This is a genomic window from Methylobacterium sp. Leaf108, assembly GCF_001423265.1.
Classification (GTDB): Bacteria; Pseudomonadota; Alphaproteobacteria; order Rhizobiales; family Beijerinckiaceae; genus Methylobacterium.
In genome coordinates, this window is record NZ_LMND01000023.1 from 230687 (window position 1) to 284955 (window position 54269).

The following is a 54269-nucleotide window of genomic DNA, read 5'->3' on the forward strand; positions in this document are numbered from 1 at the left end:
TGCTGAAGGTGGTCGAGGACGAGGTCGAGGTCTGCGAAGGGCACCGGACGGAGCCGTTCCCGGAGCTGGAGACCCTCGGGAACGCGGCCCGGTCCTGACGGACGCCCCCCGGCCGGCGCTGGCGCTCAGTTCACCTCCACCTGCACGACCCCCGGCACCGCCCGCAGCGCCCCGGCGATCTGTGGTGTCGCCTGATATTTGCCCGGCAGCTTGACCTCGACCTCGCGTTCGCCGCCGTCGAGGATGAGGATCAACGAGACCTCGCCCTCGCCGCGCACCTGCAGGCGCTGGTGCACGCTGCCGAGCGGGCGTTCGTCGCGCAGGTAGACCCGCATGCCCTTCTGGTGGCGGGCCACCGCCTCGTCGAGGGGTTCGGCCGAGAGGATGCGGGCGCGCACGTCGTCGCCCTCGAGGTTGGCCTGCAACTGCAGAACGAGGGGTCGGCCCGGCTCCAGGATCTCGCGGAACTGGTTCAGCCCCTCCTGGAAGATGATCGCCTCGAAGTGGCCGGTCTGGTCCGAGAGCGTCACGATCCCGAGCTTGTTGCCGCTCTTGGTGCGGCGCTCGGACCGGTCGAGCACCGAGGCCGCGACCTTGGCGACGCTCGTGGTGCCGGCCCGCACGCCCTTGCCGAACTCGGCCCAGGTCTGCACCCGCAGCTTTTCGAGGAGCGCGCCGTACTCGTCGAGGGGGTGGCCGGACAGGAAGAAGCCGATGGCCTCGTATTCCTTCTTGAGGGTCTCCGCCATCGGCCACGGCTCGTAGGGCGGTACCCGCAGTTCGATGCCCAGCGCGACGACCCCGCCGAACATGTCGGCGATGCCGGTGCTCTCGGCCTCGGCCGCCCCCTGCGCCAGCTTCATCATCGGCTCCACCGCGGCGAACGCCCGCGCCCGGTCGACCTCGATCGGATCGAGGGCGCCTGCGGCCACCAGATTCTCCAGGGTGCGCTTGTTGACGTGGCGCGGGTTGAGCCGCCGGGCGAGGCAGGCGAGATCGCCGAAGGGCTTGTCGCCGCGGGCCGCCACGAGGGCTTCCACGGCGGCTCGCCCGACGCCCTTGATCGCCGCCAGGGCGTAGCGAATACGCCCGTCGTGGACCTCGAAGCCGACGCCCGAGGTGTTGATCGACGGCGGTTCCACCGTGATCTTCAGGCGCTGGGCATCCTGGCGGAACTCGGCGAGCTTGTCGGTGACGTCGATGTCGAGCTGCATCGCCGCGGCCAGGAATTCGACCGGATGGTTCGCCTTGAGATAGGCGGTCTGGTAGGTCAGGAGGGCGTAGGCCGCGGCATGGCTCTTGTTGAAGCCGTAGTCGGCGAACTTGGCCAGGAGGTCGAAGATCTCGTTGGCTTTCGACTCCGTCAGGCCGCGCTCCACCGAGCCCTTCACGAAGCGGTCGCGCTGGGCGTCCATCTCGGCCTTGATCTTCTTGCCCATGGCGCGGCGGAGCATGTCGGCGTCGCCGAGCGAATAGCCGGCCAGCACCTTGGCCACCTCCATCACCTGCTCCTGGTAGACGATGATGCCGAAGGTCTCGGCCAGGATCGGCTCGAGCTTGGGGTGGGGATACCAGGCGGCTTCGTTGCCGGCGTCGCGACCGAGCTTGCGCTCGCAATAGACCGGGATGTTGGCCATCGGGCCCGGCCGGTAGAGTGCCACCAGCGCGATGATGTCCTCGAAGCGGTCGGCTTGCATCTCCACGAGCGCCTTGCGCATGCCGGCCGATTCCACCTGGAACACGCCCACCGTCTCGCCGCGCTTCATCGGCTCGTAGGTCTTGGGGTCGTCCAGCGGCAGCGATGCGAGATCGACGTGGATGCCGCGCTGCTTGAGCAGATCGGTGCAGCAGCGCAGCATCGTCAGGGTCTTCAGGCCCAGGAAATCGAACTTGACGAGGCCGGCGGCCTCGACCCACTTCATGTTGAACTGGGTCACCCGCATGCCGGTCTTGGGATCGCGATAGAGCGGCACCAGGGCCTCGATCGGCCGGTCGCCGATCACCACGCCGGCGGCGTGGGTCGAGGCGTGGCGGTGCAGGCCCTCCAGCTTCTTGGCGATCCCCATGAGGCGGGCCACCACCGGCTCCTCCTCCATGGCGGCCTGCAGCTTGGGCTCGCCCTCGATCGCCTGGGTCAGGGTGACGGGATTGGCCGGGTTCTGCGGCACCAGCTTGGTCAGCTTGTCGACCTGCCCATAGGGCATCTCCAGCACGCGCCCGACGTCGCGCAGCACGCCACGCGCCTGCAGGGTGCCGAAGGTGATGATCTGGGCGACCTGGGGCTCGCCGTAGCGCTCCTGCACGTACTGGATCACGCGCTCGCGCCCCTCGACGCAGAAGTCGATGTCGAAATCCGGCATCGAGACGCGCTCGGGGTTGAGGAAGCGCTCGAACAAGAGGCCGAACCGAAGCGGGTCGAGGTCGGTGATCAGGAGCGCGTAGGCCACGAGCGAGCCCGCGCCCGAGCCGCGCCCGGGGCCGACGGGGATGTCGTGGTCCTTGGCCCACTTGATGAAGTCGGACACGATCAGGAAGTAGCCGGGAAACTTCATGCCGACGATGACGTCGAGCTCGAAGGCGAGGCGCTCGCGGTAGACCTGCTCGGTCATGCCGGGTGCCGGGCCGTGGGCGGCCAGGCGCAGGTCGAGGCCGGCCTCGGCCTGGCGCCGCAGCTCGTCCGGCTCCGAGGCCACCCCGGAGATGCCGACGTCGTCGGTGGCGTCGCCGGCGACGGCCTCGGCCTGGACGCGGGCGAAGTTCGGGAGGATCGGCTTGCGGGTACGGACCCGGTAGGCACAGCGCATGGCGATCTCGACGCTGGCGGCGAGCGCGTCCGGCATGTCGTGGAACAGGCGTGCCATCTCGGCCCGGGTCGTGAAGGCGTGCCGCGGCGTCAGCCGGCGGCGGCGCTCGTCGGAGACGAGGCGGCCCTCGGCGATGGCGAGCAGCGCATCGTGGGCGGCGTAGTCGTCGGCTTTGCCGAAGAACGGCTCGTTCGAGGCCACGATCCCCAGGCCGTGGCCGTCGGCGAGGCGGATGAGTTCGCGCTCGACCATCCGCTCCTCGTCGAGCCCATGGCGCTGGATCTCCACATAGAGGTTGTCCTGGCCGAACGCCCCGACGAGCCGTTCCAGGCGCCTGGCGGCGAGTTCGCTGCGCCCGGCCCGCAGGGCGGTGTCGAGGGGGCCGGACGGGCCTCCCGTGAGCGCGATCAGCCCGCCGCTGGCCTCGGTGAGGGCCTGGGCGGCGATCCGGGGCGGTTCTCCGAGGGGGCCGTCGAAATAGGCCCTGCTCGCCAGCCGCAGCAGGTTGCCGTAGCCGCGCTCGTCCTGGGCGAGGACGACCACGGTGCTCGCCGGGACATGGGCCACCCGCGCCATCGGGTCGGGGGACTCGAAGGCGACCGACAGGTGCAGGCCGGCGATCGGCTGGATGCCCAGGCCCGCCGCCTTCTCCGAGAATTCCAGCGCTCCGAACAGGTTGTTGGTGTCGGTGAGCGCCAGGGCGGGCTGCCGGTCCGCCGCTGCGGCCTTGACGAGGTCGCCGACCTTCAGGGCCCCTTCGAGCAGGGAGAACGAGGAATGGACGTGGAGATGGACGAAGCCGGGATCTTTGAGCGTCATGGCGCCAGGATCGCGAGTCGTCCTTACCCGTCTACCCACCACCGGCACCGGTCCTGCGATTGCCTGTGGAACGGAGCCCGGCTGTGCCTTCGCCGCCACGGATCGCGCAGCCCGGTCCAGGCGTGATCCGCCGACGGGAGAGGACGGGTCGGCACCGAGGCGGCGCTCGCTCAACGCAGGGGCGCGAGCGCCACCGCCCACGCCGCCAGCGCACCGGCGAGCAGCCCGAAGGCCGTGAACTCGACCATGCCGGTTATGATCGTGCGCTTGATCATCGTCGTCGCTCCTTCGGGTACTCCCGCGATCTTTGTTCCTGTTTTGTTCTGTGTAAAGCGGGGATGTGTCCGGCGCTTGCGACAGGGTGAAGAGTTTATGAGCGTCGGTCCTTTCCTGCCCTTCCCTTCCCTGCCTGCGGCTCCGCGCGGGCGGCGGCCGTCGTGGAGCTTGTCCGCCGATATCCACGCGACCGAAGACGGGCCGCCCTGCCCAGGCATGAATGCGCGACCTCAACAGACTGGCGCGGACGCGTTAACCTTGTCAGAGCCTGAACTGCGTAGTTGAATTCTCGATGTACTTAGGTATATTAATCATAGAATGCGTAACGTCGCATTTGTCGTAGACGAACACTGAAAAACGTAGCAATAAGGCGTCACGGAGCTGGCGCGGCGCTGACTTCGACAGACGAACGGGAAGATGACCATGACGAAGCTCGATCTCACCACCATGACCGCGATCTCGGGCGGTGGTTATGCCGGCGGCGGTGGCGCCCAGGCCAGCAACGGCGGCGTCGCCATCAATGGCAACGGCAACACCGTCTATTACGGCAACACCTCGAACCAGAGCTCGAACAGCGGCTCGTCGAAGAAGTCCTGATCAGGACAGGTCGCGTGGTTTTGCTCCCCGCGACCGACCGCTCGACACGCCCTTGACCGGCCGGCCTCGTCGACGTGAACCGTCGACGACGGCTCGGCCTCGGGACGAACCCCCATCCTTTTTCAATGTCCCATTCCGCGGAGACAACGCCATGACGAAGCTCGACCTCACCAGCATGACCACGATCTCGGGCGGCGCCGCCCAGGCCACCAACGGTGGCGTCGCCATCAACGGCAACGGCAACACCGTCTATTACGGCAACACCTCGAACCAGAGCTCCAACAGCGGCTCGTCGAAGAAGTCCTGATCCGCGCTTCAGCGCGATCCGACGTCTCCCGGGCGCCCGGCCCACGGGCGCCCCTCGATCTCCCCCTCTCACAGCCAGGGTACCGGACCGATGACGAAGCTCGACCTCACCACCATGACCGCGATTTCCGGCGGCGCCGCGCAGGCCAGCAACGGCGGCGTCGCCATCAACGGTGACGGCAACACCGTCTATTACGGCAACACCGCGAACCAGAGCTCGAACAAGGGTTCGTCGAAGAAGTGCTGATCCGCGCTTAGCCGCGATCCGACCTCTGCCGGGCACCCGGACCACGGGCGCCCTTTCCTCCCTCCCTCACAACTCAGGATATCGGACCGATGACCAAGCTCGACCTCACCACCCTGACCGCGATCTCGGGCGGCGCCGCTCAGGCGACCAATCACGGCGTCGCCATCAACGGCAACGGCAACACCGTCTATTACGGCAACACCTCGAACCAGAGCTCGAACAGCGGCTCGTCGAAGAAGTCCTGATCGGCACCGAGACCGGTCCGGTCGAGGCTCCGGCCCCCGGACCGATCGACACCGAGGCCGTCTGCCGACACCGCCTTCCCGTCTTGGTGAGAGCAATGTCGAGCGCGCGACACTCAATAGAGTTCGGACTTATATTACTTAAGTAGCAATAAGGCCCTGTATCGTCCGTCGCATGATCTCGACAGGGCACGAATCGTCGGTCATCAAGAGGGTGGAGTTAACGATGTGTTAACGCCGTTCAGCCCCAGGAGTGATGACATGCGCAAGCTCGATCTGAAGACCCTGCAGACCGTGTCCGGCGGCGGTGGCAAGGACTACGGCCACGGTCATGGCCACGACAAGGGTCATGGCAAGGGCGGCAAGGGCAAGGACAAGTCCTGACCTCGAATTCCCCCGCGTGCGGGTCGGCGGACCCGCACGCACCGATCTCGAATCGGCGGCGTCCGGTTGCACCCCGAGGGTTGCGCCGGGCGCCGCCTTAACCTGTCGCAAAGCCTGTTAGGCTAGGCATGTCGCCATCATGGACGACATTCCTGCCCTCTCACGACGCATTGCCAGCCTGCCCCTCGCGGCGCGGCGGCACGCCCTGCGTGCGGTCTGGACCGCCGGCAGGATCGCGGGACGCAAGGCCGACTTCGACCTCCACGGCCTCCTGCGCCACACCCTGCGGTTGGGCACCCGTGACGCCAAGCGGCTCGACCGCGAGATCGCCTTTCACGACACCCTCACCGAACTCGAATGGCTGGCGCTGCTGGTGCGCAGCACCGACCAGCTGATCGCCGATTCGCGCCGGGTGGTGACGGAGGGTGCCGGCATCCTCACCCGCACGGCGGCATCGGGCAATCCGGTCATCCTGGCCCCCCTTCACATGGGCAACTACGTCTTCGGCCTCGCGGCCACCATGAGGACGTTCTTTCCCGGACGGCGCATGCTGATCCTGCGGGCGCGGGAGGACCACGAGGCCGATACCCGGGTGATGGAGCGCATCCGCGAGATCGGCATCGAGATGCGGTTCCTGCAGGTCTCCGACAAGGCGAGCTATGCCGAGGCGGTGCGGTTCGTGCGCCAGGGCGCCGTCGTGATCTATTTCGTCGACCTGCCTCCGAGCTACGGCGGCCCGATCGACGTCGAGCTCCTCGGCCGGCCGATGCGACTGGCGTTGGGGATCGATTCGCTGGCGCGGGTCGCCAACGCCACCGTCGTGCCGCTCGCCGTCACCTCGTCGCTGAGCGGCGACACCGTGCACGTGGGCCGCGCCTTCGAGGTGGTCGACGTCGGCCGCGCCGAGCGGCTGCGCATCGCCGGCCTCGTCTCCCGCCATGTGGAGACGGCGATCCTGCGCGCACCCGGGCAATGGCACTTCTGGCCGCGCCTGTCCGAATTCGCCCCCCTGCCCGATCTCGCCACGGATGCCGCCGAATGACCTCCGCCGCCCCCGACGCGCCGGCACCGTCCCTCGGCGGTGCCGCCAGGGCCCTGGGCTCATCGATCCACGTCCGCCAGGACAGGGGCACGACCTGGCTCGCGATGCTGTGCGGCGCCCTCGTGGTCGTCCTCGTCATGGTGATGACGTTCGGGCATTTCGCACGCACCGAGGCCGTGCGCGGCTACACCTCGGCCTCGTCGGGGCTGTCGCGCCTCGATGCGCAGGTCAACGGCGTGGTCAAGACGATCCACGTCCCCCAGGGCGGGATGGTGGCGGCCGGCCAGCCGATCATGACGATCCGCCTGCGCGAGGTCACCAGCAACGGCGTCTCCACCGTCGGCGCCGCCGCCGCGAGCCTGCGCCAGAAGCGGGACAACCTGCTGGCCAGTCAGGCGCGCCTGACGAGCTTCCTCGATTCCAGCGCGGGCGACAGCAGCCAGCTCACCCAGACCCTCGACAGCGTCATCAAGGCGACGATCCAGAACGAGGACGCGATCCGCCGCGCCCTCGAGCGCCAGGAGCAGATGGTGCGCCGGGTCCGCCAGTACATGACCGCGGGCTACGCCACCCGCGACGCGCTCAACAGCTACGAGCGCACAGCCTTCGACTACGCCCGCCAGCTCTCGGAGATCCGGGTGCGCCGGGCCGAGTTGACCCAGCAGAGCACCGAGCGCGTGCGCACCCTCCAGCAGCTCGTCCTGGAGAAGCAGGGGCAGTTGTCCACCATCGCCAGCGAGCTCAGCCTGATCGAGGCCCAGCTCGCCGGCACCCAGGCCCAATCCGAGATCCAGGTGCTGGCGCCCTTCGCCGGCCAGGTGGCGAGCCTGCTTGCGGAGACCGGAGCCGCGGTCCAGTCCGACCAGGTCGTCGCCGTGGTCGGCGATCCCGCCGCCGAGCCGGTGGTGGTGCTCGAGGTGCCATCGCGTGCCATCGGCCTCGCCAAGGTCGGCCAGCGCGTCGTCCTCAAGTACGACGCCTTCCCCTTCAAGGTCTTCGGCGTCTCGCACGGCACCATCACCGCCATCGCCTCCTCGCCGATCAAGGCGCCCACCGTCACCTCGGAAAAGGACGGCATGGCCGACGGGCGCCCCGCGGCGGCCACGGCCTCGGCCCAGCAGTCGGTGTTCCGCGTCGAGGTGAGGCCCGAGACCAAGGTGATCCACGCCTACGGCCGGGACGAGACCATCGCCCTCGGCTCCACCCTCTCGGCGGATATCGTGATCGAGCGCAGGCGCCTGATCGATTGGGTCCTCGACCCGATCCGGGCCATGCGCGGACGGGGCTGATCGGACCATGTCGTTCCTGAATCGGCGCCGGGCCGTCAAGCCGATCCTGCAGAGCGAGGCCAACGAGTGCGGCCTCGCCTGCCTCGCGATGATCGCCAACTATCATCGCCACGACGTCGACCTCACCTACATGCGCACCCTGTTCCCGCTCTCGCGCAGCGGGATGACCCTGGCCAACATCGTCGAGGTGGCCGGCGCCCTCTCCCTCGACGCGCAGGGCTACGGCCTCGCCAACGTCGGCGAACTCGCCAACCTGTCGCTGCCGGCGCTGCTGCACTGGCAGGGCAACCACTTCGTGGTGCTGGAGCGCATCGTCGGCGACACCTTCCACGTCATGGACCCGCAGTTCGGCTTGCGCCTCTACCAGCGCGCCGACATGGAGCGGTACTTCTCCGGCGTCGCCCTCGAGTTCGAACCGCGGATCGACTTCAGCAAGGTCGAGTCGAAATCGGCCACGAGCTTCTTCGAGCTGTTCCGTTCGATCCGCGGCCTCGGCAACGTCCTGAGCCAGGTCACCATCGTGTCCCTGGCGATCGGGCTCCTGTCGCTCTCGACCCCGATCCTCTTGGAGATCGCCCTCGACACGGTGATCCCGCAGACCGACCTCGATCTCCTGGCCGTGCTCACCATCGGCCTCGGGTTCTTCCTGGTGTTCGAGGCCATCGCCAAGGGCCTGCGCGACTACATCACCCTGCGCTCGTCGATCCTCCTGCAGATCGCCTTCACCCGCAACGTCGTCGGCCATGCCATGCGGCTGCCGCTGAAGTTCTTCGAGTCGCGCCATCCGGGCGACTTCGTGGTGCGGCTGGATTCGATCGAGCACGTCAAGGCGAGCCTCGTGGGCGGCCTCGTCGCCTCCGTGGCCGACGCGCTGATGTCGATCCTGATCGTCGGGCTGATGTTCTACTACTCGCCGGCGATGACCATGGTCTCGCTCCTGACCCTGGTGGCGGTGCTCGCCCTGCGCTTCGTCTCGTTCCCGGCCCTGCGCCGCTACACCGACGCCTCCCTCGACGCCCATTCCCAGGAGCGCTCGCTCCTGATCGACGGGTTGCGGCGGATCCAGACCCTGAAGGCGCACAACACCTCCGAACTCTTCACCATGCGCTGGTTCGAGAGTTTCGTGCGCTTCGCCAACACCGACTTCCAGGCGCGCAAGGCGGCCATCGCCACCGAGCTGTTCATCCACATCGCCATCGTGCTCAGCACGGTGCTGACCCTCTACATGGGCGTCACCGGCGTCATGAAGAGCACGCTCTCGGTGGGCATGCTCTACGCCTTCTTCGCCCTGCGGAACCACTTCTTCGAGATCGTGAACCTGCTCGCCACCAACCTCTTGCAGTTCTCGATCATGAAGGTCCACTTCAAGCGCCTCGACGACGTCATCGGGCAGGAGGCCGAGCCCCACGCCGATGCCGCCGCCGTTGACCGGCGCATCCGGCGCACCGTGAGCCTGGAGAACGTCATGGTCCGGTTCGGCCGGGCCGACCGGCCGCTCCTCCAGAACGTGAACCTCTCCATCGACCTCGAACGCAAGGAGTCGATCGCGATCCTCGGCCTCTCGGGCTCGGGCAAGTCCTCGCTCCTCAAGATCATCGCGAGCCTGCACGAACCGGCCGAAGGGCGCCTGCTCATCGACGGCCAGCCGATCAGCCAGTTCGGCAAGCGCGAGTTCAGGGCCAACCTCGGGGCGGTCTTCGCCGACGACGGCGTCTTCGCCGGAACGGTGGCCGACAACCTCGCGATGTTCGATCCCGACGTGACCAAGGCGGCCATGGTCAAGGCCCTCGACTGCGTCGGCCTCGCCGAGGAGATCGAGCGGCTACCGCAGGGCTTCGCCACCCTGGTGTCGGAGGAATCGAGCATCCTCTCCACCGGCCAGCGCCGCCGGCTGCTGCTGGCCCGCGCGCTCTGCCGCTCGCCGCGCCTGCTGCTCCTCGACGAGGTCACCGCCAACCTCGATCCGGCCACCGAACTCGCCCTGGTGGAGGGACTGAAGCGGGTTCCGGCAGCCAAGATCTTCGTGACACATTCGGAGATGCTGCTCGACCAGGTCGACCGCGCCTTCCGGGTCCAGGACGGCCGCCTCGTGGAGGTCCATCGCACGCCCGTGGCGCTCAGCGCCTGACCGATCCTGCCACCTGGGATCGATCCTGCCGCCCGGGTTCGATCCTGCCGCCCGGGATCGATCCTGCCGCCCGGGATCGACCCAGACCGGCGGTTATGCCTCGAGCTTGGCCACAAGGGCGTCCGAAAGCGTGAAGTTGACGTAGACGTTCTGGACGTCGTCCTGGTCCTCGATCACCTCGACGAGGCGGATCAGCTTCTCGCCGGTCTCGTCGTCTACAGCGATGGGGGCCTGCGCTTTCCACACCAGGGTGGTGCGGCGCGGCTCGCCGAAGCGGGCTTCGAGGGCCTTCGAGACCTCGCCGTAGGAATCCTGCGCGCAGGTGACCTCGTGGCCGTCCGCGTCCGAGCGCACGTCGTCGGCGCCCGCCTCGATCGCCGCCTCCAGCATCGCCTCGGCGTCGGCGACCTCGGGGCCGAAGGCGATCAGGCCGACATGGTCGAACAGGAAGGCGACGGCCCCGGTCTCGGCGAGATTGCCGCCGGCCTTGGTGAAGGCCGAGCGGACGTCGCTGGCCGTCCGGTTGCGGTTGTCGGTCTGCGCCTCCACGATGAGCGCGGCACCGCCCGGGCCGTAGCCCTCGTAGCGAACCTCGTCGTAGGTCTCGGCGTCCGCCCCGCTGGCCTTCTTGATGGCGCGGTCGATGTTGTCCTTGGGGACGTTCTCGGCGCGGGCCGCGATGATGGCGGCGCGCAGGCGCGCGTTCATGGCCGGGTCGGGCAGGCCGAGCTTGGCCGCCACGGTGATCTCGCGGGCGAGCTTGCCGAACAGCTTCGAGCGGACCGCGTCGACGCGGCCCTTGCGGTGCATGATGTTCTTGAACTGGGAATGGCCGGCCATGGCGTGACCTTCGTCTGCGAATGCGCGTCTATGAATGCGCGTCTCGGGATCGCGACGGGACGCCAAAGGCCCGGACGGACCCTTCCTCGACGCCGCCACGTTGGGGATGGCGCGGGTTATAGGCCGGCTGCCGGCGCAGAGGCAACGCGAAGGTGATCGCCATGAACACGAGCCGGACGACCGTAGACAGGCCGCGCGGCCGCCGCACCTTCGGCCTCGCCGCGATCCTCGCCGCGATCCTCGGCGTGCTGGCGGGGCTGACCCTGTTTCCCCGCAAGGCCCAGGGTCTGCCGGAACAGGGGGCTGCCGGGACAGGGGCGCCGGCTACGAGGCCGCCGCGTGCCAGGCCCGGAGGGCAGCGAGGGTGACCACCCCGTCGGGCCAGGCCGTCCCGTCGATGTGCCGGTGGGGCTGGCCCGGTTCTCCGAGGTCCGAGACCGCCGAGAACGCGCCTTCGAGGCGATGGCTCTCGGTGTAGCGGCTGCGGGTGGCGATCACCGGCAGGCCGGCGTCGCGGGCGGAACGGATGCCGGCGGCGGAATCCTCGAACGCGATGGCCTCGGACGCGGCCACACCCAGGCGCTCCAGGGCGAGGAGGAAGACGTCCGGAGCCGGCTTCTTGCGCGCGGCCTCGTCGCCCGAGGCGATCGCGTCGAACACGCCCATGCCGCCATCGCGAAAATTGACGGCGAGCAGGCGGTCGACGTTCGGCCGGGTGGTGGTCGTGGCGACGCCGAGGCGGACGCCGCCCGCCTTGGCCTCGGCCACCAGCCGGGCGATGCCGGGACGCAGGGCGAGGCGCCCGGCTTCCACGAGGTCGCCGTAGAGCCGGGTCTTGCGCGCGTGGATCTCGCCCTGGAGCGGCGCCAGGCGTTCGGCCTCGTCCCCGCGTTCCGTGGCGATGTAGTGGGCCAGCCGCTCCTTGCCGCCCATCACGGCGAGGAGGTCGGCGTAGGTCCGGGGCGACCACGCCCAGTCGAGGCCCATCTGCGAGAAGGCGAGGTTGAAGGCCTGGCGGTGCAGGTCCTCGGTCTCGGCCAGGGTCCCGTCGACATCGAAGATCAGCGCCTTCAGCATGACAGCGTGCCGTCGCGGCCCATGCGGTCCTGCGCCCCGGCGCGGATCTCGCCGATGCGGTCGCCGTAGCCGGCCGGACCGCCCTTGAAGACGGCGTTGCCGGCCACGAAGGCGTTGGCGCCGGCGGCCGCCGCCAGCCCCACCGTCTCGGGCGTGATGCCGCCGTCCACCTCGATGTCGATGGCGCGTCCCGCCGCCATGGCGCGGATGCGCGCCACGGTTTCCAGCGTCGAGGGGATGAAGCTCTGCCCGCCGAAGCCCGGGTTGACCGTCATGACGATCACGAGGTCGAGCATGTCGATCAGCGGTTCGGCCATGGCGGCCGGCGTACCCGGGTTGAGGGCGAGGCCGGCCCGCTTGCCCAGCGCCCGGATCGTCTGGAGCGAGCGATGGACATGCGGCCCGGCCTCCACGTGCACGGAGATCGCGTCCGCCCCGGCCTCCGCGAAGGCGGCCAGATAGGGATCGGCCGGGGCGATCATCAGGTGCACGTCGAAGGGCTTCCGGCTGTGCGGCCTCAGGGCCTTGATGACCCCGGGGCCGAAGGTGAGATTGGGCACGAAGTGCCCGTCCATCACGTCGAGGTGGATCCAGTCTGCCCCGGCCGCGTCGATGGCGCGGACTTCCTCGCCGAGCTTGGAGAAATCCGCCGAAAGGATCGAGGGCGCGATGATCGGGCCGGTCATGGAGGGGGCCTCATTTGTCGTCAGCGTCACGCCATGCGGCGCTTGCGCTCCACGAGTTGCATGATGATGGGCGTCAGGATGAGCTGCATCGCCAGATCGAGCTTGCCGCCGGGGATGACGATGGAATTGGCCCGGCTCATGAAACTGCCGTGGATCATCGAGATCAGGTAGGCGAAGTCGATGCCGCGCGGGTCCTTGAACCGGATCACCACCATCGATTCGTCGGCGGTGGGGATCCAGCGGGCGATGAAGGGATTGGAGGTGTCGACCATCGGCACGCGCTGGAAGTTGATGTCGGTCCAGGTGAACTGCGGGCAGATGGTCTGCACGTAGTCGGGCATGCGCCGCAGGATCACGTCGGTGACGGCTTCGGTGGAATAGCCGCGGAACGAGCGGTCCCGGTGCAGCTTCTGGATCCATTCGAGGTTGATCACCGGCACGACGCCGATCTTCAGGTCTGCGTAGCGGGCGAGATCGACGTTGTCGTCGACGACGCAGCCGTGCAGGCCCTCGTAGAACAGCAGGTCCGAGCCCGGCGGGAATTCCTCCCAGGGCGTGAAGGTGCCGGGCGGCGTGCCGTAGCATTCGGCGGCCGCCGCGTCGTGGACGTAGTGCCGGGTGCGGCCGCCCCCCGACTCGCCGTAGCGCCGGAACACCTCCTCGAGCTCGGGCAGCAGGTTGGCGCGCGGCGCGAAGTGGCTCAGCGTCGGCTCCTCGGCCATCGCCTTGCGCATGGCGATGCGGTCCAGCGCGTGGAAGGCGTCGCCCTCGATGTAGACGGCGCTGACGTCCTCGCGGCGAAAGATCTGCTCGAAGGTGTTGCGCACCGAGGTGGTGCCCGAGCCCGAGGAGCCGGTCACCGAGATGATGGGATGACGCGCCGACATGGTGTGCTGACCGCGCCCGTCTTCAGCCCCGGATCAGGCCGCGCTGGCCGAACAGCGGCGAGCGTCCCGCGGCGGGGTTGCGGCCGCCGTAGTAGGTGGCGACGGTGGTCACCTCTTCGGCGGAGCCGAACACCAGCGGCACCCGCTCGTGGACGCCGGTGGCGGCGATGTCGAGGATGCGGCGCTCGCCGTCGGTGGCACCGGCCCCCGCCTGCTCCATCAGCATGGCGACCGGGGCCGCCTCGTAGAGGAGGCGCAGCCGCCCCTGCGCATAGCCTTTCCGGTTGTCGCCCGGATACAGGAAGACGCCGCCGCGCATGAGCACGCGCTGCGCGTCCGCCACCAGCGAGCCGAGCCAGCGCATGTTGCAGTCGCGGTCGCGCGGGCCCTCGGTGCCGCGCAGGCAATCCTCGATGTAGGCCTTCACGGGGGTGTCCCAATGGCGGGCGTTCGAGGCGTTGATCGCGTATTCGTTGCTCTGGGCCGGGACCGTGAGCTGGGGATGGGTGAGGCGGAAGGCGCCGGCCTCGCGGTCGAGGGTGTAGATCTGCGTGCCGGCACCCAGCGTGACCACGAGGGAGGTCGCCGGCCCGTAGGTGATGAAGCCCGCCGCCAACTGCGCCGTGCCGGGATCGGTGAAGGAGGCGATCGGGTCGCCGTCGCGCACCACCGCGGGGCGGATGCCGAAGATGGTGCCCACCGCCATGTTGACGCCGATGTTGGACGACCCGTCGAGGGGATCGATCGCCACGGCGAGCGGCGCGCCGGGGTTCAGCACCATGACCCCCTCGGCCTCCTCGGAGGCGACCTCCGCCACGGGCGCGCCGCGCAACGCCTCGGTGAACCGCTCGTGCGCGAGCACGTCCAGCGCCTTCTGCACGTCGCCGTCGCTGTTGTGCTCGCCCTGCGCGGCAAGGTCCCCGCCCAGCGCGCCGCGGCCGATGACCGCGCTCACGTCGATCGCGGCGGCGGCGCAGGCCGCGATCACCGCGGCGACATCCGCCATCCGTGCGTCCGCCGCCACCGCCTGCGCGAGGCAGGCATCGAGGTGGGTGCCGATCTCCTGAGACGCTGTCGACATGAAATCCCGTCCCTCTCATACCATTCGGACGCCGGAGACACCGCCCGCCCGTTTCCGCGTCGAGCACCTCGCCGTGCCCGTCATCTGACCTGCGGGCTTAATCGGCGGGCCGCATGAGGCAAACCCTCGCCGATAGGAATTCTGAAAAAACTTGCGGCCCTTCCCAAAAAAACTAAGAACCGCCGCATGCGCAACCTCTCCCTGAAGCAGCTCCAGGCGGTCGCCGCCGTATCCCGCCTCGGCACCATGACGCGGGCGGCCCAGGAGCTCAACGTCACCTCCGCCGCGCTCTATGCCCGCATCCGCCAGCTCGAGGAGGAGGCGGGGCTGCTCCTGTTCGACCGCACGCCCACGGGCCTGAAGCCCACCGACGCCGGGCGCGAGATGCTCTGGGCGATCGACAGCATCAACACGGTGCTGGAGACCTGCGCCGAACGCCTCGAGATCCTCAAGGGCGGCGGCGGCGGGCGGGTGGCGATGGGGGTCGTCTCCACCGCCAAGTATTTCGCGCCGCAGGTGATCGCCGGGTTCTGCGCCCAGAACCCGGCCGTCGAGATCAATCTCGCCGTCGGCAACCGCGGCGACACCGTCGACGCCCTGCGCAACTACGCCATCGATTTCGCGATCATGGGACGCCCCCCGCGCGACTTCGCCATCGAGGCGGAGACCTTCGGCGCGCATCCGCTGGTGCTGGTGGCACAGCCGGGACATCGTTTGGCCGGCCGCTCGGGGCTGACGCGGGCGGACCTGTCGGACGAATCCTTCCTCGTGCGCGAGGAGGGCTCGGGCACCCGCACGGTGTTCGAGGAGTTCATGTCCGGCGTCATGATCAAGCGCGCCAAGCTCGGAATCGATTCCGCCTCCAACGAGACGATCAAGCAGGCGGTGATGGCGGGGCTCGGGATCGCGCTGATCTCCGGCCATACGGTGGCGGCCGAGGTCGGGAGCCACCGCCTGATCCTCCTCGACGTCCACGGGCTGCCGATCCGGCGCGACTGGTACGCGGTCCGCCGCGCCGACAAGGTGCTCGGCCCGGCAGCCGCCGCCTGCTGGGACTTCGTGGTCAAGGAGGGGGCGCGCTGGCTGCCCACCCTCGACACCTCCGCAGGGCGCGCGCCCTCGGGGTTCGAAGCGTGAGCACAGCCGGCATCGTCATCCTCGGTGCGGGCCAGGCCGGGTTCCAGGTCGCCGCATCCCTGCGCGAAGGCGGGTTTTCCGGCCCTCTCGCCCTCGTCGGCGACGAGCCGGGGCTGCCCTACCAGCGCCCTCCCCTCTCCAAGGCCTACCTGGCCGGCAAGGTGGACGCGGCCGGCCTGGCGCTGCGCGCGCGGGATTATCTGATCGAGCACCGCATCGACCATCGGCCGGGATCGCGTGCCCTGGCCATCGACCGGGTGGCGCGCCTCGTCCACCTCGATGGCGCCGCCCCCCTCGCCTACGACCATCTCGTCCTGGCGATGGGCTCGCGCAACCGGTCGCTTCCGCTCGCCGGCGCGGACCTCGCCGGCGTTCACCAGCTGCGCTCGCTCGCCGATGCCGACCGCTTGCAGGCCGACCTCGCGACCGCGCGGTCGGTGGTCATCGTCGGTGCCGGGTTCATCGGTCTCGAATTCGCCGGGGTCTGCGCCGCGCGCGGTCTCGGGGTCCATGTCGTCGAGGCCGCCGACCGGCCCATGGCTCGCGCGGTCTCGTCCGAGACCGCGGCCTTCTTCCGTGCCGCGCACGAGGGTGCCGGGGTCCGGTTCGCCTTCGGCGCCGGCCTCCGGTCGATCGCCGGGCGGGACGGCCGGGTCGCAGCGGTCGATCTCGCCGACGGCACCAGCCTTCCGGCCGACCTCGTCCTGGTCGGCATCGGTGTGATCCCGAACCAGGAGATCGCCGCGCAGGCGGGCCTCGCCACCGCCGACGGCATCCTGGTCGACGCTCTCCTGGCCACCGGCGATCCCGCCGTTTCGGCGCTGGGGGACGTGGCCCGCTTCCCGTCTCGCTTCGCCGCCGGACTGCCGGGCGGAGACGTCGTGCGCATCGAATCGGTCCAGAACGCGGTCGACCAGGCCCGCTGCCTCTCCGCCCGCCTCCTCGGCAGGCCGGCGCCTTACGACGCCGTTCCGTGGTTCTGGAGCGACCAAGGCCCGCACAAGCTCCAGATCGCCGGCCTGTCGGCCCCCACCGACGAGGCGGTGGTGAGACCGGCCTCCACCGGCTTGTCGGTGTTCCGCTACCGGTCCGGCCGTCTCAGCGCGGTCGAGACGGTCGATCGCGGCGCGGACCACATGGCGTCTCGCCGCATCCTCGCCCTCGGCCTCGACCTGACGCCGGACCGGGCGGCGGATCCGGGCTACGACCTCAAGGCGCTCGCCAAGGGCGGCGCCTGACTTCAGCGATCGTTCTCGGTGGTGAGGTCGTCGGCCCGGGTTCCCTCGTCCCGGCCGCGCCGGCTCAGGCTGACCCCCGGTTCGCTGCCGTTGCTGAAGAGGATGCCCGCGGTCGTGAGGGCGCTCTTGAGCGCCTCGACCTGACCCGACGGCATGTTGCCGTAGCCGGCCTCGAAATCGTGGATCGTCTCCTCCGAGAAGCCGATCTTGCTCGCGACCTCGGCCTGCGACCACCCGAGGAGCGCCCGGGCCGCCCGCGCCTGGGCGGGGCTGATGACGGCCAGCCCGATACCGTCCTGTGCGCTCTCGTCCGATCCGGCCACGTCGCCCACTCCGTCCTGTTGCGGTGATGTCGTCCGGACAACGAGGTCACGGCCGGATCGTTCAGAGTCTTTGGGCCACCGCGTGCGGTAACGCCGGCCGCGTCGATGTTCGAGGGCAATGGAAATCGAGGCGGGAGAGATCGCGAAAAGCACGGGTCGCGCCCTTGACCATATTTGTGCTGGAATCTTATCCGATGGGCGACGCGATCCGGTCGGAGACAACGACACGGGCGCCCGCGTCGTCGCGCCGATCCCGGGCATCGGACGATCGACGCGCTGCCGGCGACAGAGGAGGCCGACCGATGAAAGCAATGCTGAGCACCGCCATGGCCTGGGCCATCGCCGGCGCGACCCTGATGGCCGGCCATGCCGCCCAGGCGCAGATGAACAACAACGTCACCGGCTTCGGCAAGGAGAACCGCGAGAAGCCCGAGAAGAAGCAGTACGTCCCCGCCGCCAAGGCGCAGGAGAAGATCTTTCCGCTCGATTCCACCTGGACCGCGGTGAGCCTGAACGGCAAGCCCTTCAACGGCAACGACCGGCCGAGCTTCATCATCGACAAGCAGTACCGTGCCCGCGGCTACGGCGGCTGCAACACCTTCGCCGCCACCGCCTTCCCGCTGAAGGACCAGAACCTCGCGGTCGGCCCGCTGGCCCTCACCAAGAAGCCCTGCGACAAGGGCGTCGGCGCCTCCGAGCAGGACTTCTTCATCGCCCTGCGTACCGCCGGGGCATGGGACATCGTCGGCTCGCAACTCATCATCAAGAGCCAGAAGGGCGAGCTGCGCTTCGACCGCGCTCTCTGAACGGACCGGCCGGAGCGCTTAACCGCCCGTTGACGACGATCGACGGTCCGGCCCGTCGATTCATCCCCCCTCAACCCGATCGGCGCCTTCCTCAGTCCCATGACGGGATCGCGGCGCATGATCGGTTTATCCTCGGACGGCACCGGTGGCGCGGGCGTCCTGCGGCACGGCTCGCGAGAAGCGTCGCGCTACGTCTTCGTGGCGGGCGTCGACCGGATGGCCGCCTGGATCGCCGCGGCGACGCCTGTCCTCGCGACGCTGATCGTGTTGTCGGTGCTTTGAGACGAATGGACGATCCCGCCGCCATGGTGGCCTGACGGCGTTGCGCCCCATTCTCCACGTCATCTCCGGCCTGCGCACGGGGGGCGCCGAGACCATGCTGGTCGCCCTCTGCCGCTCGCTCCAGGCGCGCGGCCTGCCCCAGCACGTGGTGAGCCTGACGCGGGGGGGCGAGAACGCCGAAGCGCTGGCCGCCGCCGGCGTCACCGTTCATGTCCTCGCGCCGGGAGGGCTTGCCGGGGCTGCGGCCTCGCTCCTGTCCCTGTCGCGGCTGATCCGCCGCCTGCGGCCGGCGGTGATCCAGGGCTGGCTCTATCACGGCGATCTGTTCGCGGCCCTCGCCCACCGGCTGGCAGGGGCGCCGCGCCGCAGCCTCCTCGCCTGGGGATGGCGCAATTCCGACATCGACCACGCCCGTTACGGACGCCTCCTGCGGATCGGCCGCGCCTTATCCGGCTGGCCCGGCCTCGTCGTCTCCAACAGCCAGGCCGGTGCCGATTTCCACTGCGGCCTCGGCTACCGCCCCCGCCGCCTCGCGGTGATCCCCAACGGTATCGACACGGTGCGCTTCCGTCCGGATACGGCGGCCCGAGCCGTGATCCGGGCGGAACTCGGCATCCCCGAGGATGCGGTCGTGGTGATCCACGCCGCCCGGCTCGACCCGATGAAGGACCACGGCGCCGTGCTCGCCGCCGCCGCGCTGGTGCCGCAGCTACGGTTCGTCCTGGCGGGTGCGGGTACCGAGACACTGGCCCAGCCGCCCAACGCCATCGCCCTCGGGCGCCGTGACGACCTCCCCCGCCTCTATGCGGCCGCCGACATCGTCCTTTCGACGTCCGCCTTCGGCGAGGGCTTCTCCAACGCCCTCGCCGAAGGCATGGCGGCCGGCCTGGTGCCGGTGGCGACGCGGGTGGGTGATGCCGCCCTCATCCTCTCCGGAAGCGGCCGGCTCGTCCCGCCCGGCGATCCCGCCGCCGTGGCCTCGGCTCTGGCCGACTTCGGCGCCCTCGCCCCGATCGCCCGCCGCGAGACCGGGCTTGCGGCCAGGGCCCGGATCGTGCGCGCCTTCGGCATCGACGCGATGGCCGCAGGCTTCTTGGAAGCCTGGACGCAGGCGGGAGCCAGCCTCGACCCAGCGGCGGATCGAAGTCGGTAGATCGATCTCCTTCAAATCCCCAATCGATCGCAACAGTTCTTCTACGGTCGCGGAAAAAGCTTATCGATACAGAAGGTTGTTGTCGTTCCCGCAGTGTTGGCGATTGCCTCCCGCGGGGCGACGCGATATCCCGGCGCCTTCCGATCTTCGGACGGGTCGCGACCCGTTCCGCTCTCCAGCCCGGGCCGCCCGCGCGGCGGCCGTCCCTCCAGGAGCATCAGACCCCATGGCCGAGACGTCCTCTTCCGCCAAGGTCGGCCACGGCCGGATCTATGGTTCGATCACCGAGACCATCGGCAACACGCCCCTGGTCCGCCTCAACCGCATCACCAAGGAGCGCGGGATCGAGGCCGAGATCCTGCTCAAGCTCGAGTTCTTCAACCCGATCGCCAGCGTGAAGGACCGCATCGGCGTCAACATGATCGACGCCCTCGAGGCATCGGGTCGGCTCAAGCCCGGCGGCACCCTGGTGGAGCCGACCTCCGGCAACACCGGCATCGCCCTGGCGTTCGTGGCGGCCGCGCGCGGCTACCGCCTGATCCTGGTCATGCCCGAGACGATGTCCCTGGAGCGTCGCAAGATGCTCGCTTTCCTCGGTGCCGAGCTGGCGCTGACCCCTGGCCCGCAGGGCATGAAGGGCGCGATCGCCAAGGCCGAGGAGCTGCTCGCCGAGATTCCGGGCGCGGTTATGCCCCAGCAGTTCTCGAACCCGGCCAACCCGGAAATCCACCGCAGGACCACCGCCGAGGAGATCTGGAGCGACACCGGCGGGCAGCTCGACGCCTTCGTCGCCGGCGTCGGTACCGGCGGCACCATCACCGGCGTCGGCTCGGTGCTCAAGCCGCGCCTGCCGGGCCTGCGGGTCGTGGCCGTGGAACCGGTGGATTCGCCCGTGATCTCCGGCGGCCAGCCCGGCCCGCACAAGATCCAGGGCATCGGTGCCGGCTTCATCCCGGAGAACCTGCACCGCGACGTCGTCGACGAGGTCATCACGGTCTCCAACCAGGAAGCGTTCGATACCGCGCGCCTGGTGGCGCGGCTCGAAGGCATTCCGGGCGGCATCTCCACCGGCGGCAACGTCGCGGCCGCCCTCAAGCTCGCCGAACGTCCCGAGTTCCGGGGCAAGCGCATCGTCACCGTCGCCTGCTCGTTCGCCGAACGCTACATCTCCTCGGCGCTGTTCGAAGGCATCGGCTGAGGGACGTCCCGGTCGAGCCTGCCTCGGCCGGGTCGCCGGCTCCATGCGGACGGAGCCGGTCGTCGTCGGATCGACCGCGACGGCCGGAAAAATCCGGCCCGCGCCTTGCACATGACCGGTACGGCCGAGGGCATCGTGGTCCGATGACGCCGACCGACGAGCGAAATGGACCGCTCAGTCCCCATACGACGGTGCGTGAATACGAATTTGCCTTATGGCAGCGCAGGATGGCGCATGATTGATCAGCGCATTCCGCAACGCAGTAACCCTCTGTTAGACGTCTGTGCCGTTATTTGGAACGGGCATCGTTGCGGCCGCGAGGCGGCGGGCACGGTGCAAGACGCGGGGAGCGGTGATGCTGGCGCAGGATTTCCTGACGTTCCATGAGGCGTCGCGGCGCGGCGGCGTGATCCTGTCCTTCGGTGGCGACCTCTCCGAGAACGTCCTGTTCTCGCTCGGCGAAGTCCTGAAACTGCGCATGAGCCAGGGCGAGACCGACGCCTCCGTCGCCAAGCGGGTGTTCTCGATCTTCGTCGAGCAGGCGCAGAACATCATCCGGTACTCGGCCGACAAGCTGCCGCGGCCGCAGGACAAGGCGCCCGGCCCGAGCGGCCTCGTCAGCGGCGGCATGATCGTCGTCGGCGTCGAGGAGGGCCGGTTCTTCGTCGTGTGCGGCAACGAGGTGCCGCAGGCCGACGTGCCGACCCTGAGGAGCCGGCTCGCGCACATCGTCGGCCTGTCGAGCGAGGAGTTGAAGCGCTTCTACCGCGAGAAGCTGCGCCAGGCGCCCGACGAAGGCAGCCTCGGCGGCAGCATCGGCCTCATCGAGATCGCCCGGCGGTCGAGCGCGCCGGTCGAGTACGACTTCCACGACATCGCCGGCGACCGCTGCCTGTTCTGCCTCAAAGCCTATATCTAGACGGTGGTTCTGCGATGGACAGAATTCAAATCCCCGCCACCGACCGATCGCCCGCGGTGGACTTCGATTTTTCCGCAGGCCTGCTGCGGATCAGCGGCGAATCGTACCCGGAGGATGCCGCGGCCTTTTTCGGGCCCCTGCTGCAATCGCTGCGCGCCTATCTCGGACAGGGCGGCGAGAACGCGGTGACGGTGGAGGTCGCCCTGGCCTACTTCAACAGCTCCAGCGCGAAAGCGCTCATGAACCTGTTCATGGCGCTCGAAGACGCCGCCGCCGAGGGCCGGCCGGTGGCCATCCGCTGGTTCTACGCCGAGGGCGACGACACCATCCAGGAAGCCGGCGAGGATTTCGCCTCCGATTTCTCCTACGGCAGCTTCGACCTCGTAACGGCGCCGCAGGCCGAGGAGGCACACCGATGAGGGCGAAGGCCGGTGCGGCGATGGTCCAGGCTCCCGTCGTCCAGGGGCCCGTCATCCAGGGTCCTGCCGTTGAGGAATTCAGCCTCTACGATGCCGAGGAGGCCGTCCTCGTCAGCACGACGGAGATGCTGGCGGGGCTCACCGAGATGGCCGGGGGGGTCAGGAGCCTCGCCGATTCCTACCGCCGCAGCCTGCGCGAGCAGAAGCGCCTCGTGCGCATGAGCGACCGCATGCAATCCGAATTGCAGAAGGCCAACCATTGCCTGGCCGAGCAGCGACGCGACCTCCAGTCGCTCAACGAGGCCTTGGAAGGCGAGATCCGGCATCGCACGCGCCTCGAAGGCGAGCTGCGGCGCCTCGCCGACATGGACGACCTCACCGGCGCCCATGCCCGCCGCCACTTCCTCGAGGTCGGCGAGCGCGAATGGGCGCGGCATCGGCTCTCGCAGGCGCCGATCTGCGTCCTGATGCTCGACCTCGACCGTTTCAAGCGCCTGAACGACGGTTTCGGCCACGGCGCCGGCGATGCCGCCCTCAAGGCGTTCGTGGCGGCCTGTCGCGACCGCTTGCGGCCCGATGACGTCATCGGGCGGATGGGCGGGGAGGAATTCGCCGTGCTGCTTCCCGGGGCGGACAGGCTCACGGGGCTCGCCGTGGCGGAAACCATCCGCGAGGCTGTCGCCGCGACGGAGGTGGCCTGGGACGGCGCGACGCTGTCGATCACCGTGAGCGTCGGTGCCGCGGCGGCCGTGGCGGGCGAATCCATCGAGGCGGCACTCCGCCGGGCCGACGCCGCGCTCTACTTCGCCAAGCACACCGGCCGGAACTGCGTCTGCGACGCCGCCGAGCCGATGCCCGGGATGGTGTGACGCCGATGACCGACGCGCCCGACCTCGCCCTCGATCCGGTCCCGCGCCGCAACCGCTCGCTCCGTGGCGGCGGCCCCTTGAGGGGCGACGATTTCGTCGCGCTCGCCGGCTTCGCGGACGTGGCGGGCGAGGCGACGGAGACGGGCATGCGTCCCGGCGCCCTGCGCGGCGCCGCGCGCGGCCGCGACCTCGACAGCCTCGCCCACACGCTGTTCCTGCGCATCTATCCGGTCATCGCGGTGGTGGTGCTGGCGACCCAGATCGGGACCGCCTGGGTGAACTACACGGACGCGATGCGCCTCTACGGCGAGCGTGCGACCCTGCTCGCCACCCTCACCGCCCGGGCGATCGGCCGGCCCGACTGGGCCGCCAACCCGGAGATCTACCGGCCGCAGGTGCAGGCCCTGGCCCTCGACCCCGCCTTTCGCTTCGCTCGGTTGACCGACGCCGCCGGCGCCCCTGTCATGACCATCGGCGAGACTCCGCGGACACGCAGTTGGGACACCGTCCAGACGGTGGCGGAGCTGACCGTCGCCGGCGAGCCGGCGCCGGTGGGTACCCTGACCCTCGGGCTGTCGACGGAGGCCCTGCGCGGCAATGCCGAGAAACAGGCGCTGATGGCGCTCGGGGCCAGCCTGATCCTGATGATGGCCTTCGTGCTCACCCTGCACGCCAATGTCCGCCGCCACGTCCTGACGCCCCTCAAGCGCCTGCTCGCCGCCATGCGCGAGGTCGAGCACAAGCGCTGGGTGTCGGTGGACCTCGGGGGCGCCGCCCGCGCCAGCAACGAGATCGACGTGATCTCGTCGGCCTTCAACCGCATGGTCGACGGCCTTCGCAGCGGTGACGAGGCCCGGACCCTGCTCGCGCAGCTCGAGAGGGCGCATCGCGACCTCGAAGGCGCCAATCGCCTCGTGATGGAGAGCATCGGCTATGCCCGCCGCATCCAGACCTCCGTGCTGCCGGACCGCCTCGCCCTCAGCGAGGCGGGGGTCGAGGTCGCCGTCCTGTGGGAGCCGCTCCACCTCGTCGGCGGCGACTATTTCTGGCTGGAACAGTTCGACGACCTCAGCATCGTCGTGGTGGCCGATTGCACCGGCCACGGCGTGCCCGGCGCCTTCATCACACTGATCGTCGCCACCGCCCTCGATCGCATCCTGCACGAACGCGGCCTGCGTTCGCCGGCCGAGATCCTGGCGGCCCTCGACGGCATGGTGCGGACCCAGCTGCGCCAGGACGGCCGCGGCTCGGATTCCGACGACGGCCTCGATTGTGGCATCTGCCTGTGGAATCGAGCGGACGGCACCCTGCGGTTCGCTGGTGCCGGCCTGTCGCTGACCGCCATCGGACCCGGCGGCGCCGTCCGGATCAAGGGCGGGCGACGCGGCATCGGCTACCCGCGCCACGGGGAGACGATGCCGGATGTCGCGGACGTGACGGTGCCCGTCGAGCCCGGCCAGGTCTTCTACCTGATGACCGACGGCATCTGCGACCAGATGGGAAACCCGCAGGGCGGTGGACGACGCCTCCTCGGTCACAGGGGAGTCACGGACATCCTCCTCGACGTGCGCGACCGGCCCTTGAGCGCTCAGGTGACCGCCCTCGACGACGCCTTGACGGCCTATCGTGGCGGCGAGGCGCGTCGTGACGACATGACCCTGGTGGCCTTCAGGCCGGATCCCGAGGCCGTCCGTTCGGCCGGCTGACGGTCGCTCCCGTCTCGGAGCGACGACGCAGGGGAGCAACCCCGATGGACCGGCCCGGGTTGTCCTCCCGATAGGAGATCGATCCGATGACCGATGGCACCACCCCGACCAGGACCGACGACGCCGAGGCCCGCGCCAAGACCCTCGCGGATGCCGCGCGCACGGCGGATACGGATCTCGACAAGAACGAGGAGGCTTCCGAGGCGATCGATCGGGCGACCGCCGCGGTCGGCCGGGACGAGGGCTGAGCCATGTCCGGCAAAAGCGTGACCCCAAGCGCCACCGTCACCCGCAAGCCCGACGATGTCGGTAAGGAGGGCGATCCCGCCGTCGGCGGCGGCCATGCGACGCCAGAGCAGGCCGCCCTCACCAGCCAGGGCACGGGCGGACGGTCCGACGCCGACCGTCGCGACGAATGGTCGGAGAACGGTCCTGCCGGCCGGGCGCCGGTGCCCGTGGGCGGTTCGTCCCAAGGCGAATCCGACAAGACGATGGCCCGTCCCGGCGGTGAAGAACGCCGGATCGTCGACGACCACGAGACCGGGAAGACGAAGGACGGAGGTTTACATGATCGACGAGAATAAGGCCGCCGAGCCACCGCCGGGCAAGGCACCGGCGCCGAAGAAGGAGCCGGTCAACATTGCCCCCGATGCGGTGATGGACCCCAACGAGAAGACGGACGGCAAGCCGGGCCATGGGCCGAAGGGCGAACCGTCGTCGGATGGCGAGACCGACCCGGGCGGCAGCTGAAGGCCTTTCCGGCGGCTCGGAATCGAAAAAGGCCGGGCTTTGCGCCCGGCCTTTTGTCTCTCATACCATTTCCAGCTGATCACTTCGTGATGCGGAAATGGGCTTCGCTCAGGCGCCGCGCGGGCTCGGTGAGACGGTTCCGCTTGATCCAAGCGGAAACCGTCTCAGACGTCGGCGTCTGCCCGGATCAGGCCACCGCTTCCTTCGAACGCTCGAAGCGCTTGCGCTCGTTGGGGTCGAGGTGGATCTTGCGCAGGCGAATGGACTTGGGCGTGACCTCCATCAGCTCGTCGTCCTGGATCCAGGCGAGGGAGCGCTCCAGGGTCATGCGGATCGGCGGCGTCAGGCGCACGGCCTCGTCCTTAGAGGTGGTGCGGATGTTGGTGAGCTTCTTGCCCTTGAGCACGTTCACCTCGAGGTCGTTCTCGCGGTTGTGCTCGCCGATGATCATGCCCTGGTAGACCTTGGCGCCGGGCTCGATCATCATCGGACCGCGATCTTCCAGGTTCCACATGGCGTAGGCCACGGCCTCGCCCTTGTCGTTGGAGATCAGCACGCCGTTGCGGCGGCCGGGCATCTCGCCCTTGTAGGGCTCGTACGCCTTGAACAGGCGGTTCATGATCGCGGTGCCGCGGGTGTCGGTCATGAGTTCGCCCTGGTAGCCGATGAGGCCACGGGTGGGCGCATGGAAGACGAGGCGCAGGCGGTTGCCGCCCGAGGGCTTCATCTCGATCATCTCGGCCTTGCGCTCGGACATCTTCTGCACGACCACGCCCGAGTATTCCTCGTCGACGTCGACCACGACTTCCTCGACCGGCTCGAGGATGCCGCCGTCCTCGTCCTTGGAGAGCACCACGCGCGGACGCGACACGGCGATCTCGAAGCCCTCGCGGCGCATGGTCTCGATCAGGATCGCGAGCTGCAACTCGCCGCGGCCCGAGACGTAGAAGGAGTCCTTGTCGGCGGCCTCCTCGATCTTGAGCGTGACGTTGCCCTCGCCCTCCTTGAACAGGCGGTCGCGGATCATCCGGCTCGTGACCTTGTCGCCCTCGGTGCCGGCCAGCGGCGAATCGTTGACGATGAAGGACATGGTGACGGTGGGCGGATCGATCGGCTGGGCCTGGATCGGCGTGTCCACCTGCGGGTCGCAGAAGGTGTCGGCGACGGTGCCCTTCACGAGGCCGGCGATGGAGACGATGTCGCCCGCCTCGCCGAGGTCGATCGGCGCCCGCTCGAGGCCGCGGAAGGCGAGGATCTTCGATACGCGGCCGGTCTCCACGAGCTTGCCCTCGCGGTCCATCACCTTGATCGCCTGGTTCGGCTTCACGGTGCCCGATGCGATGCGCCCGGTGATGATGCGGCCGAGGAAGGGGTTGGCCTCCAAAAGCGTGCCGAGCATCCGGAACGGACCCTCCTCGGTCTTGGCCGGGGGCACGTGCTCCAGCACCAGATCGAACAGGGGGGCGAGGCCGTCCTCCTGCGAACCGTCCGGTGAGGTCGCCATCCAACCCGAGCGGCCCGACCCGTAGAGGATGGGGAAGTCGAGCTGGTCGTCGGTGGCGTCGAGGGCCGCGAACAGGTCGAACACCTCGTTGACGACTTCCGTGATGCGCGCATCCGGACGGTCGACCTTGTTGATGGCGACGATCGGCTTGAGGCCGATCTTGAGGGCCTTGCCGACCACGAACTTGGTCTGCGGCATCGGGCCTTCGGCCGCGTCCACGAGCACGATCACGCCGTCGACCATCGACAGGATGCGCTCGACCTCGCCACCGAAGTCGGCGTGACCGGGGGTGTCGACGATGTTCACCCGGGTGTCCTTCCAGACGACCGAGGTCGCCTTGGCGAGGATGGTGATGCCGCGCTCCTTCTCGAGGTCGTTCGAGTCCATCGCCCGTTCCTCGACCCGCTGGTTGTCGCGGAAGGAGCCGGATTGCGACAGCAGCTTGTCGACGAGCGTCGTCTTGCCGTGGTCGACGTGGGCGATGATGGCGATGTTGCGCAGCTTCATGGGGTATCCGAAGCGAGTCGAGCCCGTCACGCGACAGACCGCGGAAATGCGGCCGGCAACGCCGGGTCCTTCAATCGAGCTATCGCGCCGCAATATAAGGTCGCGCCCCATCCGGCAAGGGCAGTGTCGGCATCGCCCCGCGACGGGCCGCGGTTTCGCGGCACCGGAAGATGCACCGTCCGGCACGGGCAGCGTCGGTGATCGACGTTCACGAATGCGTTGATTGCCCCGTCCCGGGACCGCGAGAGGCCGACGCGTTAACCATCCGGTAACCATGCGGGACGTCAATGATTGGGTAAGGAATCGCGAGAGACCGTGACCCAAACCTCCCCCACCCGCCGTGCCGTCCAGATTCGGGGCCGGGCCTTCAAGGCCCTGATCCTGACTCCGGCGACGCCCATCGACGACTGGTTCGTCGATATCGACGCTTCGCTGAGGCGCTCGCCGACCCTGTTCGACGGTCGCCCGGTGATCCTCGACGTGGCGACCCTGGCTCCCGACCGGCTCGGCCTGCAGGCCGTGCTCGCCGGGCTGACAGCCCGCAAGATTCGCATCCTCGGCATCGAGGGTGCGGCCCCGGCCCTCTCCGACCTCGCGTTCCCCCCTCTCCTTTCCGCCGGCCGGCCGGTGGCGACCATCGAGATCCCGGTCGAGCCCTCGGAGGCCGACCTGACATCGCTGGTCGTCGAAGGCTCGGTCCGGTCCGGTCAGTCGATCGTCCACCGCGGCGGCGACGTCACGGTGATGGGGTCCGTCTCCTCGGGGGCGGAGATCCTGGCCGGCGGCTCGATCCACGTCTACGGCGCCCTGCGCGGCCGGGCCATCGCGGGTGCGGCCCGCAACCCGCGCGCACGCATCTACTGCCGCAAGTTCGAGCCCGAACTCCTCGGGATCGACCGCCTCGTCCGCACCGCCGAGGACATGGGACCGGCCTTCCGCGGACGTTCCGCGCAGGTCTGGCTCGACGGCAGCGCCATCAAGATTGCAGCTCTGGAATAAGGGAACAGACCCACGATGGCCAAAATTCTGGTCGTGACTTCAGGTAAGGGCGGCGTCGGCAAGACGACCACCACGGCCGCCCTCGGGGCGGCACTCGCACAGGGCGGCGCCAGCGTCGCCGTGGTCGACTTCGACGTCGGCCTGCGCAACCTCGACCTCGTCATGGGGGCCGAGCGCCGGGTCGTCTACGACCTCATCAACGTCGTGAACGGCGACGCCAAGCTCAACCAGGCCCTCATCCGCGACAAGCGGCTCGAGAACCTGTCGCTGCTCCCGGCCTCGCAGACCCGCGACAAGGATGCCCTCACCGATGCCGGCGTCGCCCGCGTCATGGAGGAACTGCGCGAGAAATTCGACTGGGTGATCTGCGATTCCCCCGCCGGCATCGAGCGCGGCGCCACGCTGGCCATGCGCCACGCCGACCTCGCCGTGGTGGTGACGAACCCGGAGGTGTCCTCGGTGCGCGATTCCGACCGCATCATCGGGCTCCTCGACTCCAAGACGGTCAAGGCCGAGCGCGGCGAGACGATGGAGAAGCACCTCATCCTCAGCCGCTACGACCCCTCCCGCGCCGAGCGCGGCGACATGCTCAAGATCGACGACGTGCTCGAGATCCTCTCGATCCCGCTGCTCGCCATCATCCCCGAGAGCATGGAGGTCCTGCGCGCCTCGAACGTCGGTTGCCCGGTGACCATGAACAACCCGCAGAGCGCGCCGGCCCGCGCCTACATCGACGCGGCCCGTCGCCTCAACGGCGAGACCGTGGCGATGACCGTGCCCTCCGAGAAGAAGTCGTTCATGGACAAACTGCTCATGCGGAGGGCGGCATGAACCTGTTCAACATCTTCAGTCTTTTCAACCGCCGCCCCACGGCGCGGGTCGCCCGCGACCGGCTGCAACTGATCCTCGCCCATGAGCGCGCCGGCGCCGGCGGCTCGGACCTCGTGCTGCTCTTGCGCGAGGAGATCCTGGCCGTCATCGCCAAGCACGTCACGGTGGAGCGCGACAAGGTCCAGATCCGCCTGGAGCGCGGCGTCGGGGTCTCGACCCTGGGCGTCGACATCGAACTGCCGGTTCAGGTCAGCGGCCGCCTGGCGGCGGCGTGAGGCCTGTATCCTCCATGCACCGACGCATCGCGGCCTGACGCCGCGATGCCGACCGAAGACGCCAAGCACCGCGCCAAACGCTTCAACGAGGGTGTGAAGCTACTGGCGACGCTGTTCAACTCCCTGTCGATCGCAACGTTCGGCGCAGCCTTCGTGGTGCCGTTCGCTCAGCGCCATCTCGACGTGTTCCGTGACGGCGGTTGGGTTTTGCTTTCCGCTGCCACAAGCCGACATCTCGTCGGACAGATCACGTTGCGCTTTGTCCGGTCGGAGGATTGAACGCCATGACCTACGGTTACGCGCTCCAGGTCGCCGGCGTCGCCCTGGCGATTTCCGTCATCGGCTTGACCTCGGTCTGGATCGCGGCCCGTAACTTCGATCGTAACACCCGGGCGATCGAGGATCGCGGTCGCGCCGACCGGCGACCGTAAGACCTCACGCGCCGATGAAGACGCCCGCGATGGTGGCGCTCGTCAGGTTCGACAGGGTGCCGGCCAGAATTGCGCGCACGCCGTAGCGCGCCACCTCGCCCCTGCGCTCGGGCGCCAGCGCCGAAAAGCTCGCCAGCTGCACGCCGATCGAGGCGAGGTTGGCGAACCCGCACAGCGCGAAGCACAGGATCGCGGTCGTGCGCGGATCCAGCGTGCCGGCCGCCAGGGTCGGCGAGAGCTGCGCATAGGCCAGGAACTCGTTGAACACGATCTTCTGGCCGATGGCGCCGCCCACGAGCTCGGCCTGCTCCCAGGGCACGCCCATCAGCCAGGCCAGCGGCGCCAGGGCGACGCCGAGCACCCCTTCGATGGTCAGGGCCGGATAGCCGAACAGGCCCGCACTCCAGCCGACGATCCCGTTGAGGAGCGCGATGAGCCCGACGAAGGCGATCAGCATCGCTCCCACCGAGACCGCCACCGCGAGCCCCTTCTGGGTGCCGTCGGCCGCCGCCTCGAACACGTTGGTGGCACGCCTCTCGCCGAACTCGACCCGGGTGGTGGTCACCCGCGTCGGCTCCGTCGAGGGAACGAGGATCTTGGCGTAGAGGAGCCCGCCGGGGATCGCCATGACGCTCGCCGCCAGAAGGTAGGTCATCGGCACGCCCAGCGCGGCGTATCCCGCCAGGATCGAGCCCGCCGTGGAGGCCGCCCCGCTCGACATCACCGCGAACAGTTCGGCCCCCGTGAGCAGCATCAGGAACGGGCGCAGCGCCACCGCGATTTCGCTCTGCCCGATGACGACGGTGATCACGGCCGAGAAGGTCTCGATCGGCGAGGTACCGAGGAGGCGCTGCAGCGCGGCCCCGAGGACGCGGGCCAGGGCCTGCATCACCCCGAAATGGTACAGGAGCGCGATCAGCGCCGAGACGTAGAGGATCGGCGGCAGGATGCGCAGGGCCAGGATGAAGCCCGAGCCGCCGAAGAGTTCGAGCATCCTGGGTTCGACGAGGGCGCCGAACAGGAGCGCGACCCCGCGGTCGCCATAGCCGAGGACGGTCTGGACCAGACCGGCGGCCGCTTCGAGGCCGGCCCGCCCGGCCGGCAGGAACAGGACGAGGGCGCCGAGGGCCACCTGAAGCCCGAGCGCGGCGAACACGATCCGCGGCCGGATCGCCCGCCGGTTGGTGGAAAACAGGACGGCGACGCACAGGAGGAACGCGAGGCTCGCGCCGGCATGGATCAGCTTGTCGGTCATGGTCCCCCGCCCGGCCCGTCTACGGCGGCCATGGCGGAGCCAGCAAGCACGATGCCGCGGGAGACGGGAACAGGCGCCGGCATTCACCCGTTATGGTCAAGCTGCGCCGTCGTTCCGGCGCTCCATCGATCGAAACGGAGTCAAGCCATGAGCCTGATCGGACGCCTCGTCACCAAGATCCTCGGCACCGAGGACCGCACCGTCGTTCGCGACACCCGCAATTCCGATTCGAGCAATGCTATCGGCCGGCTCGTGACGAAGCTCCTGCGGAAGTGATGTCGGCGCTGTGACGGAGACCGCGCCGGGCGTCACGCCGCCCGGCGCTTGCTCTTTTTCTCCCGGCCCTGGCCCGGCGCACTCTTGCCGGCCTTCGACCGGTCAAGGACGAAACGGGCGTAGTCGTCCATGTCGCCGGCGAACGGTTTGACCGTGTTGTCGGCCGCCAGCCAGAGCCGATCGGCGACGAGTTCCATCAACGAGCGATCGTGGGTGATGAGGATGACGGCGCCGCCGTAGTCGTTGAGGGCGTCCAGAAGCGCGCGGCGGCTGTCGATGTCGAGGTGGTTGGTTGGCTCGTCGAGGATGAGCAGGTGCGGCGCCTGCATCGCGACGAGGTTGAGGAGCAGCCGCGCCCGCTCGCCGCCCGACAGCGAATCGACCGTCGTCTCCTGCTTGTCGAACCCGAGGCCGAAGCTCGCCAGCTTGGCACGGCGCGAGGACTCGCTGTCGTCGGGCCGCTCGCGCCGGATGATGGCGAGCGGCGTGTCGTTGGGGTCGAGGGCCTCGATCTGGTGCTGGTGGAACCACCCGACCTGGACACGGCCCTCGCGTACCATGCGCCCGTCCCGCACCCGCAGCGCCCCCGCGGCCATCTTGGCGAAGGTCGACTTGCCGGCGCCGTTGACGCCGAGGAGCCCGATCCGGTCGTCGACGTCGAGCGTCAGGTTGAGGTCCCGCAGCACCGGCGCATCGTCGCCGTAGCCGATGGTGGCGTCGGTGAGGTGCATCAGCGGCGGCGCCAGCGGGCGCTTCGGCGACGGCAGGTGGAAGGGCGCCACGTGCTCCTCGATCGTCGTGGCGATCGGCTCCATCTTCGCCAGCCGCTTCATGCGCGACTGTGCCTGGGCGGCCTTGGAGGCGGAGGCCTTGAAGCGGTCGATGAAGCTCTGCAGGTGCGCGCGTTCGGCCTCCTGCTTCACCTTGGTCGAGGCCTGGAGCCGTGCCTTCTCGGCCCGGCGCTTCTCGAAGTCGTCGTAGCCGCCTGTGTAGAGTTCGAGCTTCTCGCCCGCGACGTGGAGGATCGCGTCGACCGAGTTGTTCAGGAGCTCGCGGTCGTGGCTGATGATCAGCGCCGAATGCGGGTAGCGCTTCAGCCGCGCCTCCAGCCAGAGCGCGCCTTCGAGGTCGAGATAGTTGGTGGGCTCGTCGAGCAGCAGCATGTCGGGCTCGGCGAACAGCGCGGCGGCGAGCGCCACCCGCATCCGCCAGCCGCCGGAGAACTCCGCCATCGGGCGGGCGAGGTCCGCCACCGAGAACCCGAGGCCCGCCAGGATCTCGCCGGCACGGGCCGGGGCCCTGTCGGCATCGATCTCGATGAGCCGGCCGTAGATCTCGCCCATACGCTCGGGCTCGGCGGTCTCGAGTTCGAGATTGAGGGATTCGCGCTCGAGGTCGGCCGCCAGGATGGTGTCGATCAGGCTCACCGGTGTCGCGGGATGTTCCTGGTCGACGGAGGCGATGCGGGCGGTCTTGGGCAGGGACACCGTCCCGCTGTCGGGCTGGAATTCGCCGAGGATGATCTTGAACAGGGTCGACTTCCCGACCCCGTTGCGCCCCACGAGGCCGACCTTGGAGCCCGGAGGGACGGAGACGCTCGCCCGATCGAAGAAGCGGCGGCCCCACGCGTTGAAGGTCAGGTCTTCGATCTGGAGCATGGCAGACAATCAGGAGCGGCAGGCGGGCCGAGGGGCCGGCCTTGTCGCGCGTTCCTACCGCAGCGCAGCATGATGCGCGAGGCCCGCCGTCGCGGGTCTGGTCACCGCGCGGCGACGATGGCCTTCACCAGCGGCGCGGTCGGCACGGTCCTGAACCAGAACGAGCCGGTGCGGCCCTTCTCGTAACCGTCCTGGTAGAGTTTGCGCATGTAGCCGGTGTCGAAGCCGCGCGCCGCGGTGGTGTTGGGCGCCGTCTCGTCGATGTAGGTCAGGTTGAAGCCGATACCGTTGGCACGGGTGAAGGCGTAGGTCGAGGCGAGGGTGGCGCGGCTGCGCGAGCGGCTGGCGGTGGTGAACGACCGCTCGACGATGGAGAGGGTATTGTTCTGGGCGAGGTCGAATTCCGGTTCCAGGCGCCCGTTGATGACCACGTAGATGTCGGATTTGCCGACCTTGCCGCGCAGGCTCCCGTCCTTGAGGAGGAACGACTGCGGCAGCGTGAACACCGGCGTCACCACCGACCCGTCGACATGCATCTCCTGGAAGGCCTTGGGGCCGTCCTGGACGTCGATGAGCTGGGGCGGGAACACCGCGGGGATGCTGGCCGAGGCGGTGAGCACGTCCCGGAACAGGCCGACCGCGTTGGGGCCGCCGCTCGTGGCGATGGCGCCCATGTTCCAGATCACCGCCCGCTGCGAATCGAGGTTGGTGGTCACCACGAGGAGCCGGCGACCCTTGGCGTGGGCCTCGGCCACCGCCACGAGGAGGTCGGGGGTGACGAACCGGCCGACGAGGTCGCGCAGGCGCCCGTCCCCGAACAGGCCGGAGCCGAACAGGACATTGGTGACGCTCGGCGATTGCACCAGGGTCGAGGCGATGCCGCTCGTGTAGATCTCGGTGAGCGTCGCGTCGTAGGCCGGCCCCAGGAAGGCGAAGGGCGCGATCAGCGCGCCGGTGCTGACCCCGGACACGAGCGAGAATTCGGGCCGGGTGCCCGAGGCGGTCCAACCATTGAGGATGCCGGCGCCATAGGCACCGTCGCCGCCGCCGCCGGACAGGGCGAGGTAGGCGAAGCGCGACGTCTTGGCGTCCTGCCGGGCCACCATGCCGTTGAAGGTACTCTCGGAGGCATCCGCATAGGCGCGAACGCCCGGGTCCATCCCCGGCACCACCGCCGCGGCGGCCTGCTCGGCGCTGTAGCCGACGCGGGGGATCGAGGAACAGGCACCCACCTGTGCCGCGACCATGCCCGCCACGAACGCGCGGACCCAACCGGAGCGGCGAACCATCGTCATCCTCACGCGTCCGAAGAGCTTGCGTTCGTTGCGACCGACGTGGGGCCGGGTCCGGAACGAGCTTGACCATAGTACCGTTCCGGCGGGCACCGGGCAAACGGCATCGCGCATCGGCGGGGCCGGCCCGGCATTCGGCGCCGACCTGAGGCATTGCGGCGACAGGTCCGGCCCGTGCGTTCAGCGGATCGGAACGTCGCAGGCCGCCAGGATCTCGGGGATCGCCGCCTTGACCTGGAAATAACCCCGGGTGGAGCGCGGCCAGATCGCCTCGTCCCAGGGCCGGCGCAGGCGCGCGACCGACGGCAGGGCGTCCGCCGACGGACCGACCGGCGCCCAGGGGGCGACGACGGGCGCACCGGCCGCGAAATCCTCGTCCGCGATGTCGGCCGGGCACTGGAAATGCGCCGCGGCTCGGGCCAGGGCGTCGGCCATGGCCGTGCGGTCGGCCTCGATCACCGGATCGGCCGCGCCGTCCGCATGGGCCAGCAGGCCGCCGACCCGAACGACGCGGGCGCCGTCGAGGGGCAGGCTTTCGGGGTGGAGGTCGTCGAGGTGGATGAGGAGCGCGACGTCGCCGCGCGGGCTCGGGTCGGCGGGCGCCAGCTTCGACACCGGTCGGGACGCGGGCTCGTCCAGTGGGTCGGCCACCTCTTCGAGGCCCTTCGGGTCGAAGCGGCCGTCGGTGTGGCGACGGATGTTGTCGGCCCGCGCCAGATAGTGCTTGCCCCGGGTGTGAAGGCCCGCGACCCACCGCCAGGACAAGGTGTTGCTCGCCGGATCGCCGTCGAGGAGATGGCGCATGAAGAAGTCGGCACCGAGTTCCCAGGGCAGCCGCAGCGTGAAGATCCAGATCGAGGCGAACCACATCCTGGCGTGGTTGTGGAGCCAGCCGAACTCCACGAGGTCGCGTGCCCAGTCGTCGAACCCGTCGATCCCGGTGCCGCCGGCCACCGCCTGCCCGTAGGCCTTGCGCAGGCCCGATTCCCGCTCCAGCCGCTCGTATCCGGCCACCACGCCCCGGCGGTAGTCGGCCCAGATGCCGGGCCGGGTTTCGAGATGGCCCTTGAAGTAGCTGCGCCAGACGACCTCCTGGACGAATTTCTCGGCCGCGGTCGCTCCGTGGGCGAAGAGGGCGGCCTCCACCACCTCCTGCTCGGTCAGGAGGCGGCGACGCAGGTGCGGCGACAGGGCGGTGGTCGTCGGCTCCGCCGAGGGTCCCCGGTCGGTGTTGCGGGTATCGGCATAGGCGCGGCCCAGGCGCGGGGCGAAGCGCTCCAGCCGTGCGAGACCATCGGCGCGGGTGAGTCTGGCTGTCTGCTGCATGACGGCAAGGGTAGGGCGGCCGCGCGCGGGGGTGATCCGGACACGACGACGCGGCCGTCAGCGGTATCCGGCCGCCTGCAGTTCGAACAGCTCGGCGTAGCGCCCGCCTTGGGCCTGCAACTGCGCATGGGTGCCGGTTTCGAGCACCCGGCCGCCTTCCAGCACCAGGATGCGGTCGGCCATGCGCACGGTGGAGAAGCGGTGCGAGATGATCACCGCCGTCCGGTCCCTGCTGAGATCGCGGAACCGCCGGAACACCTCGAACTCGGCGCGCGCGTCCAGGGCCGCCGTCGGCTCGTCGAGGACCAGGATCTCGGCCTCGCGCATGTAGGCGCGGCTGAGCGCGATCTTCTGCCATTCGCCGCCGGAGAGGTCGACGCCGCCCTCGAAGCGCTTGCCCAGCGGCTGGTCGTAGCCGAGGGGCAGCCGGCCGATCACCCCGTCCGCGAGGCTGCGTCCGGCGGCGGCGGCGATCCGACCGGCGTCGTCCCGGGCCTCGATCCGGCCGACAGCGACGTTCTGCGAGGCCGTGAAGTCGAACCGCACGAAATCCTGGAAGATGACGCCGACGGCGCCGCGCACCGCGTCGAGGTCGTAGGCGCGCAGGTCGCGCCCGTCGAGGAGGATACGGCCCTCGGTGGGGTCGTAGAGGCGGGTGAGGAGCTTGACGATGGTGGTCTTGCCGGCGCCGTTCTCGCCCACCAGCGCCAGCACCTCCCCGGCCGACAGCCGGAAGCTCAGGCCGCGCACCGCCCAGGTCTGCGTCCCCGGATAGCGAAAGCCGACATCCTCGAACACGATCCCCTCCGCGATCGGATGCGGGAACGGCGCCGGCGCGGCCGGCGACCGGATGGTCGGAACGACCGCGAAGAACGAGAACAGGTCGTCGAGGTACTGCGCCTGCGACGCGATCTGGGAGACCCCGAGCAGCAGGCCCTCGATCAGGCCGCGCAGCCGCTGGAACGAGCCGGCGAGAAACGCGAGGTCGCCGATGGAGAACTCGCCGGCCACCGTGCGCCAGACGATGGTGGCGTAGGCGGTGTAGTAGGCGAGCGTGCCGAGCGCGGCGAAGCCCCCGCCCCAGGCGGCACGGCGGATGGCGAGGGAGCGATTGTCGGCCACGAGCTTGTCGGCGATTACCCGGTAGCGGGCGGCGATGTAGCGCTCGAGGCCGAACAGCTTGACCTCCTTGGCCGCCTCCACGCTGGCGCCGAGGTAGCGCAGGTAGTCGATCTGGCGCCGCTCGGGCGTCCGGGTCCAGGCCAACCGGTAGCCCTGGCGGTTGAAGTAGGTCTCGTTGAGGAAGGCCGGAACCAAGGCGCCGGCCAGCAGCAGGATCAGCCAGGGCGCGTAGGCCAGGAGGCCCGCGGCGAAGGTGGCCAGGGTGATGAGGTCCTGAACCTGGCCGAACATCTGCGTGATCAGGCTGGAGCGGCCGGTGACCTGGCGCCGCGCCCGCTCGATGCGGTCCTGCTGGGCGCTGTCCTCGAACTGCTCGAGATCGAGGGCGGCGGCGTGGCGCATGAGGCGCAGGCTGGCGGCGTTCCCGTAGAGATCGGCCACGAGCCCGTCGACGAGGGTGCTGAGCCGTCCGAGCAGGTCCGACAGGACCGCCAGCCCGAGCTCCATCGCCACGAGCCCCGCGAGGCGGGCGCGATGCGGATCGGAGATCCAGGCGTCCCAGCCCAACGGGCGCGGCCGCCCGTGCTCGACGACGATGGCATCGAGGATGAGCTTGGCGAGGTAGAGGATCAGGACGGGCAGGCAGGCGCGCACCAGCCGCAGGGCGAGGCTCGCCACGAGCAGCCGCGGGCTGGCGGCGTAGACGAGCCGGACCAGGGCCGGCAGATGGCGCAGGGGCCCGAGGCGGCCGGCCGCGGCCCGGCGCAACCTCGCCGGATCGAAAAAGGAGCGTGAGAGCATGGCCGCGACCATGACGCGGACGCTTCCACGCGTCGATCCCGTCATCCGGTCGCAGCCGGCCGGCGGGTGCACGTCACGGTGCCCGAGTATATGCCGGCGATTGCCGGTGGATGGAGGATGCGGCGGCGCGACGGCTCACCGATGCTCGTGGTAGCGTCCGGCACTATCGTTGCCTGAAGCGGAACACGATGCTCAGCGGTTCAGCCCTCGTCCGCGTCGCGGTCCTCGTCCTCGTGGCGGCCCTGCTCGCGGCACTGGTCCAGATCTTCTGGCCGTCGTCCGGCCAGGAGATCTCCCAGGTTCGGGACGCTCCGGCTACATCGTCGAGCCAGGCGCCGCCGGTGACCAAGTCGCCGCCGCCCGAGGTCCGCAGCGCGCCCGCCGCTCCCGACCCGCGGACCGCCGAGCGCCCACCCGAGCCGAACCCGGCGCGACCGGCGCCCCCTCCTCCGGAACCGCCACCGACTCCGGAACCGGTCCCGCAGCGCGCGGCTCCGACCGTGTTCGACCAGACCCCTCGCGCCGAGCCCGTCCAGGATGCCGCCGGCGCGGCCGCCGACGCCACAGGCCCGCGCGCGCTGGCGGTGGTGGACCTCAACAGCGCGAGCCTTGCCGAGCTGAACGGGCTGCAGGGTGGCGGCGCCATCGGCAAGGCGATCGTCCGGGGGCGGCCCTACGCCACCGTCGACCAACTCCTGTCCAAGCGCATCCTCAGCCGGTCGACCTACCAGCGCATCAAGGACCAGGTGACGGTGCGCTGACCCGTCTCGCCGACGGCGGCGCGTGGACCGTGGTGCGGGACGAAACACGACGTCGGCGGCAGCCCTGAGATGTGGCGTCCCGCCGAGGAGCCCTCTACACTCCGCCCCCTGTAACCCGTGCGCCCGGATCGCGTGCGCCTGGACCTGAGAGGACCGACATGCTGACCCAACCCCGTGGCGCGATCCTGCGTGAGGATCTGGGCGTCGAGGAAACCACCAACTCCGACCATGTCGTGCGGTGGGACGGCGAGCGCCTCTATGTCGAGCACGACATCTATCACAACGGCCAGCTGGTCCACCGCAAGTACCGCAAGACCATCACCGAGCCGGTGGCACGCGCCCTCCAGGCCCTCATCAACCGGGCGCAGCAGTAGGTCCCGCGGCCATAGGCTGCCTCTGGAACGGATCGGGTCGTCGACGTCGCCCCGATCCGGACCCCTCGACGATCGGACGGCGATCGGGGGGCGGGACGCTCCTACCGGTTCACCCAGTCGTCTGCGGCGACGATGGCCGCCACCGGGCGGTTCCAGGTCGCCGGCTGGTCGTCGCTCCCCGAGCCGAGGGCGCATTGCACCATGACGCTGTCGCTCCAGCGGCCGTACTTGTAGCCCACCGCCGGCAGGAGCCCGACCCGGGTGAAGCCGCAGGCCTCGTGGAGGCGCAGGGAGGCCTCGTTCCGGGCGTCGATGTAGCCGATCATCTGCCGGTAGCCGCCGGCGGCGCAGGCCTCGATCAGGGCCGGTAGCAGGCGCCGGCCGATGCCGGCGTTCAGGTGGTCGTGGTGGACGTAGATCGAGTGCTTGAGGGTGTAGCGATAGGCCGGCCGCTTCCGGAAGGGCACGGCGTAGGCATAGCCCGCCACCACCCCGTCCCGGTCGGCCACCAGATGCGGCAGTCGCTTCTTGCGCATCGCCTTGCGGCGGCGCTTGAGGTCGTCGGGCTGGAGCGGGTCCTCCTCGAAATCGCCGATGTCGCCGATGCCGCGGCGGATGTGGTGGGCGTAGATCGCCACCATCGCCGGCACGTCGGCGTCCGACGACGGCCGGATGACCACGTCCGGGTCGGACGCGACGGGCGGCCCCGCCAGGCTCACGCCCGGCCCTCGCGCATGACGTAGGTGTAGAACCGGATGGTGCCGTCGGCGGCGACATCGCGGAACACGCCCTGGATCTCGGCCTCGAACCCCGGGAAGAGGTTGGCCGAGCGCTCGAACATCTTGAAGTAGTCCAGCATGGGTTTGGCCCGCTCGTCCAATCGCTCGCCCGGAAGCACCGTGCCGATGCCCGGCGGGTAGACCAGAAGCAAGGTCGTCGCCACACGGCCCTCGGCCTCGGCGATGGGCACGTAATCGACGTTGTTGCGGGTGAGTTGCTGCACCGCTTCCTTGGGGGTCATCACCATCTCGGGCAGGTGCCCCGGCTCGAATTGCTTGCGCTGCAGCGTGCTGGTGCCGTGCTCGCGGTGGAAAGCGTGGAAATCCGCGCAGAGGTCGCGCAGGCGCACGCCCTTGTAGCGGTTGGGCCGGCGCCGCACGAACTCGGGCATGGCGTCCTCCAGCGGCACGTTCTCGTCGTGCAGGCGCTTGAAGGCCACGAGCCCCGAGATCAGCGTACCGGCCTTGGAGGATTCGACACCCGGCGTCAGCAGGAAGAGCAGCGAGTTGAGGTCGTTCTTCTCCGGCACGATGCGGTTCTCGCGCAGGTACTGGGCGACGATGGGGGCCGGCACGCCGTGCGCGGCGTATTCCCCCGTGCGCCGGTCGAAGCCGGGGGTGAGCACGGTGAGCTTGTTGGGGTCGGTCATGGCGTAGTCGGGCGCCACGTGGGTGAAGCCGTGCCAGGAGGCGCCCGGCGTCAGCTCCCAGTATTTCGAGTCGCTGGCGAGCTCGTCGGTGGAGATGCTCTCCCACGGCACCTTGCCGTCCGGTCCCTTCACCGTGTCGGGCACGAAGGGGTCGAAGAACCAGCGGCGCAGCGGGTCGCCCTCCTTCTCCTCGAACTCGCGGCGGATGGCGCGGACCTTCTTGCGCCACTCGATGCCGAGCCGAATGGTGTCGTCCCACAGCACCACGCCCGAGCGGCCCTTCATCATCTGCGCGCCGACATCGAGGGAGGCGAACAGCGGATAGAACGGCGAGGTCGAGGCGTGGACGAGGAAGGTCTCGTTGAAGCGCCGGTGCTCGATCCGCCGGGTCTGGCCGCGGATGTGGCTGTCCTTGGTATGGATCTGCGAGGCCTGGGAGAAGCTCGCGAGCTGCTTGTGGGTCGATTGGGTGGCGATGATGCCGGGCGAGGTCTCGTCGAGGTTCTTGAGACCCATGGCGAAGCGGCCCGCGAAGAGCGGGTGGAACTTCATGAAGCCGGCCCAGGCCTCGTCGAAGAGGATGTAGTCGCAGAGGTGGCCGATCTTCTCCAGGATCATCTGGGCGTTGTAGATCGTGCCGTCGTAGGTGCATTGCTCCACCACCGCGACGCGGAACGGGCGCTCGCGCTTCCACGCCTCCTTGTCGGTGACCAGCGGGTTGGTGCGGATCTTTTCCCGGATCGCGGCCTCGTCCAGGGCCTCGTGGTACATCGGGCCGATGAGACCGAAGCAGTTGCGGTCGGTCTCGAGGAAGACCGGCACGGCGCCGCCGAGGAACAGGGCGCCGTGATGGGCCGCCTTGTGGTTGTTGCGATCGAACAGCACGAGGTCGCCCTCGGCCACGAGCGCCGACAGGACGATCTTGTTGGAGGCCGAGGTGCCGTTGAGGACGAAGTAGGTCTTCTCCGCCCCGAAGATGACGGCCGCCTCCTTCTGCGCCTTGAGGGCCGGGCCCTCGTGGACGAGGAGGTCGCCGAGGTCGAGCACCGAGTTGTCGAGGTCGTCGCGGAACACCGCCTCGCCGAGGTGCTCGACGAAGATCCGCCCGATGGGCGAGCGGTTGTAGAAGATGCCGCCGTTGTGGCCCGGACACGTCCAGAGCTGGTTGCCCTGCTCGGCGTAATCCACCAGCGCGCCGAAGAACGGCGTCTTCAGGGTCTCGGCGTACTGCTTGACGCGGCTCACGAGGCCGCGGGCGATGTAGTCGGGGGTCTCTTCGGCGAGGAAGATGTAGCCGTCGATGAAGTCGAGCACCTCGACGGGGATGTCCTCCAGGCGCTTCCTTCGGACCATGATGACGATGGGCATCTCGAGCCCGCGCTTCCTCATGAGGTTGATCAGCGCCGCCGCCTTGCCGTCGAGCCCGCGCTTGCCCCAATCCACCACCATGCAGCCGATGGCGGCGTCGGTCTGGACCGCGATGGCCGCATCCTCGACGCGCCGGGCGCGCACCACCTCGAAGCCGAGCTTTTCGATGGAGGTGAGGATCTGCTGGACGCGCACGCCCTCGAGGTCGTCCGGATCGAAGTTGGGCGCGCACATCAGCACGGTGAAGCGGCGGAAGAAGTCCATGCGGGGGAAGGCTCCGTGGTGGGATCGTCACCGTTGCGACGCGGGATGACGCGGCGATGACGGCGTGCTGGTGATGGGCGCAATGCGCCCGGGGATCAACCGCGCCGACCAGCGACACCGAGGCGGCGGATGACGAGGAACACCGCGAGCGACGAGAGCGCGCCGATCCCCAGGGCGATGGTCGAGCCGTTCTCGAAGTCGGCGAGGAACAGGCCCTTGCTGTTCATGCCGAACACGCCCGTCACCAGGGTCGGCGGCAGGAACAGGGAGGTCAGGATCGAGAGGGTGAAGAGCTGTCGGTTGGTCTGCGCGGCGGTGCGGCCGGCGATCTCGTCCTGGAGCAGGCGGCTGCGCTCGGCCAGCACACCCATGTCGCGGTCGAGGGAATCGATGCGCTGGACGACGCGGGCGGCCATGGTCATCACCGCCTCCGGCAAGGCGTCGCCGTCGTCGTCGGTCTCGGCCTCCAGGCGGTGGAACACGGCGCCGAGGCCGGCGACCTGGCGGCGCAGGCGCACCGCCCGGCGACGGATCGGCGCCAACGGACCGGTGTCGTCGGCACCCGCCCCGTCGAGGATCCGGTCCTCGATGGCGTCGAGTTCCTCGGACATGCGGACGGCGCCCGCCTCCATCGCCTGGACGACGTGGCCGACGAAGAGCTCGAGCAGGCGGGCGGGCGAGGTGACCGTCAGGCCTGCCAGGGCGGCGTCGCGGGCGGCCTCCGCGCAGGCCGTGGCTGTCGGCGCCCACTGACGAGGTAGCCCTGCCCGAGCACGCAATGTAGCCGGCAGGTGGGTTCGTCGCTCAGCACGCCGGCGAAATCCCGTTCGCGATCGGCGACGACGAGGCCGACCGCCGCTCCATCGACCACCACGCGCTGGTGGCCGTCACGGGCGAAGATCGCCGCGGCAAGACGCGGCGGTCCGAGCCGCCCGGCTTCGACGGAGCCGTGAAGGCGCGCATCGACGAGGTCGACGTGGAGCCACACGAAGCCGGCCGCGGCATCGAGCGGCGGCAGGTCGGCGCCGGTCTCGAGGAGCGAGGCGCGGCCCCGCCCGTCGAAGTGGAGCCCGAAGATCAGGCCGGGAAGGACGGCCTCGTCGGTGAGAAGTCGCGGCATCGGGCCCCGCCGGTTCCTCGCCGGCAAAGTGCCGAACCGTCCCCGGCTCCATCGCGCGTAGCGGCGACACCTTGATGACGCCCTTACCGTGCGTGACGAGGCCGACTCGCGTGGCCGGAAGACGACGCGGGCCGGCCCCTGGCGACCATGCGCCCTACGCCGGCGTGCAATCCATGCCGTTGCGGCGCGCGTTCTCGATGCAGTTCGCCTTGCTGGCGTAGGTTTCCGTGGAGGCGCCGACGATCCTGCCGTTCGATGCCGTGCGGCGCCACCGCCAGCCGGTCCCGCTGGCGTAGATCTCCCAGGTGTCGCCGTCGCGTCCCTTGCAGGTGCTCATCGATGTCCTCACGCAATAATAACTCTAGGTAGCTAATCAACCTTAAAGAATGTCGGCGTCGGAATCCAGGGGTGCCCGTCGCGGCGTGCGCGAGGGCGGGGCGTTTCGCCGAACTGTCACATCGGCATGGTCTAAGCGCCCGAGGGACCTCGAGGCGTTGGAACGACGATGGATCACGGGCGGCAGGCAGGCACCTTCGACATCGAGGCGATCCGCAGGGAGGTCGCCGACGACTTCGACGAAGAACTCGAGATGGAGATGGAGGAGGAGCGCCTCGAACGCCTGGCCGACGCCGTCGACGGCGGTCCCCGCGCTCCGCAGATGGACCGCAGGCTCTACTTCCGCGAGCTGTTCCGCCTCCAGCACGAGCTCGTCCGGCTGCAGGATTGGGTCCAGTCGCAGAAGCTGCGGGTGGTGGTGGTGTTCGAGGGCCGCGATTCGGCCGGCAAGGGCGGCGCGATCAAGCGGATCACCCAGCGCCTCAACCCGCGCGTCTGCCGCGTGGCCGCCCTACCCGCCCCGAGCGAGCGCGAGCGCACGCAATGGTACTTTCAGCGCTACGTCGCCCACCTGCCGGCCGGCGGCGAGATCGTGCTGTTCGACCGCTCCTGGTACAACCGCGCCGGCGTCGAGCGGGTGATGGGCTTCTGCAACGACGCGCAATACGAGGAATTCTTCCAGTCGGTGCCCGATTTCGAGCGGATGCTGGTCCGCTCGGGCATCATCGTCCTGAAATACTGGTTCTCGATCACCGACCAGGAGCAGGCCCTACGCTTCCAGATGCGGATCCACGACCCGCTCAAGCAGTGGAAGCTGTCGCCGATGGATGTGGAGTCCCGCCGCCGCTGGGAGGACTATACCAAGGCCAAGGAGGTGATGCTCGCCCGCACCCATATCCCGGAGGCGCCGTGGTGGGTGGTGGAGGCCGTCGACAAGAAGAAGGCCCGCCTCAACTGCATCGACCACCTCCTGACGCAGATCCCCTACGGCGAGGTCCCCCATCCCGCCGTGGTCCTGCCCGAGCGGGTGCGACACGACGACTACGCGCGCCAGCCGGTCCCGTCCGAGATGTTCGTGCCGTCCCGCTACTGATCGGGGGCGGCTACGGGCAGGCCAGGCCGTACCGGGCCACGACGATGTCGCCCTGGCGGGGCGCGTTGAGGGCGAGCGGTGCGGTGCCGCCGCCGTCGATGTCGACCCAGCAGCGATCGCGCACGGCGACGACCGCATAGCGTGCGGTGAAGGCCGGCGGCTGCGGCGCCGCGAAACGGTCCCGTGCCCTGCACACGACGGACACCGCGATCTCGCCGGACCTGTCGTAGCGCAAGCGGCGGCTCGCATGCGCACGCACCGTGAAGGCGGGGCCGCCGTCCTGACTCACCAGGACGGTGTGCGGCGTCTTGTTGGCGACCGTGCGCAGGCACGAGGCCTCGCCCGGCAGGAGGCCGGCCAGAAGGAACAGGGCCGATCCGACGGTGAGGGTCGTGGCGGAGGATGGGCGCATGGCGCTGGACATCTCATCGAATGGGGAGCGGTGCGCTCGGATCGAGGACGCATCGCCCGCGCTGGCTGCCGGGCGGTGAACTCGCCCATCAACTTGCGCTAGGGTCGGGCGTTCCCGTCACCCTGTGCAGGCCATCATGAGCGACAGCCCCGAACTGCTCTTCGACGTCGATCCCGCCGGCATCGCCCGCCTCACCCTCAACCGGCCGCAGGCGCGCAACGCCCTGACGTTCGCGATGTACCAGGGGCTAATCGACCATTGCGCGGCGATCGATGCGGATACCGCGATCAAGGTCCTGGTGATCACCGGTGCCGGCGACCGGGCCTTCGCCGCCGGCACCGACATCGCCCAGTTCCGAAGCTTCGAGACGGCCGAGGATGCCATCGGCTACGAACGGTTCATGGACCGGGTGATGGGGGCGCTCGAACGGCTGCGGGTGCCGACCGTGGCGGCGATCGCGGGCGCCTGCACCGGCGGCGGGGCGGCGATCGCGGCGGCCTGCGACCTGCGCATCGCCACGCGCGACGCCCGGTTCGGGTTTCCGATCGCACGAACCCTCGGCAACTGCCTGTCGCTCGGCAACCTCGCGCGGCTGTCGGCCCTCGTCGGTCCGGCACGGGTCAAGGACATGATCTTCACGGCGCGGCTCATCGAGGGAGACGAGGCCTTGGCGATCGGCCTCGTCGGCGAGGTCGTGGCGGATGCCGCCGCCCTGCGGGACCGCACCGGAGCCCTCGCCACCCTGCTCGCGGGCCATGCGCCGCTGACCCTGCAGGCGACCAAGGAGGGCCTGCGTCGTCTCCAGGACGTCCACGACCGCCCCGACGGCGAGCGCCCCGGCGACGACCTCATCCGGCTCTGCTACACCAGCGCCGATTTCCGCGAGGGAATGGAGGCGTTCCTCGCCAAGCGCGGCCCGAACTGGACAGGCCGCTGAAGCGCCCCCACCTCCATCCCCGCGACGACCGGACGCCGGACCGGTCCCGCCCTATCTCTTCGCGAACAGCCACGGGAAACCCGAGATCCATGATGAGATTCAAAGCTTACGGTGCCGCCCTCGTCCTGGCAGCAGTCGCGTCCGGCGGGGCTCTCGCGGACCAGCCCGGCCCCGACTGGATGACCGCCGATGCGGTCAAGCGCCAGATGCTGTCGTCCGGCTACTCGGAGGTGACCAAGCTGGAGGCCGACGACGGCCATTGGGACGGCGAAGGGATCAAGGACGGCCGCAAGATGAAGTTCGAGCTCGACCCGAAGACCGGTGCGGTCCTCGGCGAGATGCCCGACTGATCCCTGCCGGATCAGGTCCCTGCCGGGTCAGGCCGGCGTCATCCCCTCCGCCGGCTCCACGAAGTTGGCGACGATGACGGCCTTCCGGGCGCGGACGTGGGCGCGCATGAGGGTCGAGAGCGCACTACCGTCGCGGGCGCGCAGCAGGGCGATCATGCGGTCGTGTTCGTCGACGGCCTGGGCCCACTCCGCGGCGGTCTGGTGGACCGAGTAGCGGGAATGCTGGATGCGTCCCGAGAGTCCGGCGTAGATGTGGTTGAGGGTCGCGTTGCGGCTGGCCGACATCAGGCCCTCGTGGATGGCCCGGTTGTAGACGAAATACTTCCTCTGGTCGCCGCGCTTCCAGGCCGCCATCATCGCGGCGTGATCCGCCTCGATCGCCGCGACCTCGTCGTCGCCGATGATCGTGCAGGCGATCTCGGCCGCCGTGGCTTCGAGCCCGGCGATCACCTCGATCATCTCCTCGATCTCCGAGAGGGCGAGGCTGGCGACGCGGGCGCCGCGATTGGGAAGGAGTTCCAGCAGCCCCTCGGTGGCCAGGATCTTGATGGCCTCGCGCAGCGGCGTGCGGGAAATGCCGAACCGCTCCGTCAACTCGCCCTCGTTGACGCGCGAGCGAGGCGGCAGTTGGCCGGAGACGATCAGGTCGCGCATCCGTTCGACGACCTCGTCGTGCAGGTAGCGTCGATTGATACCAGGTGCGCTTTCAGTTTTTGTCATTTGTCAACGCGCTGGTACCGAGCCTTGAAACACGTTTTCGTGTGCAGCCATCGTTAGGCTTCAACCGACGCCGTGTCGAGCGGTACGTGCAGGGTCGAATACGCAGACCCGCATCTGCACGGAGGTATGCACAGGCGGCACCTGAGGGGTGTCTCGACAGACTGGGGTGCCACCCAGGGTCGAATGGTCGCACCTGCGGACCGCCTCGTGTCGGAGGTCAGCGAGACCCGCGCTTCTTCGCGCAGCCGGGGCCCCCGGCGTTGGCGCCAAATGTCCGGGGCCGCCCACTTACCCAGCGAGCGGACGGCGTCAGTGAAAATCCTCGTGCCAGGTCCGGCCGTCGCGCTCGATCAGGGCGATGGCGGCGGTGGGGCCCCAGCTTCCTGCGGGATAGGGGCGCGGCGGCTCCGGCCGATCGGCCCAGGCCTTGAGCAGCGAGTCGGCCCAGGCCCACGCCACCTCGACCTCGTCCCGGCGCATGAACAGCGTCGCGTTGCCGCGCACCACGTCCATCAGGAGGCGCTCGTAGGCGTCGGGGTAGCGCTGCTTGAAGGTCTCCTCGAACGAGATGTCGAGGTTGGTCGGCCGCAGCCGCATCCCGCCCGGCCCGGGGTCCTTCGTCATGACCTCGAGCTTGATGCCCTCCTCCGGCTGCAGCCGGATGACGAGGCGGTTGGGCTCGCGCCCGAACGATTCGGCGGGGAAGATCGAGAACGGCGAGGCGCGGAACTGCACCACGATCTCGGAGAGTTTCTTGGGAAGCCGCTTGCCGGTGCGCAGGTAGAACGGCACGCCGGCCCAGCGCCAGGACTGCACCTCGAGCTTCAAGGCGACGAAGGTTTCGGTGCGGCTGAGGGTCTCGCCGCCCAGGTCGGTCCGGTAGCCCTCCACCGGCTGTCCCGCCACCGCGCCGGCGGCGTATTGGCCCCGTACGGTGACCGTCTGGACGTCGTGGGGGGTGATCGGCTTGAGGGCGCGCAGGACCTTCAGCTTCTCGTCGCGCACCGAGTTCGCGTCGAGGGTGAGCGGGCTCTCCATCGCCATCAGGCAGAGGAGCTGCAGCAGGTGGTTCTGCACCATGTCGCGTAGCGCACCGGAGGTGTCGTAATAGCCGGCGCGGCCCTCGACGCCGACCGTCTCGCCCACCGTGATCTGGACGTGATCGATGACGTCGGCGTTCCACAGCCGCTCGAAGATGGTGTTGGCGAACCGCAGTGCCAGCAGGTTCTGAACCGTCTCCTTGCCGAGGTAGTGGTCGATCCGGAAGATCTGCTCCTCGGGAAACACCTGGCCGACGGCGTCGTTGATGGCGCGGGCCGACTTCAGGTCCTTGCCGATCGGCTTCTCCAGGACGACGCGGGACTTCTCGCCGATCAGCCCGTGGGCGGCGAGGTTGCGGCAGATCGGGCCGTAGAGGTCCGGCGAGGTCGCCAGATAGTACGGCCGCACCTGATCGGGCCGCTCCGCGAGCTTGGCGGCCAGGGTCGCCCAGCCCTCCTCGCCGGCACCGTCCACCGCCACGTAGTCGAGGTGATCGAGGAAGGCGGCCAGGACCTCGTCGCGCAGGTCGGGGACGGGAACGAACCTCTTGAGGGCGTCGCGGGCTCGCTCGCGAAACCCCTCCGCGCTCATCTCGGAGCGGGAGGCGCCGATGATCCGGCTGGTTCCGGGGATCTGGCCGTCCTTGAAGCGATAGTACAGCGCCGGCAGGAGCTTGCGGGTGGTCAGGTCGCCGGTGGCGCCGAACACGACGCAATCGAACGAGGCGACGGGAATGATGGTGGCCAAGGGCGGCTCCTGGGCGTTGTCACGGACGGTTTTCGGCCATCGACGGAAGTCGGCACGGTGTCGGATACCGTGTCGTGTCGTGCAAGCGAAAGCCGCCGCGCGCCCGCGCCCGCTCCGCCCGGCCTCGACGCCGGGCTATGCAAGCCCGTCGCCATCCGTGGCGATCCGTCACTCGGCCATGTAGGCGGCGAAGGCGTCCGCATGATCGGGGTGCCAGCGCGACAGGGCCGGCCGGTTCTCGATGACGTCGCCCGCCGCCCAGGCGATGCGTTTCTCGTCCTGGCCCCGCGTCGTCTCGTTGTCGGGGCAGAGGATGTAGAAGTCGCCCCGTTCCATGCCCGCGACCATGAACGAAACGGTCTCCTCCGGCGTCCAGGCGCCGTCTGGCTTGGCGGCCACGCCGCGCGCCCTGGTGAGGCCGGTGTAGACGAAGCCCGGAACGAGGAGGTGGGCGCCGATGCGGACGCCGTCGCGGTTGCGCAGGTCGTGGGCGAGGGCCTCGGCCACCGCCTTCACGCCGGCCTTCGAGACGTTGTAGGGCGTGTTGCCCGGCGGCGTGGTGATGCCCTGCTTCGATCCGGTGACGACGATGGCCCCGGTCTCTCCGCCTTCGATCATCGCCGGCGCAAGGGCGTGGATGCCGTTGACGACCCCCCACAGATTGGTCCCGAGGATGCGCCGCCAGGTCGCGTCGTCGGAGAACAGGGTGCCGCCGGCCTCGATCCCGGCGTTGAGCATGACGAAGGCGGGCGGTCCGTTCGCGCAGGCGGCCTCGCGCAGGGCCTCCATCGCCTCGCGGCTCGCCACATCGGTCGGACGCGCATGGACGAGGGCGGGGCCTGCCGCGAGCCCCGCGACCTCGTCGCGCGCCGCCTCTAGCGCCGCCCCCGGGAGATCGGCCAGCCAGACCGTCATGCCCCGGCTCGCGCAATGCCTGGCGGCGGCGAGCCCGATCCCGCTGGCCGCCCCGGTGACGATGGCGGTGCGACCGGCGTGAAACACGTCGTCCATGGTGAAACCTCTCACGATCCCTGTCGCGGTCTCACATAGGTTCGCAGCCCGTCTCCGGCACCCCGCTCCGGCCCCGGTCTGTCCGGCGACGGGACGGGCAGCGGGCTCGCGCACGGCGTGCAGGATGGGAATTTGGTAACCAGCCGCCGCGCATCCTTCCGGGCCTGATCGATCACGAGGCCTGCCCGTGTCTGCGCGTCGCGTACCCGTTTCCGCCCGCCTTTGCGTGGGCCTCTCCCTCGCCGTGCTGATGCTCGGCCCGATGGGTGCGCACGCCGAGCCGGCGCCGCCCGTCGTCGCCGGTGCGGACGTGACGGCTGCCGCCAGGGCGGCGCCGGAGACGCCGGCTCCGGCGCCCTCGGCCGAGGCGAAGCCCGGCGAGCCGGCACCCGCCCGGAAATCCCGCGAATTGCCGCCCATGGTCATCGCCAGGGTCTCGGCCGATCCACTGCCGACCCTGGCGGCCTCGACCTTCCTCGATACCCTGCGCATGGCCGACCGCTACCAGGCCATGGCCGATGCCGGCGGCTGGGGCACCCTGCCCACGGACCTCGTGATCAAGCCGGGTGCCCGCGATGCCGCCGTTCCGGCGCTGCGCCGGCATCTCGCCATGGTCGGCGATCTCGCCCCCGACACGCCGGTGTCGGACGCGCTCGACGCGCCGCTCGTGGCGGCGGTGATGGCCTTCCAGGCCCGGCACGGCCTGCCCGAGACCGGTCTCGTCGGCCGCCAGACCGTGGCCGCCCTCAACGTTCCGGCGCGGGTGCGCCAGCGCCAGCTCTCCGCCTCGGCCGCCCGCCAGCTCGGCTCGACCTTCGCGTTCGGCGACCGCTAGGTCGTGGTGAACATCCCCGCGGCCACCGTCGAGGCGGTCGAGCGCGGTGTCGTGGCCCGTCGCTACGTCGCCGTGGTCGGCAAGCCGGACAAGGCGACACCGAGGATCGAGGCGCGCATCTCCAGCGTGAACCTCAACCCGACCTGGACGGTGCCGGTCTCGATCATCAAGAAGGAGATCATCCCGCGCATGCGCAGGGATCCGGGCTATCTCGCCCGCGAGCGCATCCGCATCCTGGGCCCCGGCGGCATCGAGGTCGATCCCACCACCGTCGACTGGGCCGGCGAGAAGGCGGCGACCTACACGCTGCGGCAGGATTCGGGCCTCGACAACTCGCTGGGCCAGGTGCGCATCGACATGCCCAACCGCCAGGCGGTCTACATGCACGACACGCCGTCGAAATCGCTGTTCGCACGCGACGTCCGCTTTCATTCCCACGGCTGCGTGCGGGTGGCGCAGGTGAAGGAACTGGCCGGCTGGCTGCTCGAAGGGACCCCCGGTCCCCACGGCGCCGGCTCGGCCTGGGGGCCGATCGAGATCGAGACCAGCATCGCCACCAACGAGCGCGTCGACATCAAGCTCACCAAGCAGATCCCGGTGACCTTCGTCTATCTCACCGGCTACGCCACGCCCGACGGCCGGGCGCATTTCCGCGACGACATCTACGGCATCGACAGCCCGGCCGCGGCAGCCGCGCCGGGTCCCGATGTCACCACCACCGGATCGGTGACGCCTCGCGCCTCGCCGAAGCCCGCCGTCAAGCCTGCGGTCAAGCCGGCGCTCGGCCGGCCATTCCCGGCGGCGGAAACGGCTCCGATCCCGCCCGGCCCGATCCCGTCGCGGTAGGCCGGCACGCCGAACCGCTGAGGACGCCGCGCGGCCGGTTGGATCGGCCGGGGCCGCCGGGGTAGAGCTGTCCGTGCCGATCCCGCGACCGACCCGGAGCCCCCATGACGTCCGTGACCCTGCTGATCGCCCGTGAACTCGGGGTGAGGGAGGCGCAGGTGGCCGCCGCGGTGGACCTGCTCGACGGCGGCGCCACGGTCCCCTTCGTCGCCCGCTATCGCAAGGAGGCGACGGGCTCCCTCGACGACGTGCAGCTACGGGCGCTCGAGGAGCGGCTCGGTTACCTGCGCGAGCTGGAGAGCCGGCGCGAGGCCATCACCGAGAGCATCCGCGCCCAGGGCAAGCTGACGCCGGACCTCGCCGCCGCCATCGCCGCCGCCGACACCAAGGCGCGTCTCGAAGACGTGTACCTCCCCTACAAGCCCAAGCGCCGCACGAAGGCGCAGGCCGCCCGAGAAGCGGGTCTCGCCCACCTGGCGGATACCCTGCTCGGCGCGCCCGAAAACGACCCGCTGCGGGTCGCCGTGGGCTTCGTCTCGGCCGCCAAGGGCATCGCCACGGTCGAAGAGGCCCTCGAGGGCGCCAGGGCCATCCTGACCGAGCGCTTCGCCGAGGACGCCGACCTCGTCGGTCGCCTGCGCGAGGATTTCTGGCGCTCCGGCAAGGCGGTCTCCAGGGTCGCGAAGGGCAAGGAGGCCGCCGGCGCCAAGTTCGCCGACTACTTCGACTGGAGCGAGCGCCTGGACCGGATGCCCTCGCACCGCATCCTCGCGCTGCTGCGCGGTGAAAAGGAGGAGTTCCTGCGCATCGACCTCGCCGCCGAGGGCGAGGATTCTCCGCCCGGGACGCCGGGGGCCTTCGAACTCGCGATCTGCCGCCGGCACGGCATCTCGGGCAAGGGCCGTCCCGGCGACGGCTGGCTCCTGGAGACCGTCCGGTCCGCCTGGCGCACCAAGATCCGGACGGGAATCAAGGTCGACCTGCGCACCCGGCTGTTCGAGAAGGCCGAGGTCGAGGCGGTGAAGGTGTTCGCCGCCAACCTCAAGGACCTGCTGCTGGCCGCACCCGCCGGCGGCCGGACCGCGATGGGCCTCGACCCCGGCTACCGCAACGGCACCAAGGTCGCCGTCGTCGATGCCACCGGCAAGGTCGTTGCCGTCGAGACCACCTATCCGCACGAGCCCCAGCGCCGGTGGCAGGAGACGGTCGCCACGCTGGGCCGGCTCTGCCGCCTCCACCGGGTCGACCTGCTCGCGGTGGGCAACGGCACCGCCTCGCGGGAGACCGACAAGCTGGCGGCCGAGATCATCGCGGCCAACCCCGACCTGAGGATGACCAAGGTCTCGGTCTCAGAGGCCGGGGCGTCGGTCTATTCGGCCTCTGCGATCGCGTCGCGCGAACTGCCCGACCTCGACGTCTCGCACCGCGGTGCCGTCTCGATCGCACGTCGGTTGCAGGACCCGCTGGCCGAACTCGTGAAGATCGACCCGAAGTCCATCGGGGTCGGCCAGTACCAGCACGACATCGGCGAGGCCAAGCTGTCGCGCTCTCTCGCCACCGTGGTGGAAGATGCGGTCAACGCGGTGGGTGTCGACGTGAACACGGCCTCCGCCGCACTCCTGGCGCAGGTCTCGGGGCTCGGCGAATCGGTGGCCGCCAACATCGTCTCGCACCGCGACGCCAACGGCCCGTTCCGCACGCGCAAGGCGCTCAAGGCGGTGGCTGGCCTCGGACCCAAGACCTTCGAGCTCTCGGCGGGCTTCCTGCGCATCCAAGGCGGAGAGGACCCCCTCGACCGCTCGGGCGTCCACCCGGAGGCCTACCCGGTGGTGCGCCGGATCCTGGAGGCCACGAAGAGCGACATCACGGCCCTCATCGACAACGACGCCGTGCTCGGCCGGCTCTCGCCCGAGGCCTTCGCCGATACGCGCTTCGGCGTGCCGACGGTGCGCGACATCATCGGCGAACTGGAAAAGCCCGGGCGCGACCCCCGTCCGGCCTTCAAGACGGCGAGCTTTCGCGAGGACGTGGAGAAGATCACCGACCTCGAGCCCGGCATGCAGTTGGAGGGCGTGGTCACGAACGTCGCCGCCTTCGGCTGCTTCGTCGACATCGGCGTGCATCTGGACGGCCTCGTCCACATCTCGGCCCTCTCCCGCAAGCGCGTCTCGGCGCCCTCGGAGGTGGTGAAGGCCGGCGACGTCGTGAGGGTGCTGGTGCTGTCCGTGGACGTGCCCCGCAAGCGGATCGCCCTCTCGATGCGGCTCGACGACCCGATCGACCGTGCCCAGCCCGGTTCCGGCCAGCGCCAGCCCGCCGGCCGGGTCGATCCACGCGCGATGTCGTCCAAGCCGGCCGAAAAGTCGGACCAGGGCGGGGCCCTGGCGGAGGCGCTGCGCAGGGCCACCGCCCAGACCGGTCGACGCTCCTGAGGATCGTGCCACCGGCGCGGGGCGCGGGATCGATGGCTCCGGCCGCCCGACGTAGGGCGATCGGGAGGACCCGATCACCCTCGGTTTCTGACTGGCCTCAAGCGCTGGCGGCCGCCTCCGCGACCTTGGCTATCGCTCCGCTCGACGCGTTGTAGGACGGATGTCCTACAACGCCCGCTCCGCGGGGCGCTCTTCACGCCCGGACGATCGACAATCGGGTTTCACCCGATTGCTGTGCTTACCGACGCGACTGGCGTCGCCTCGACCGACGAAAAAAGCCGGCTCCAGGAGCCGGCTTCCACCTCGTATCGATAGAGGCCCGGGTCGTGAGCGGCCCGGGCGGTCCGCTCACTCCGCGGCGGCGGACTTGGCCGCGGACTTGGCGGCCTTCTCGGCCTTGCGGGCGTCCTT

57 protein-coding genes and 1 pseudogene (2 of these 58 running past the window's edge) are annotated in these 54269 nt (G+C 69.6%); 35 read left to right on the forward strand and 23 right to left on the reverse strand.

Annotated elements, in window-relative coordinates; translation table 11 throughout:
• A protein-coding gene (locus ASF39_RS21895) for a hypothetical protein (protein WP_200938209.1) crosses the window boundary here: on the forward strand, positions 1-98 show its 3' portion. 376 nt of this gene lie to the left of the window's left edge; the window shows 98 of its 474 coding nt (coding positions 377-474); its start codon lies off the left edge, out of view; its stop codon occupies positions 96-98.
• A 27-nt stretch (positions 99-125) separates the two neighbouring features.
• Here the strand turns inward: ASF39_RS21895 and dnaE are convergent, their stop codons facing one another.
• Positions 126-3623, reverse strand: coding sequence for a DNA polymerase III subunit alpha (dnaE, locus tag ASF39_RS12150; protein WP_056284206.1), 3498 nt, complete (start codon positions 3621-3623; stop codon positions 126-128).
• A 699-nt stretch (positions 3624-4322) separates the two neighbouring features.
• On the opposite strand from dnaE, the gene ASF39_RS12155 reads away from it, so the two are divergent.
• The 8 genes from ASF39_RS12155 (at position 4323) to ASF39_RS12170 (ending at position 10134) form a co-directional block, all read left to right on the forward strand.
• Positions 4323-4496: a hypothetical protein gene (locus ASF39_RS12155; protein WP_156387692.1), complete on the forward strand. Its 174-nt coding sequence runs from the start codon at positions 4323-4325 to the stop codon at positions 4494-4496.
• Between the two features lie 151 nt (positions 4497-4647).
• A complete protein-coding gene (locus ASF39_RS21325) occupies positions 4648-4803 on the forward strand; it encodes a hypothetical protein (protein WP_156387693.1) in 156 nt (51 codons plus the stop codon).
• A gap of 90 nt (positions 4804-4893) precedes the next feature.
• On the forward strand, positions 4894-5049 hold the full coding sequence (locus ASF39_RS21330; RefSeq protein WP_156387694.1) for a hypothetical protein: 156 nt from the start codon (positions 4894-4896) through the stop codon (positions 5047-5049).
• 89 nt (positions 5050-5138) lie between these two features.
• Positions 5139-5294, forward strand: a complete 156-nt coding sequence (locus ASF39_RS21335) for a hypothetical protein (protein WP_156387695.1) — start codon at positions 5139-5141, stop codon at positions 5292-5294.
• A 258-nt stretch (positions 5295-5552) separates the two neighbouring features.
• On the forward strand, positions 5553-5675 hold the full coding sequence (locus ASF39_RS22565) for a hypothetical protein (RefSeq protein ID WP_274533832.1): 123 nt from the start codon (positions 5553-5555) through the stop codon (positions 5673-5675).
• Between the two features lie 139 nt (positions 5676-5814).
• Positions 5815-6717, forward strand: a complete 903-nt coding sequence (locus ASF39_RS21340; RefSeq protein WP_055885817.1) for a hypothetical protein — start codon at positions 5815-5817, stop codon at positions 6715-6717.
• Positions 6714-8006, forward strand: a complete 1293-nt coding sequence (locus tag ASF39_RS12165) for an HlyD family efflux transporter periplasmic adaptor subunit (RefSeq protein ID WP_055885822.1) — start codon at positions 6714-6716, stop codon at positions 8004-8006. Before ASF39_RS21340 ends, ASF39_RS12165 begins: the two co-directional genes overlap by 4 nt.
• A 7-nt stretch (positions 8007-8013) precedes the next feature.
• The gene (locus ASF39_RS12170) at positions 8014-10134 is read left to right on the forward strand and encodes a peptidase domain-containing ABC transporter (RefSeq protein ID WP_156648473.1); all 2121 of its coding nucleotides are present in this window, start codon (positions 8014-8016) and stop codon (positions 10132-10134) included.
• Positions 10135-10227: 93 nt separating this feature from the next.
• Here ASF39_RS12170 and ASF39_RS12175 read toward each other — a convergent pair whose 3' ends face one another.
• The 5 genes from ASF39_RS12175 to ASF39_RS12195 all read right to left on the reverse strand — a co-directional run bounded on the left by ASF39_RS12175 (position 10228) and on the right by ASF39_RS12195 (position 14705).
• Positions 10228-10974 (reverse strand): YebC/PmpR family DNA-binding transcriptional regulator, encoded by a 747-nt coding sequence (locus ASF39_RS12175; RefSeq protein ID WP_056284208.1) that lies wholly within the window; start codon positions 10972-10974, stop codon positions 10228-10230.
• A 324-nt stretch (positions 10975-11298) separates the two neighbouring features.
• Entirely contained in the window at positions 11299-12051 is a 753-nt protein-coding gene (locus ASF39_RS12180; protein WP_056284211.1) for an HAD-IA family hydrolase, read from the reverse strand.
• Positions 12045-12737, reverse strand: coding sequence for a ribulose-phosphate 3-epimerase (rpe, locus tag ASF39_RS12185; protein WP_056284214.1), 693 nt, complete (start codon positions 12735-12737; stop codon positions 12045-12047). The genes ASF39_RS12180 and rpe overlap by 7 nt, the downstream gene beginning before the upstream one ends.
• Positions 12738-12763: 26 nt before the next feature.
• Positions 12764-13624 (reverse strand): phosphoribulokinase, encoded by an 861-nt coding sequence (locus ASF39_RS12190; RefSeq protein WP_055885832.1) that lies wholly within the window; start codon positions 13622-13624, stop codon positions 12764-12766.
• 22 nt (positions 13625-13646) lie between these two features.
• Positions 13647-14705, reverse strand: coding sequence for a class 1 fructose-bisphosphatase (locus tag ASF39_RS12195; protein ID WP_056284217.1), 1059 nt, complete (start codon positions 14703-14705; stop codon positions 13647-13649).
• A gap of 186 nt (positions 14706-14891) precedes the next feature.
• On the opposite strand from ASF39_RS12195, the gene ASF39_RS12200 reads away from it, so the two are divergent.
• On the forward strand, positions 14892-15842 hold the full coding sequence (locus ASF39_RS12200) for a LysR family transcriptional regulator (RefSeq protein WP_055885837.1): 951 nt from the start codon (positions 14892-14894) through the stop codon (positions 15840-15842).
• On the forward strand, positions 15839-17080 hold the full coding sequence (locus ASF39_RS12205; RefSeq protein ID WP_056284220.1) for an FAD-dependent oxidoreductase: 1242 nt from the start codon (positions 15839-15841) through the stop codon (positions 17078-17080). Before ASF39_RS12200 ends, ASF39_RS12205 begins: the two co-directional genes overlap by 4 nt.
• A gap of 2 nt (positions 17081-17082) precedes the next feature.
• On the opposite strand, the gene ASF39_RS22370 is transcribed toward ASF39_RS12205, so the two are convergent.
• On the reverse strand, positions 17083-17403 hold the full coding sequence (locus ASF39_RS22370) for a helix-turn-helix transcriptional regulator (RefSeq protein ID WP_244472386.1): 321 nt from the start codon (positions 17401-17403) through the stop codon (positions 17083-17085).
• A gap of 302 nt (positions 17404-17705) precedes the next feature.
• Between ASF39_RS22370 and ASF39_RS12215 the strand changes: the two genes are divergently transcribed.
• From ASF39_RS12215 to ASF39_RS12260, 11 genes are all read left to right on the forward strand, one after another.
• Positions 17706-18209 (forward strand): META domain-containing protein, encoded by a 504-nt coding sequence (locus tag ASF39_RS12215; RefSeq protein WP_056284223.1) that lies wholly within the window; start codon positions 17706-17708, stop codon positions 18207-18209.
• A 117-nt stretch (positions 18210-18326) separates the two neighbouring features.
• A complete protein-coding gene (locus ASF39_RS12220) occupies positions 18327-18491 on the forward strand; it encodes a hypothetical protein (protein ID WP_156648475.1) in 165 nt (54 codons plus the stop codon).
• Positions 18492-18531: 40 nt separating this feature from the next.
• Positions 18532-19644, forward strand: coding sequence for a glycosyltransferase (locus ASF39_RS12225; protein WP_056284229.1), 1113 nt, complete (start codon positions 18532-18534; stop codon positions 19642-19644).
• A 226-nt stretch (positions 19645-19870) separates the two neighbouring features.
• Positions 19871-20842, forward strand: coding sequence for a cysteine synthase A (gene cysK / locus ASF39_RS12230; protein WP_056284231.1), 972 nt, complete (start codon positions 19871-19873; stop codon positions 20840-20842).
• A 355-nt stretch (positions 20843-21197) separates the two neighbouring features.
• Positions 21198-21761 carry a SiaB family protein kinase gene (locus ASF39_RS12235; RefSeq protein WP_056284234.1) on the forward strand — a complete coding sequence of 188 codons (564 nt, stop codon included), beginning with the start codon at positions 21198-21200 and terminating at the stop codon, positions 21759-21761.
• Positions 21762-21775: 14 nt separating this feature from the next.
• Entirely contained in the window at positions 21776-22180 is a 405-nt protein-coding gene (locus tag ASF39_RS12240) for a DUF1987 domain-containing protein (RefSeq protein ID WP_056284237.1), read from the forward strand.
• Complete coding sequence (locus ASF39_RS12245) at positions 22177-23049, forward strand: GGDEF domain-containing protein (RefSeq protein WP_244472387.1); 873 nt, start codon at positions 22177-22179, stop codon at positions 23047-23049. Before ASF39_RS12240 ends, ASF39_RS12245 begins: the two co-directional genes overlap by 4 nt.
• A 5-nt stretch (positions 23050-23054) precedes the next feature.
• Entirely contained in the window at positions 23055-24755 is a 1701-nt protein-coding gene (locus ASF39_RS12250) for a SpoIIE family protein phosphatase (protein ID WP_056284240.1), read from the forward strand.
• 86 nt (positions 24756-24841) lie between these two features.
• Complete coding sequence (locus ASF39_RS21350) at positions 24842-25003, forward strand: hypothetical protein (protein ID WP_156648476.1); 162 nt, start codon at positions 24842-24844, stop codon at positions 25001-25003.
• Positions 25004-25006: 3 nt separating this feature from the next.
• Positions 25007-25339 (forward strand): hypothetical protein, encoded by a 333-nt coding sequence (locus ASF39_RS12255; RefSeq protein WP_200938210.1) that lies wholly within the window; start codon positions 25007-25009, stop codon positions 25337-25339.
• On the forward strand, positions 25323-25505 hold the full coding sequence (locus ASF39_RS12260; RefSeq protein WP_056284243.1) for a hypothetical protein: 183 nt from the start codon (positions 25323-25325) through the stop codon (positions 25503-25505). Before ASF39_RS12255 ends, ASF39_RS12260 begins: the two co-directional genes overlap by 17 nt.
• A 187-nt stretch (positions 25506-25692) precedes the next feature.
• Here ASF39_RS12260 and typA read toward each other — a convergent pair whose 3' ends face one another.
• On the reverse strand, positions 25693-27516 hold the full coding sequence (typA, locus tag ASF39_RS12265) for a translational GTPase TypA (protein WP_055885865.1): 1824 nt from the start codon (positions 27514-27516) through the stop codon (positions 25693-25695).
• Between the two features lie 315 nt (positions 27517-27831).
• Between typA and minC the strand changes: the two genes are divergently transcribed.
• Genes minC through ASF39_RS21355 form a run of 5 tightly spaced genes read left to right on the forward strand, consistent with a single transcriptional unit; the run spans position 27832 to position 30052 of the window.
• A complete protein-coding gene (gene minC / locus ASF39_RS12270) occupies positions 27832-28515 on the forward strand; it encodes a septum site-determining protein MinC (protein WP_055885867.1) in 684 nt (227 codons plus the stop codon).
• Between the two features lie 15 nt (positions 28516-28530).
• Positions 28531-29346, forward strand: coding sequence for a septum site-determining protein MinD (gene minD, locus ASF39_RS12275; RefSeq protein ID WP_055885869.1), 816 nt, complete (start codon positions 28531-28533; stop codon positions 29344-29346).
• On the forward strand, positions 29343-29621 hold the full coding sequence (gene minE / locus ASF39_RS12280; RefSeq protein ID WP_055885872.1) for a cell division topological specificity factor MinE: 279 nt from the start codon (positions 29343-29345) through the stop codon (positions 29619-29621). Before minD ends, minE begins: the two co-directional genes overlap by 4 nt.
• Before the next feature lie 45 nt (positions 29622-29666).
• Positions 29667-29900, forward strand: a complete 234-nt coding sequence (locus ASF39_RS12285) for a hypothetical protein (protein ID WP_056284246.1) — start codon at positions 29667-29669, stop codon at positions 29898-29900.
• A 5-nt stretch (positions 29901-29905) separates the two neighbouring features.
• Positions 29906-30052, forward strand: a complete 147-nt coding sequence (locus ASF39_RS21355; RefSeq protein ID WP_156387701.1) for a hypothetical protein — start codon at positions 29906-29908, stop codon at positions 30050-30052.
• A 4-nt stretch (positions 30053-30056) separates the two neighbouring features.
• On the opposite strand, the gene ASF39_RS12290 is transcribed toward ASF39_RS21355, so the two are convergent.
• Positions 30057-31307 (reverse strand): nucleoside transporter C-terminal domain-containing protein, encoded by a 1251-nt coding sequence (locus ASF39_RS12290; protein ID WP_056284249.1) that lies wholly within the window; start codon positions 31305-31307, stop codon positions 30057-30059.
• Between the two features lie 147 nt (positions 31308-31454).
• On the opposite strand from ASF39_RS12290, the gene ASF39_RS12295 reads away from it, so the two are divergent.
• Positions 31455-31583, forward strand: a complete 129-nt coding sequence (locus tag ASF39_RS12295; RefSeq protein ID WP_055885879.1) for a hypothetical protein — start codon at positions 31455-31457, stop codon at positions 31581-31583.
• Positions 31584-31615: 32 nt separating this feature from the next.
• Here ASF39_RS12295 and ASF39_RS12300 read toward each other — a convergent pair whose 3' ends face one another.
• The 4 genes from ASF39_RS12300 to ASF39_RS12315 all read right to left on the reverse strand — a co-directional run bounded on the left by ASF39_RS12300 (position 31616) and on the right by ASF39_RS12315 (position 37782).
• Positions 31616-33241, reverse strand: a complete 1626-nt coding sequence (locus tag ASF39_RS12300) for an ABC-F family ATP-binding cassette domain-containing protein (protein ID WP_056284251.1) — start codon at positions 33239-33241, stop codon at positions 31616-31618.
• A gap of 101 nt (positions 33242-33342) precedes the next feature.
• Positions 33343-34536, reverse strand: coding sequence for a patatin-like phospholipase family protein (locus ASF39_RS12305; protein ID WP_156387702.1), 1194 nt, complete (start codon positions 34534-34536; stop codon positions 33343-33345).
• Positions 34537-34713: 177 nt separating this feature from the next.
• The gene (locus tag ASF39_RS12310) at positions 34714-35859 is read right to left on the reverse strand and encodes an FAD-binding domain-containing protein (RefSeq protein ID WP_056284254.1); all 1146 of its coding nucleotides are present in this window, start codon (positions 35857-35859) and stop codon (positions 34714-34716) included.
• 57 nt (positions 35860-35916) lie between these two features.
• Positions 35917-37782 (reverse strand): ABC transporter ATP-binding protein, encoded by a 1866-nt coding sequence (locus tag ASF39_RS12315; RefSeq protein ID WP_056284473.1) that lies wholly within the window; start codon positions 37780-37782, stop codon positions 35917-35919.
• A 188-nt stretch (positions 37783-37970) separates the two neighbouring features.
• Between ASF39_RS12315 and ASF39_RS20580 the strand changes: the two genes are divergently transcribed.
• Both ASF39_RS20580 and ASF39_RS12325 read left to right on the forward strand, forming a co-directional pair.
• Positions 37971-38543, forward strand: a complete 573-nt coding sequence (locus tag ASF39_RS20580) for a helix-hairpin-helix domain-containing protein (RefSeq protein ID WP_082494535.1) — start codon at positions 37971-37973, stop codon at positions 38541-38543.
• 158 nt (positions 38544-38701) lie between these two features.
• Positions 38702-38917 carry a hypothetical protein gene (locus tag ASF39_RS12325; protein ID WP_055885887.1) on the forward strand — a complete coding sequence of 72 codons (216 nt, stop codon included), beginning with the start codon at positions 38702-38704 and terminating at the stop codon, positions 38915-38917.
• Positions 38918-39018: 101 nt separating this feature from the next.
• On the opposite strand, the gene ASF39_RS12330 is transcribed toward ASF39_RS12325, so the two are convergent.
• The 5 genes from ASF39_RS12330 to ASF39_RS12345 form a co-directional block, all read right to left on the reverse strand.
• A complete protein-coding gene (locus ASF39_RS12330; protein WP_055885890.1) occupies positions 39019-39636 on the reverse strand; it encodes a GNAT family N-acetyltransferase in 618 nt (205 codons plus the stop codon).
• Positions 39633-41978, reverse strand: coding sequence for an Orn/Lys/Arg decarboxylase N-terminal domain-containing protein (locus tag ASF39_RS12335; protein WP_055885891.1), 2346 nt, complete (start codon positions 41976-41978; stop codon positions 39633-39635). Before ASF39_RS12335 ends, ASF39_RS12330 begins: the two co-directional genes overlap by 4 nt.
• 95 nt (positions 41979-42073) lie before the next feature.
• Positions 42074-42757, reverse strand: coding sequence for a CorA family divalent cation transporter (locus ASF39_RS12340; protein WP_244472388.1), 684 nt, complete (start codon positions 42755-42757; stop codon positions 42074-42076).
• Positions 42667-43098, reverse strand: a complete 432-nt coding sequence (locus ASF39_RS22375) for a hypothetical protein (protein ID WP_244472389.1) — start codon at positions 43096-43098, stop codon at positions 42667-42669. The genes ASF39_RS12340 and ASF39_RS22375 overlap by 91 nt, the downstream gene beginning before the upstream one ends.
• A gap of 154 nt (positions 43099-43252) precedes the next feature.
• Positions 43253-43435: a DUF1508 domain-containing protein gene (locus ASF39_RS12345; RefSeq protein ID WP_055885897.1), complete on the reverse strand. Its 183-nt coding sequence runs from the start codon at positions 43433-43435 to the stop codon at positions 43253-43255.
• A 168-nt stretch (positions 43436-43603) separates the two neighbouring features.
• On the opposite strand from ASF39_RS12345, the gene ppk2 reads away from it, so the two are divergent.
• The gene (ppk2, locus tag ASF39_RS12350) at positions 43604-44527 is read left to right on the forward strand and encodes a polyphosphate kinase 2 (RefSeq protein WP_056284257.1); all 924 of its coding nucleotides are present in this window, start codon (positions 43604-43606) and stop codon (positions 44525-44527) included.
• A 10-nt stretch (positions 44528-44537) separates the two neighbouring features.
• Here ppk2 and ASF39_RS12355 read toward each other — a convergent pair whose 3' ends face one another.
• On the reverse strand, positions 44538-44939 hold the full coding sequence (locus ASF39_RS12355; RefSeq protein WP_156399154.1) for a hypothetical protein: 402 nt from the start codon (positions 44937-44939) through the stop codon (positions 44538-44540).
• Between the two features lie 136 nt (positions 44940-45075).
• Here ASF39_RS12355 and ASF39_RS12360 point away from each other — a divergent pair, with 136 nt between their 5' ends.
• Positions 45076-45876, forward strand: a complete 801-nt coding sequence (locus ASF39_RS12360) for an enoyl-CoA hydratase/isomerase family protein (RefSeq protein WP_056284481.1) — start codon at positions 45076-45078, stop codon at positions 45874-45876.
• A 92-nt stretch (positions 45877-45968) separates the two neighbouring features.
• The gene (locus tag ASF39_RS12365; RefSeq protein ID WP_055886415.1) at positions 45969-46226 is read left to right on the forward strand and encodes a PepSY domain-containing protein; all 258 of its coding nucleotides are present in this window, start codon (positions 45969-45971) and stop codon (positions 46224-46226) included.
• Positions 46227-46253: 27 nt separating this feature from the next.
• Here ASF39_RS12365 and ASF39_RS12370 read toward each other — a convergent pair whose 3' ends face one another.
• The 3 genes from ASF39_RS12370 to ASF39_RS12380 form a co-directional block, all read right to left on the reverse strand.
• Entirely contained in the window at positions 46254-46946 is a 693-nt protein-coding gene (locus ASF39_RS12370) for a GntR family transcriptional regulator (RefSeq protein ID WP_055885906.1), read from the reverse strand.
• A 309-nt stretch (positions 46947-47255) separates the two neighbouring features.
• On the reverse strand, positions 47256-48734 hold the full coding sequence (gene zwf, locus ASF39_RS12375) for a glucose-6-phosphate dehydrogenase (protein ID WP_056284262.1): 1479 nt from the start codon (positions 48732-48734) through the stop codon (positions 47256-47258).
• A gap of 168 nt (positions 48735-48902) precedes the next feature.
• Positions 48903-49745: an SDR family NAD(P)-dependent oxidoreductase gene (locus tag ASF39_RS12380; protein WP_056284265.1), complete on the reverse strand. Its 843-nt coding sequence runs from the start codon at positions 49743-49745 to the stop codon at positions 48903-48905.
• A gap of 187 nt (positions 49746-49932) precedes the next feature.
• Here ASF39_RS12380 and ASF39_RS12385 point away from each other — a divergent pair.
• Together ASF39_RS12385 and ASF39_RS12390 are read left to right on the forward strand one after the other, a co-directional pair.
• Positions 49933-51426, forward strand: a pseudogene (locus ASF39_RS12385) (L,D-transpeptidase family protein).
• Positions 51427-51530: 104 nt separating this feature from the next.
• Complete coding sequence (locus ASF39_RS12390; RefSeq protein WP_056284267.1) at positions 51531-53858, forward strand: Tex family protein; 2328 nt, start codon at positions 51531-51533, stop codon at positions 53856-53858.
• A 348-nt stretch (positions 53859-54206) separates the two neighbouring features.
• On the opposite strand, the gene rplS is transcribed toward ASF39_RS12390, so the two are convergent.
• Positions 54207-54269: the end of a 50S ribosomal protein L19 gene (gene rplS / locus ASF39_RS12395; protein WP_055885924.1), read on the reverse strand. Its footprint extends 396 nt past the window's final position; the window shows 63 of its 459 coding nt (coding positions 397-459); its start codon lies off the right edge, out of view; the stop codon is at positions 54207-54209.

Coding starts and splice junctions, on each gene's coding strand:
- dnaE (WP_056284206.1), bottom strand. CDS start 3,623: ATGACGCTCAAAGATCCCGGCTTCGTCCATCTCCACGTCCATTCCTCG.
- ASF39_RS12155 (WP_156387692.1), top strand. CDS start 4,323: ATGACGAAGCTCGATCTCACCACCATGACCGCGATCTCGGGCGGTGGT.
- ASF39_RS21325 (WP_156387693.1), top strand. CDS start 4,648: ATGACGAAGCTCGACCTCACCAGCATGACCACGATCTCGGGCGGCGCC.
- ASF39_RS21330 (WP_156387694.1), top strand. CDS start 4,894: ATGACGAAGCTCGACCTCACCACCATGACCGCGATTTCCGGCGGCGCC.
- ASF39_RS21335 (WP_156387695.1), top strand. CDS start 5,139: ATGACCAAGCTCGACCTCACCACCCTGACCGCGATCTCGGGCGGCGCC.
- ASF39_RS22565 (WP_274533832.1), top strand. CDS start 5,553: ATGCGCAAGCTCGATCTGAAGACCCTGCAGACCGTGTCCGGCGGCGGT.
- ASF39_RS21340 (WP_055885817.1), top strand. CDS start 5,815: ATGGACGACATTCCTGCCCTCTCACGACGCATTGCCAGCCTGCCCCTC.
- ASF39_RS12165 (WP_055885822.1), top strand. CDS start 6,714: ATGACCTCCGCCGCCCCCGACGCGCCGGCACCGTCCCTCGGCGGTGCC.
- ASF39_RS12170 (WP_156648473.1), top strand. CDS start 8,014: ATGTCGTTCCTGAATCGGCGCCGGGCCGTCAAGCCGATCCTGCAGAGC.
- ASF39_RS12175 (WP_056284208.1), bottom strand. CDS start 10,974: ATGGCCGGCCATTCCCAGTTCAAGAACATCATGCACCGCAAGGGCCGC.
- ASF39_RS12180 (WP_056284211.1), bottom strand. CDS start 12,051: ATGCTGAAGGCGCTGATCTTCGATGTCGACGGGACCCTGGCCGAGACC.
- rpe (WP_056284214.1), bottom strand. CDS start 12,737: ATGACCGGCCCGATCATCGCGCCCTCGATCCTTTCGGCGGATTTCTCC.
- ASF39_RS12190 (WP_055885832.1), bottom strand. CDS start 13,624: ATGTCGGCGCGTCATCCCATCATCTCGGTGACCGGCTCCTCGGGCTCG.
- ASF39_RS12195 (WP_056284217.1), bottom strand. CDS start 14,705: ATGTCGACAGCGTCTCAGGAGATCGGCACCCACCTCGATGCCTGCCTC.
- ASF39_RS12200 (WP_055885837.1), top strand. CDS start 14,892: ATGCGCAACCTCTCCCTGAAGCAGCTCCAGGCGGTCGCCGCCGTATCC.
- ASF39_RS12215 (WP_056284223.1), top strand. CDS start 17,706: ATGAAAGCAATGCTGAGCACCGCCATGGCCTGGGCCATCGCCGGCGCG.
- ASF39_RS12220 (WP_156648475.1), top strand. CDS start 18,327: ATGATCGGTTTATCCTCGGACGGCACCGGTGGCGCGGGCGTCCTGCGG.
- cysK (WP_056284231.1), top strand. CDS start 19,871: ATGGCCGAGACGTCCTCTTCCGCCAAGGTCGGCCACGGCCGGATCTAT.
- ASF39_RS12235 (WP_056284234.1), top strand. CDS start 21,198: ATGCTGGCGCAGGATTTCCTGACGTTCCATGAGGCGTCGCGGCGCGGC.
- ASF39_RS12240 (WP_056284237.1), top strand. CDS start 21,776: ATGGACAGAATTCAAATCCCCGCCACCGACCGATCGCCCGCGGTGGAC.
- ASF39_RS12245 (WP_244472387.1), top strand. CDS start 22,177: ATGAGGGCGAAGGCCGGTGCGGCGATGGTCCAGGCTCCCGTCGTCCAG.
- ASF39_RS12250 (WP_056284240.1), top strand. CDS start 23,055: ATGACCGACGCGCCCGACCTCGCCCTCGATCCGGTCCCGCGCCGCAAC.
- ASF39_RS21350 (WP_156648476.1), top strand. CDS start 24,842: ATGACCGATGGCACCACCCCGACCAGGACCGACGACGCCGAGGCCCGC.
- ASF39_RS12255 (WP_200938210.1), top strand. CDS start 25,007: ATGTCCGGCAAAAGCGTGACCCCAAGCGCCACCGTCACCCGCAAGCCC.
- ASF39_RS12260 (WP_056284243.1), top strand. CDS start 25,323: ATGATCGACGAGAATAAGGCCGCCGAGCCACCGCCGGGCAAGGCACCG.
- typA (WP_055885865.1), bottom strand. CDS start 27,516: ATGAAGCTGCGCAACATCGCCATCATCGCCCACGTCGACCACGGCAAG.
- minD (WP_055885869.1), top strand. CDS start 28,531: ATGGCCAAAATTCTGGTCGTGACTTCAGGTAAGGGCGGCGTCGGCAAG.
- minE (WP_055885872.1), top strand. CDS start 29,343: ATGAACCTGTTCAACATCTTCAGTCTTTTCAACCGCCGCCCCACGGCG.
- ASF39_RS12285 (WP_056284246.1), top strand. CDS start 29,667: ATGCCGACCGAAGACGCCAAGCACCGCGCCAAACGCTTCAACGAGGGT.
- ASF39_RS21355 (WP_156387701.1), top strand. CDS start 29,906: ATGACCTACGGTTACGCGCTCCAGGTCGCCGGCGTCGCCCTGGCGATT.
- ASF39_RS12290 (WP_056284249.1), bottom strand. CDS start 31,307: ATGACCGACAAGCTGATCCATGCCGGCGCGAGCCTCGCGTTCCTCCTG.
- ASF39_RS12295 (WP_055885879.1), top strand. CDS start 31,455: ATGAGCCTGATCGGACGCCTCGTCACCAAGATCCTCGGCACCGAGGAC.
- ASF39_RS12300 (WP_056284251.1), bottom strand. CDS start 33,241: ATGCTCCAGATCGAAGACCTGACCTTCAACGCGTGGGGCCGCCGCTTC.
- ASF39_RS12305 (WP_156387702.1), bottom strand. CDS start 34,536: ATGACGATGGTTCGCCGCTCCGGTTGGGTCCGCGCGTTCGTGGCGGGC.
- ASF39_RS12310 (WP_056284254.1), bottom strand. CDS start 35,859: ATGCAGCAGACAGCCAGACTCACCCGCGCCGATGGTCTCGCACGGCTG.
- ASF39_RS12315 (WP_056284473.1), bottom strand. CDS start 37,782: ATGCTCTCACGCTCCTTTTTCGATCCGGCGAGGTTGCGCCGGGCCGCG.
- ASF39_RS20580 (WP_082494535.1), top strand. CDS start 37,971: ATGCTCAGCGGTTCAGCCCTCGTCCGCGTCGCGGTCCTCGTCCTCGTG.
- ASF39_RS12325 (WP_055885887.1), top strand. CDS start 38,702: ATGCTGACCCAACCCCGTGGCGCGATCCTGCGTGAGGATCTGGGCGTC.
- ASF39_RS12335 (WP_055885891.1), bottom strand. CDS start 41,978: ATGGACTTCTTCCGCCGCTTCACCGTGCTGATGTGCGCGCCCAACTTC.
- ASF39_RS22375 (WP_244472389.1), bottom strand. CDS start 43,098: ATGCCGCGACTTCTCACCGACGAGGCCGTCCTTCCCGGCCTGATCTTC.
- ASF39_RS12345 (WP_055885897.1), bottom strand. CDS start 43,435: ATGAGCACCTGCAAGGGACGCGACGGCGACACCTGGGAGATCTACGCC.
- ppk2 (WP_056284257.1), top strand. CDS start 43,604: ATGGATCACGGGCGGCAGGCAGGCACCTTCGACATCGAGGCGATCCGC.
- ASF39_RS12355 (WP_156399154.1), bottom strand. CDS start 44,939: ATGCGCCCATCCTCCGCCACGACCCTCACCGTCGGATCGGCCCTGTTC.
- ASF39_RS12360 (WP_056284481.1), top strand. CDS start 45,076: ATGAGCGACAGCCCCGAACTGCTCTTCGACGTCGATCCCGCCGGCATC.
- ASF39_RS12365 (WP_055886415.1), top strand. CDS start 45,969: ATGAGATTCAAAGCTTACGGTGCCGCCCTCGTCCTGGCAGCAGTCGCG.
- ASF39_RS12370 (WP_055885906.1), bottom strand. CDS start 46,946: ATGACAAAAACTGAAAGCGCACCTGGTATCAATCGACGCTACCTGCAC.
- ASF39_RS12380 (WP_056284265.1), bottom strand. CDS start 49,745: ATGGACGACGTGTTTCACGCCGGTCGCACCGCCATCGTCACCGGGGCG.
- ASF39_RS12390 (WP_056284267.1), top strand. CDS start 51,531: ATGACGTCCGTGACCCTGCTGATCGCCCGTGAACTCGGGGTGAGGGAG.